The sequence below is a fragment of the Pseudomonas sp. 44 R 15 genome (genome assembly GCF_900004965.1).
Taxonomy (GTDB): domain Bacteria; phylum Pseudomonadota; class Gammaproteobacteria; order Pseudomonadales; family Pseudomonadaceae; genus Aquipseudomonas; species Aquipseudomonas orientalis_A.
In genome coordinates this window covers 1-47,959 of sequence record NZ_CVTU01000056.1, presented here as the reverse complement: position 1 = coordinate 47,959, position 47,959 = coordinate 1, and the positions used below count along the sequence as shown (strand labels likewise).

At 60.5% G+C, this 47,959-nt stretch carries 34 protein-coding genes, 4 tRNA genes and 1 pseudogene; 20 read left to right on the top strand and 19 right to left on the bottom strand.

The genetic code is table 11. The annotated features are described in order from the left end of the window. Positions 1–60 precede the first annotated feature (60 nt). The 4 genes from BFP93_RS06960 to hydA form a co-directional block, all read right to left on the bottom strand. A complete protein-coding gene (locus BFP93_RS06960) occupies positions 61–1,236 on the bottom strand; it encodes an integrase core domain-containing protein (protein WP_065891770.1) in 1,176 nt (391 codons plus the stop codon). Between the two features lie 311 nt (positions 1,237–1,547). Next, positions 1,548–2,822: an NAD-dependent dihydropyrimidine dehydrogenase subunit PreA gene (gene preA / locus BFP93_RS06955; protein ID WP_065892557.1), complete on the bottom strand. Its 1,275-nt coding sequence runs from the start codon at positions 2,820–2,822 to the stop codon at positions 1,548–1,550. Next, a complete protein-coding gene (locus BFP93_RS06950; protein WP_065892556.1) occupies positions 2,822–4,189 on the bottom strand; it encodes an NAD(P)-dependent oxidoreductase in 1,368 nt (455 codons plus the stop codon). Before BFP93_RS06950 ends, preA begins: the two co-directional genes overlap by 1 nt. A 207-nt stretch (positions 4,190–4,396) precedes the next feature. Then, positions 4,397–5,836 carry a dihydropyrimidinase gene (gene hydA / locus BFP93_RS06945; RefSeq protein ID WP_065892555.1) on the bottom strand — a complete coding sequence of 480 codons (1,440 nt, stop codon included), beginning with the start codon at positions 5,834–5,836 and terminating at the stop codon, positions 4,397–4,399. A 602-nt stretch (positions 5,837–6,438) separates the two neighbouring features. Here hydA and BFP93_RS06940 point away from each other — a divergent pair. Both BFP93_RS06940 and BFP93_RS06935 read left to right on the top strand, forming a co-directional pair. Continuing rightward, complete coding sequence (locus BFP93_RS06940) at positions 6,439–7,926, top strand: NCS1 family nucleobase:cation symporter-1 (RefSeq protein ID WP_065892554.1); 1,488 nt, start codon at positions 6,439–6,441, stop codon at positions 7,924–7,926. Between the two features lie 97 nt (positions 7,927–8,023). Next, positions 8,024–9,307, top strand: a complete 1,284-nt coding sequence (locus BFP93_RS06935; protein ID WP_065892553.1) for a Zn-dependent hydrolase — start codon at positions 8,024–8,026, stop codon at positions 9,305–9,307. Positions 9,308–9,433: 126 nt separating this feature from the next. Here the strand turns inward: BFP93_RS06935 and BFP93_RS06930 are convergent. From BFP93_RS06930 to BFP93_RS06915, 4 genes and pseudogenes are all read right to left on the bottom strand, one after another. Next, positions 9,434–9,892 (bottom strand): annotated as a pseudogene (locus BFP93_RS06930) (transposase). A 211-nt stretch (positions 9,893–10,103) separates the two neighbouring features. Continuing rightward, positions 10,104–11,537 (bottom strand): efflux transporter outer membrane subunit, encoded by a 1,434-nt coding sequence (locus BFP93_RS06925; protein WP_065892552.1) that lies wholly within the window; start codon positions 11,535–11,537, stop codon positions 10,104–10,106. Beyond that, complete coding sequence (locus BFP93_RS06920; RefSeq protein ID WP_065892551.1) at positions 11,521–12,690, bottom strand: efflux RND transporter periplasmic adaptor subunit; 1,170 nt, start codon at positions 12,688–12,690, stop codon at positions 11,521–11,523. Before BFP93_RS06920 ends, BFP93_RS06925 begins: the two co-directional genes overlap by 17 nt. Further along, positions 12,680–15,901 carry an efflux RND transporter permease subunit gene (locus BFP93_RS06915; RefSeq protein ID WP_065892550.1) on the bottom strand — a complete coding sequence of 1,074 codons (3,222 nt, stop codon included), beginning with the start codon at positions 15,899–15,901 and terminating at the stop codon, positions 12,680–12,682. The genes BFP93_RS06920 and BFP93_RS06915 overlap by 11 nt, the downstream gene beginning before the upstream one ends. Positions 15,902–16,105: 204 nt before the next feature. Between BFP93_RS06915 and BFP93_RS06910 the strand changes: the two genes are divergently transcribed. After that, positions 16,106–16,516 (top strand): PA0061/PA0062 family lipoprotein, encoded by a 411-nt coding sequence (locus BFP93_RS06910; RefSeq protein WP_065884855.1) that lies wholly within the window; start codon positions 16,106–16,108, stop codon positions 16,514–16,516. On the opposite strand, the gene BFP93_RS28820 is transcribed toward BFP93_RS06910, so the two are convergent. Further along, on the bottom strand, positions 16,513–16,674 hold the full coding sequence (locus BFP93_RS28820) for a hypothetical protein (RefSeq protein ID WP_176717553.1): 162 nt from the start codon (positions 16,672–16,674) through the stop codon (positions 16,513–16,515). The genes BFP93_RS06910 and BFP93_RS28820 overlap by 4 nt on opposite strands. A gap of 211 nt (positions 16,675–16,885) precedes the next feature. On the opposite strand from BFP93_RS28820, the gene BFP93_RS06905 reads away from it, so the two are divergent. Continuing rightward, on the top strand, positions 16,886–17,548 hold the full coding sequence (locus BFP93_RS06905) for a peptidase C39 family protein (RefSeq protein WP_065892549.1): 663 nt from the start codon (positions 16,886–16,888) through the stop codon (positions 17,546–17,548). Positions 17,549–17,601: 53 nt separating this feature from the next. Here the strand turns inward: BFP93_RS06905 and pbpG are convergent, their stop codons facing one another. The 3 genes from pbpG to folD all read right to left on the bottom strand — a co-directional run bounded on the left by pbpG (position 17,602) and on the right by folD (position 22,162). Then, positions 17,602–18,525 carry a D-alanyl-D-alanine endopeptidase gene (gene pbpG / locus BFP93_RS06900; protein WP_065892548.1) on the bottom strand — a complete coding sequence of 308 codons (924 nt, stop codon included), beginning with the start codon at positions 18,523–18,525 and terminating at the stop codon, positions 17,602–17,604. Between the two features lie 283 nt (positions 18,526–18,808). After that, positions 18,809–20,971 carry a hypothetical protein gene (locus BFP93_RS06895; RefSeq protein ID WP_065892547.1) on the bottom strand — a complete coding sequence of 721 codons (2,163 nt, stop codon included), beginning with the start codon at positions 20,969–20,971 and terminating at the stop codon, positions 18,809–18,811. Between the two features lie 336 nt (positions 20,972–21,307). After that, positions 21,308–22,162 (bottom strand): bifunctional methylenetetrahydrofolate dehydrogenase/methenyltetrahydrofolate cyclohydrolase FolD, encoded by an 855-nt coding sequence (gene folD / locus BFP93_RS06890; protein WP_065892546.1) that lies wholly within the window; start codon positions 22,160–22,162, stop codon positions 21,308–21,310. 274 nt (positions 22,163–22,436) lie between these two features. Between folD and BFP93_RS06885 the strand changes: the two genes are divergently transcribed. From BFP93_RS06885 to BFP93_RS06835, 11 genes are all read left to right on the top strand, one after another. Further along, positions 22,437–22,513 (top strand) — tRNA-Arg (locus BFP93_RS06885). 32 nt (positions 22,514–22,545) lie between these two features. Next, a tRNA-His gene (locus BFP93_RS06880) sits at positions 22,546–22,621 on the top strand. A gap of 56 nt (positions 22,622–22,677) precedes the next feature. Then, positions 22,678–22,762: transfer RNA gene (locus BFP93_RS06875), tRNA-Leu, on the top strand. 83 nt (positions 22,763–22,845) lie between these two features. Next, a tRNA-His gene (locus tag BFP93_RS06870) sits at positions 22,846–22,921 on the top strand. A gap of 399 nt (positions 22,922–23,320) precedes the next feature. After that, a complete protein-coding gene (gene tig / locus BFP93_RS06865) occupies positions 23,321–24,631 on the top strand; it encodes a trigger factor (protein WP_065892545.1) in 1,311 nt (436 codons plus the stop codon). Positions 24,632–24,722: 91 nt separating this feature from the next. Next, on the top strand, positions 24,723–25,358 hold the full coding sequence (gene clpP / locus BFP93_RS06860; RefSeq protein WP_003174822.1) for an ATP-dependent Clp endopeptidase proteolytic subunit ClpP: 636 nt from the start codon (positions 24,723–24,725) through the stop codon (positions 25,356–25,358). Positions 25,359–25,470: 112 nt separating this feature from the next. Further along, entirely contained in the window at positions 25,471–26,754 is a 1,284-nt protein-coding gene (gene clpX / locus BFP93_RS06855) for an ATP-dependent Clp protease ATP-binding subunit ClpX (RefSeq protein ID WP_017136464.1), read from the top strand. 191 nt (positions 26,755–26,945) lie between these two features. Beyond that, entirely contained in the window at positions 26,946–29,342 is a 2,397-nt protein-coding gene (gene lon, locus BFP93_RS06850) for an endopeptidase La (RefSeq protein WP_065892544.1), read from the top strand. Between the two features lie 149 nt (positions 29,343–29,491). Further along, positions 29,492–29,764, top strand: coding sequence for an HU family DNA-binding protein (locus BFP93_RS06845; protein ID WP_003174819.1), 273 nt, complete (start codon positions 29,492–29,494; stop codon positions 29,762–29,764). Between the two features lie 231 nt (positions 29,765–29,995). Further along, complete coding sequence (locus BFP93_RS06840; protein ID WP_065892543.1) at positions 29,996–31,870, top strand: SurA N-terminal domain-containing protein; 1,875 nt, start codon at positions 29,996–29,998, stop codon at positions 31,868–31,870. 152 nt (positions 31,871–32,022) lie between these two features. Continuing rightward, positions 32,023–32,844 carry a DUF2242 domain-containing protein gene (locus BFP93_RS06835; protein ID WP_065892542.1) on the top strand — a complete coding sequence of 274 codons (822 nt, stop codon included), beginning with the start codon at positions 32,023–32,025 and terminating at the stop codon, positions 32,842–32,844. Position 32,845: 1 nt separating this feature from the next. Here BFP93_RS06835 and aceE read toward each other — a convergent pair whose 3' ends face one another. Further along, positions 32,846–35,506 (bottom strand): pyruvate dehydrogenase (acetyl-transferring), homodimeric type, encoded by a 2,661-nt coding sequence (gene aceE, locus BFP93_RS06830; protein ID WP_065892541.1) that lies wholly within the window; start codon positions 35,504–35,506, stop codon positions 32,846–32,848. Positions 35,507–35,650: 144 nt separating this feature from the next. Between aceE and BFP93_RS06825 the strand changes: the two genes are divergently transcribed. After that, a complete protein-coding gene (locus tag BFP93_RS06825; protein WP_065884864.1) occupies positions 35,651–36,121 on the top strand; it encodes a MarR family winged helix-turn-helix transcriptional regulator in 471 nt (156 codons plus the stop codon). 21 nt (positions 36,122–36,142) lie between these two features. On the opposite strand, the gene BFP93_RS06820 is transcribed toward BFP93_RS06825, so the two are convergent. From BFP93_RS06820 to BFP93_RS06810, 3 genes are all read right to left on the bottom strand, one after another. Continuing rightward, the gene (locus tag BFP93_RS06820; RefSeq protein WP_065892540.1) at positions 36,143–37,150 is read right to left on the bottom strand and encodes a transketolase-like TK C-terminal-containing protein; all 1,008 of its coding nucleotides are present in this window, start codon (positions 37,148–37,150) and stop codon (positions 36,143–36,145) included. Between the two features lie 331 nt (positions 37,151–37,481). Beyond that, positions 37,482–38,516: an AraC family transcriptional regulator gene (locus BFP93_RS06815; protein ID WP_065892539.1), complete on the bottom strand. Its 1,035-nt coding sequence runs from the start codon at positions 38,514–38,516 to the stop codon at positions 37,482–37,484. 4 nt (positions 38,517–38,520) lie between these two features. Next, the gene (locus tag BFP93_RS06810; RefSeq protein ID WP_065892538.1) at positions 38,521–39,651 is read right to left on the bottom strand and encodes a carbon-nitrogen hydrolase family protein; all 1,131 of its coding nucleotides are present in this window, start codon (positions 39,649–39,651) and stop codon (positions 38,521–38,523) included. Positions 39,652–39,862: 211 nt separating this feature from the next. Here BFP93_RS06810 and BFP93_RS06805 point away from each other — a divergent pair, with 211 nt between their 5' ends. Both BFP93_RS06805 and BFP93_RS06800 read left to right on the top strand, forming a co-directional pair. Continuing rightward, entirely contained in the window at positions 39,863–41,902 is a 2,040-nt protein-coding gene (locus BFP93_RS06805; protein WP_065892537.1) for an NADPH-dependent 2,4-dienoyl-CoA reductase, read from the top strand. A 54-nt stretch (positions 41,903–41,956) separates the two neighbouring features. Further along, positions 41,957–42,847 carry a 1-aminocyclopropane-1-carboxylate deaminase/D-cysteine desulfhydrase gene (locus BFP93_RS06800; protein WP_065892536.1) on the top strand — a complete coding sequence of 297 codons (891 nt, stop codon included), beginning with the start codon at positions 41,957–41,959 and terminating at the stop codon, positions 42,845–42,847. 425 nt (positions 42,848–43,272) lie between these two features. Here BFP93_RS06800 and BFP93_RS06795 read toward each other — a convergent pair whose 3' ends face one another. The 3 genes from BFP93_RS06795 to BFP93_RS06785 all read right to left on the bottom strand — a co-directional run bounded on the left by BFP93_RS06795 (position 43,273) and on the right by BFP93_RS06785 (position 45,966). Next, entirely contained in the window at positions 43,273–43,887 is a 615-nt protein-coding gene (locus tag BFP93_RS06795) for a cytochrome b (RefSeq protein WP_237140363.1), read from the bottom strand. Between the two features lie 111 nt (positions 43,888–43,998). Beyond that, positions 43,999–44,826, bottom strand: coding sequence for a phosphonoacetaldehyde hydrolase (gene phnX, locus BFP93_RS06790; RefSeq protein WP_065892535.1), 828 nt, complete (start codon positions 44,824–44,826; stop codon positions 43,999–44,001). Between the two features lie 30 nt (positions 44,827–44,856). Continuing rightward, positions 44,857–45,966 carry a 2-aminoethylphosphonate--pyruvate transaminase gene (locus tag BFP93_RS06785; RefSeq protein ID WP_065892534.1) on the bottom strand — a complete coding sequence of 370 codons (1,110 nt, stop codon included), beginning with the start codon at positions 45,964–45,966 and terminating at the stop codon, positions 44,857–44,859. Between the two features lie 111 nt (positions 45,967–46,077). Between BFP93_RS06785 and BFP93_RS06780 the strand changes: the two genes are divergently transcribed. Beyond that, the gene (locus BFP93_RS06780; RefSeq protein WP_065892533.1) at positions 46,078–46,935 is read left to right on the top strand and encodes a LysR substrate-binding domain-containing protein; all 858 of its coding nucleotides are present in this window, start codon (positions 46,078–46,080) and stop codon (positions 46,933–46,935) included. A gap of 99 nt (positions 46,936–47,034) precedes the next feature. Further along, positions 47,035–47,742: a YebC/PmpR family DNA-binding transcriptional regulator gene (locus tag BFP93_RS06775; protein WP_065884874.1), complete on the top strand. Its 708-nt coding sequence runs from the start codon at positions 47,035–47,037 to the stop codon at positions 47,740–47,742. The last annotated feature ends 217 nt before the right edge of the window (positions 47,743–47,959 follow it).

Genomic DNA, 47,959 nt, shown 5'->3' with positions numbered 1-47,959 from the left:
GCGAGGTGCCGAGTGGTGGGGCATGTACGGGACAACCACATGGGTTACAAAAAAGTGCATTCACATAGGTGACACTTTGATTGAAACATAGCCGTTCTTTGCATCCCTAGCATTGACGTGACCTAGTATCACCGGACCGAAGATCACATTCCATACCCCGTCCTTGATCAGCTCCATTCCAATGTTCTGATGCCTGAGCAGGTTACCCACGTATATCCGCAGACCAGCTCGATTAATGATGCCGCTACCATCTGCCAGGTAACACTCAACATGGCTCGCATACACCATTTCCGGTAGCTTCTCCGGATAAGACCGAGTTGAGGGTGTGTAGCAGGAGGCCGGGGTTTTCTGACCGAGTGCCTCGTGTCCCCGCTCATAATTGTAGTGCTGCATAAATCGGTCAAAGTGTTTTTGCTGAGCCTCCCAAGCAATTGCCGGCGGTTGGGGAAAGGTGCTTTTCAGTGTCCGGTGCATGCGTTCATGACGCCCATTTTGGTCTGGCCGACCGGGCTCAATTCGCTCAGGGATAATCCCAAGGCGTAACCACCAGATTGACAATTGCGACAGCCCCGCACGCCCTGTACTCGCAAACGGCACGCCGTTATCGGTGCGGATGCGCTCAGGCATTCCATACTCACGAAAAACGCGCTCGAAGGTTTGCTGGGTCTCCTTGAGATTGGTATTGGCCATGCTCTCGCAGGCAAGCAGGAAGCGACTGGCATGATCCATGATCGTCAGCGGATAGCACCAAACGCCCGCTCCGGTAAGAAATTGGCCCTTGTAATCAGCGCTGAAGAGCTGATTAGGCGTTTCTGCCTTACGCAAAGGCTTGGGATAGACCGCGACACGCTGACGCGACGATCGAGGCGTGATCAAGTCCGCGGCCTTAAGGATGTTGTAAATCGTCGTTTTCGACGGTGGATCCTGCCCAGGAAAACGTTTCATCAGATCGTTCTGGATCTTTTTAGGACCTGGGATCGTTTCACCGGCCGAACGAAGCTCAATAATCGCCTGCCTCACAACCACCGGCACCACATAGGTTTGGTTGTGCCGGCGGCGACTACGTTCGTCGAGCCCACTGGGTCCCTCCAGTTGGTAGCGCTCGACCCATTTGTAACCAGTCTTGCGGCTGATCTGATAGTCCTGGCACAGCTGGCTAAAGCTGTGCTTTTCAGACAAATACTCGGCGATGAACATCACTTTGAGGTCCATAGGTTTCAGCTCTCTCCAGGGCATGGTCAGATCCTCGCGAAATCGACCCTGCCAGTTAAAAACTGTTACCTATGTGCGTGAACTGATTTGTAACCCATGTGGGTGAGTCATACCGGCAAGAGCGTTTTGCTTACTTTTGCGCTTTTCAAAAGTGAGCCGCTGTAAAAGCGGAACCGTTAGCAGTCGTTACCGCAGAAACGGATATGTACTCGGTCCAATCCAACATCCTGGTCGGCCCAGAGGCCGCCATCGGGGGCAAGCCCCCTCCCACATTGGATCTATGTGAACCCGATCAAGTGTGGGAGGGGGCTTGCCCCCGATGGCGGTCTACAGGCCTACACCGCCTCCCGATAAGGATTGCGCGGGTCCTGGGTCCAGTTCAAAAACGGCTTGCCCGTGTCGATCGGCACCATCTCGATGCAGTCGGCCACCGGGCAGGTGATCTGGCACAGATTGCAGCCCACGCACTCGTCATCAATCACCTCATATTGATGCGTACCATCGGCCTGCTTCAAACTGGCGATGGCCTGGTGCGAAGTGTCCTCGCAGGCGATATGGCAACGCCCGCAGCCAATGCACGCTTGCTGGTCAATCTTCGCAATCACCTGGTAGTTGATATCCAGGTATTTCCAATCGGTGGTATTGCCCACCGCGCGCCCGGAAAACTCCTGCAAGCTGGTGTAACCCTGGCTGTCCATCCACCGCGACAAGCCATCCTTCATTTCTTCCACGATGCGAAACCCATGCAGCATCGCCGCCGTGCATACCTGCACCGCGCCGCAGCCCAGGGCGACGAATTCCGCCGCGTCACGCCAGTTACCGATGCCGCCGATACCGCAGATCGGCAGGCCCTGGGTCTGCGGGTCGCGGGCGATTTCGGCGACCATGTTCAAGGCAATCGGTTTGACCGCCGAGCCGCAATAGCCGCCATGGGTGCTTTGCGTGCCGACCACCGGCAGGGCGACCATGCGTTCGAGGTCGACGCTGGTGATGGAGTTGATGGTGTTGATCAGCGACACCGCATCGGCGCCGCCACGATACGCCGCGCGCGCGGCCACGCGGATGTCGGTGATGTTGGGCGTGAGCTTGACGATCACCGGCAGTGAGCAATAGGTCTTGCACCAGCGCGTCACCTGTTCCACATACTCCGGCACCTGGCCGACCGCCGCGCCCATGCCGCGTTCGGGCATGCCATGGGGGCAGCCGAAATTCAGCTCGATGCCGTCGCAACCGGTGGCTTCTACCAGCGGCAGGATGTTTTTCCAGGATTGCTCGACACAAGGCACCATCAGCGACACGATCAGCGCGCGGTCCGGCCAGTCCTTTTTGACCTGGGTGATTTCGCGCAGGTTGATCTCCAGGGAACGGTCGGTGATCAGCTCGATATTATTGATACCCAGCACTTCGCGATTGGCCCCGTAGTGGGCCGAATAGCGCGACGACACGTTGACCGCCGCCGGGTCTTCACCCAGGGTTTTCCACACCACGCCGCCCCAGCCGGCCTCGAACGCGCGCACCACGTTGTAGGCTTTGTCGGTGGGGGGAGCAGAGGCCAGCCAGAACGGGTTGGGGGCTTTGATACCGGCGAATACAATCGACAGATCGGCCATTACGCGGCCTCCACATTGAGCATGAGTTGGGCATGGATGGCCTCGGCGGCCAGCTTGCCGTGTTGCACCGCCTGCACGGTGAGGTCCTGGCCGAGGCTGACGCAATCACCGCCGGCATAGACCCCGGGAATGCTGGTGCGCAGGTGTTCGTCGACAAAGATGCGTTCGCCTACGCGATGCAGCTGCCGGGCCAGTGGGTCGTGCAGCGCTGCGTTGTCAAAGCCTTGGCCGATGGCCTTGAAGATCGCGTCGGCGGCCAGTTCGAACGTTTCGCCGGTGGGCTGCAGGCGACCGTTCTCCATGTGTGTGCGGGCAAAGCGCATGCCGCGGACTCGGCCCTCGTCGTCAAGCAAGACCTCTTCGGGCTGGGCCCAGGTCAACAGGCGTACCTGATTGGCCTTGGCAATGTCCTGTTCATGCTGGGTCGCGCCCATGTCGGCGACACCACGGCGGTACACGAGGTTGACGTCGCGGGCGCCGAGGCGCGCCATTTGCACGGCCATGTCGATGGCGGTGTTGCCGGCGCCAAGCACGATGCAGCGGTCGGCCAACGGCAGTTGAGTGAGGTCGTCGGCTTGGCGCAGTTCGCGGATGTAGTCGGTGGCGGCGAGCAGGCCGGGGGCGTCCTCGTGGGGCAGGCCCAGGTGTTTGCTGGCCGCCAGGCCGAGGCCGAGGAACACCGCATCAAATTGCGTGTGCAGCTCGCTCAAGGTGAGGTTGTCGCCCAGGCGCTGGCCGTGACGCAGCTCGATGCCGCCGATTTGCAGGAGGAAATCCAATTCCTTCTGGGCGAAGTCGTCCACCAGCTTGTACTTGGCGATGCCGTATTCATTCAGGCCGCCGGCTTTTTCCCGGGCTTCGAAGATCACCACATCATGTCCCTGCAAGGCGGACCGGTGGGCGCAGGCCAGACCGGCAGGCCCTGCGCCGACTACGGCGATACGTTTACCGGTGGGCGCGGCGCGTTGGAAAGGGTGTTCGCTGAAATGGGCGTTGTCCACCGCGTAGCGTTGCAGCAGGCCGATCAGCACCGGGGCGCATTCTTCGGCGTTATTGCGCACGCAGGCTTGCTGGCAGAGGATCTCCGTGGGGCAGACGCGCGCGCAACTGCCGCCCAGGATGTTGGCCGAGAGGATTTTCTGCGCGGCGCCTTGCACGTTTTCGGTGTGGATATGGCGGATGAACGAGGGGATATCAATGTCGCTGGGGCACGCGTTCACGCACGGTGCGTCGTAGCAATACAGACAGCGCGAGGCTTCCAGTCGGGCCTGGCGGGCGTTGAGGGGCGGCGCCAGATCGGTGAACTGACTGGCGAGGGTGGCCCCGTCTTCGCGGGGGTGGGGGAGGTGGGTCAGTGTCTGGATCACGGTAGTGGCCTCACGGTTTTTTTGGATTGCCTCTAAGTGGGCATTTTTGTTGCCTTGGACGATCGTTCCCACGCTCGGCGTGGGAATGCCTCGTTGGACGCTCTGCGTCCGCTCTTGGGACGCGGAGCGTCCCTGGCTGCATTCCCACGCAGAGCGTGGGAACGATCAACGATCAATGTGGGAGGGGGCTTGCCCCCGATGGCGGTTTCAGCGGTTCACAGCCACTGGCTTGGACAGCGCTGCCCGCTTGCTCAGCTGTTCAAACACCGACGGATACGCCGGCCGTTCCACATACCGCCCGGCACCCCGCTCGGCGCGCAGGTCGCCATCGGCCCAGACCAGTTTGCCCTGGCTGATGGTGTGGCTCGGCACGCCGCGCACGGTCTTGCCTTCGAAGATGTTGAAGTCGACTTGCTGATGATGGGTCTTGGCGGAAATCGTGCGCGTGCCCTGCGGGTCCCACAGCACCAGGTCGGCATCGGCGCCCACGCGGATCGCGCCTTTGCGCGGGTAGAGGTTGAAGATCTTCGCGGTGTTGGTGGACGTCAGTGCGACGAATTCCTGCATCGACAGGCGCCCGGTGTTGACGCCCTCGTGCCACAGCAGCGCCATGCGGTCTTCGATGCCGGCGGTGCCGTTGGGGATCTTGCTGAAGTCGTCACGCCCGACGGCCTTTTGTTCGGCGCAGAAGCAGCAGTGGTCGGTGGCGGTGGTGTGCAGGTTGCCCGATTGCAGACCGCGCCAGAGTGCCTCCTGATGCCCGCGCGGACGGAACGGCGGGCTCATCACGTAGCCGGCGGCGGTCTGCCAGTCGGGATGCTGATAGACGCTGTCGTCCAGCAACAAATGGCCGGCGAGCACTTCGCCGTAGACCGCCTGGCCCTTGCCCCGCGCATAGGTGATTTCGTCCAGTGCTTCCTGGGTGGAGACGTGCACCAGGTACAGCGGCGTGCCGAGGGTCTCGGCAATGCGGATCGCCCGGCTGGCCGCTTCGCCTTCCACCTGGGAAGGGCGCGACAGCGGATGCGCTTCCGGCCCGGTGATGCCCTGGGCCATCAATTTGCGTTGCAGGTGGTAGACCAGCTCGCCGTTTTCCGCATGGACCGTGGGCACCGCGCCCAGTTCGAGGCAGCGCTCGAAACTGGCCACCAGGGTGTCGTCCGCCGCCATGATCGCGTTCTTGTAGGCCATGAAATGCTTGAAGCTGTTGATGCCGTGGTGGCTGACCAGTTCGGCCATCTCCTCGCGTACCTGGTCGCTCCACCAGGTGATCGCCACATGAAAGCCGTAGTCGGACGCCGACTTCTCGGCCCAGCCGCGCCATTGGTGGAACGCCTCCATCAAGGACTGCTGCGGGTTGGGAATCACGAAGTCGATGATCGAGGTGGTCCCGCCCGCCAGGCCCGCCGCCGTGCCACTGAAAAAGTCTTCACTGGCCACAGTGCCCATGAACGGCAGTTGCATATGGGTATGGGGATCGATGCCGCCGGGCATCAAGTATTGGCCGCTGCCATCGAGTGTTGCAGCGCCGGCGGGAATATCCAGGTCCGTGCCGATCGCACGTATCAGACCGTCTGCGCAAAACACATCGGCGCGGTAACTTTCATCATGGGTAATAACGGTGGCGCCACGGATCAACAGCGACATGTCGAGTTCCTCACAGGCTTGACCGGCTTGTGCCAGTTCTAAGTGTTGTAATACCGTTCGCCGACGGCGGGTTAATTCCTGTCATCGGTGACAGGAATAGAAACTAGCCCGAGTTTTTCGATTGGGCAAGAATATTTTTATTCGTCTTTTGTGTGATTTAACTATTTGATTTGTATAGATAAAAATAAAAAATCACCAAAATGAAGCAACCAGTTACCATTTTGACGCACTTGACAGGTTGCTGATTTGAGCAACATTTCTTATTGCAAATCAGCCGCTTGAGAGACAGCGCTTGACGAGGCCGGTAAATAAAAATAATTGTGTTGCACCAGATTGAGTCCTGAAGGTTCGGATAACTTTCCTGTTGTGGCGCCTGAGTCGCACGGCAAGTTCCGAAGATGCCCTCGGGCAATCGGATAAAGCTGATAAACATCAGCCAGTTATATATGCAGTGTGGGTCGCGAAGCAGTTGTCGGCACGGTAATTGAGTGCAGTGGCGGCTGGCCGGGCCTGAGATGTCATGTTGTCTACGAGGTACTCCGGCCACCTGCCTTAACCGTGCAGGTGAGCAACAATAATTTTAAAAAAACCGTGGAGCGGCCATGCAACAGAACAGATCGCAAGTCACCGAACGCAACGGCCTGTACGAACTCGACGCCGGCCCCGACGTCCTCGACAGCCCGCGCTACAACCACGACATGGCACCGACCAAGGTGCACGAACGCACCTGGAACAAGTGGCATATCACCGCGCTGTGGGTCGGCATGTCGATCTGTGTGCCCACCTACACCCTGGGCGGTGTGCTCACCGCGTACTTCGGCTTGTCGGTGGGCGAAGCGCTGATGGCGATTTTGCTGGCCAACATTGTGGTTCTCATCCCACTGACGCTTAACGCATTTCCGGGTACGAAGTACGGCATTCCCTTTCCGGTGCTGTTGCGCTCATCGTTCGGCATCCTGGGCTCCAATGTGCCGTGCCTGATCCGTGCGCTGGTGGCGTGCGGCTGGTTTGGCATCCAGACGATGTTCGGCGGGCTGGCGATTCATCTGTTTCTCGGCTCGATTTTCGAGGGCTGGAAGTCCCTCGGCGGCACCGGCGAGGTGATCGGGTTCATGATTTTCTGGTGCCTGAATCTGTGGGTAGTGTTGCGTGGCGCCGAGTCGATCAAGCGCCTGGAAACCCTGTCGGCGCCGTTGCTGGTTGCCGTGGGCATTGGCTTGTTGGTGTGGGCGATGCCGAATGTGTCGATCAGTGAACTGATGGCGATCCCGCCCAAGCGTCCCGAAGGGGCGAGTCTCACCGGTTATTTCATGGCCGGCCTCACCGCAATGGTGGGATTCTGGGCCACGTTGTCGCTGAATATCCCTGACTTCAGCCGCTATGCCAAAAGCCAGAAGGACCAGATCCTCGGGCAGATTTTCGGCCTGCCGCTGACCATGTTCCTGTTCGCCGCCCTGGGCGTGATCATGACCGCCGCTTCGGTAAAACTGGTGGGCGTCAGCGTGTCCGACCCGGTCACCCTGATCGGGCATATCCAGAGCCCGGTGTGGGTCGCCGTCGCCATGGCGTTGATCATCATCGCCACCTTGTCGACCAACACGGCGGCGAACATCGTTTCGCCGACCAACGACTTTCAGAACATCGCGCCCAAGCTGATCAACCGCACCACGGCGGTGATTCTGACCGGTCTGGTGGGGTTGGCGCTGATGGCCCATGAGCTGCTGAAAAAACTCGGACTGATCGTGTCCGATGTCAGCCTGGAGACGGTGTATTCCAACTGGTTGCTCGGTTACTCCAGCCTGCTGGGACCGATCGCCGGGATCATGGTGGTGGACTACTTCATCACCCGCAGACAGCAGCTGGACCTGGCGGGACTCTACCGGGACGACGTGTACCCGGCCTGGAACTGGAGCGGGTTTATCGCATTCGGCGTACCGGTGGTGCTGACCTTGCTGTCCCTGGGCAGCGATGCGTTCAGCTGGTTCTACAGCTACGGCTGGTTTACCGGTTCGGCGTTGGGCGGGGTGCTGTATTACGCGCTGAACGCCAGACGCGCGATCACTCCAGTCGTAGCCAAATCATCTATGTGAACACGGTCAAAAATGTGGGAGGGGGCAAGCCCCTCCCACATTTTGACCAGTTTTCACTGTTGGAATCGTGTCAATTCAAGCCTGAGGAGATCCCCCCATGAACGCTGCCCTCGACGTTCTGCAATCGACCCATCAGCACATCAACCGCGACCGTTTGTGGCAGTCGCTGATGGACCTGGCCAAGCTCGGCGCCACCCCCAAGGGCGGGGTGTGCCGCCTGGCCCTCACCGACCTCGACCGCAAGGCCCGCGACCTGTTCGTGCAATGGTGCGAGGAGGCCGGTTGTACCGTGTCTGTCGACGGCATCGGCAATATTTTCGCCCGGCGTCCGGGGCGCAACCCCGACCTGCCGCCAGTGATGACCGGCAGCCATATCGACACCCAGCCCACCGGCGGCAAGTTCGACGGTTGCTTCGGCGTGTTGGCCGGTGTGGAAGTGCTGCGCACCCTCAACGACCTCAAGCTCGAAACCGAGGCGCCGCTGGAAGTGGTGGTGTGGACCAACGAAGAAGGCTCGCGCTTTCCACCGTGCATGATGGGCTCCGGGGTGTTCGCCGAGAAGTTCAGCCTGGCCGACACCCTGGCCAAGGTGGATGTGGACGGCATTTCGGTTGGCGATGCGCTGAACGCCATCGGCTATGCGGGCACGCGTGCCGAGAGCGGGCACAAAGTCGGTGCTTATTTCGAAGCGCATATCGAACAAGGGCCGATTCTCGAAGATGAGAAAAAAACCATCGGCGTGGTACTCGGAGCCCTCGGGCAGAAGTGGTTCGACCTGAAGTTGCGGGGCGTTGAAGCACACGCGGGGCCGACGCCGATGCACCTGCGCAAGGATGCTCTGGTAGGCGCGGCAGCGGTGGTGGCCGCCGTCAACGCCGCAGCACTGGAACACCAGCCGCATGCCTGCGGGACCGTGGGTTGCCTGCAGGCGTATCCCGGTTCGCGCAATGTGATTCCCGGCGAAGTGCGCATGACCCTGGATTTTCGTCACCTGGAGCCGGCACGCCTGGATTCGATGATTGCCCAGGTGCGCCAGGTGATCGATGCAACCTGCGACAAACATGGATTGAGCTTTGAACTGGAACCTACCGCCGACTTCCCGCCGCTGTTCTTCGACCAAGGCTGTGTAGACGCCGTGCGCGACGCGGCCAATGGCTTGGGGTTGTCGCACATGGACATTGTCAGCGGGGCAGGGCACGACGCGATTTTCGTCGCCGAGCTGGGCCCGGCGGGAATGATCTTTGTGCCGTGTGAGGGGGGTATCAGCCATAACGAAATCGAGAATGCCGCGCCGGATGATTTGGCGGCGGGGTGTGCGGTGTTGTTGAGGGCCATGGTGGCGGCTTCGGTAGCCATCGCCAGCGGCAAGCTTGCGGCTTGAAATGTGGGAGGGGGCTTGCTCCCGATGGCGGTGGGTCAGTCAATAAATCTGCTACTGATACACCGTTATCGGGAGCAAGCCCCCTCCCACAGTTAACTGTGTTGTGTCAGATAGTCCCGATAGGTACTAGACCCAAATTGCATCCCACAAAGGATAGTCCCCGATCCGCTCGACCAACCCCGCTCGCAATGGATTGGCCACTACATAGCGGGCCATTTTCACCAGGTCATCTTCTTTGCGCAGCGCCCGGTCGTGGAAGCTTTCCTGTCATAGCCGGCCCTTGCGTCCGGTGGCGCCGTTGACGGTTCGTGTGCTTCTGGATTTTACCTGGCACATCAGGTCTGCCAGCGAGCCTTTTTTCAGCTCGAGGATCCAGTGGAAATGGTCGGGCATGATGACCCATGCCAGGGAGTTCGCCAGCCCTTGGTGCTGAGCGATTCGAAATTGCCGGACCACCAAGCGTCCGAGGTGAAAGTCGCTGAACAGGCGAATGCGTTCATGGGTATTGGTGGTAATCAAGTAGATGCGATTCGGTTCGCTGATTCGGCCGATGCGCAGGCGATGTGAAGCGGGTAGATCAGGCATTCCCTGGCCTCTCTGCTAAGTGGACTCTGAGAGGCTAGGAGGGGTGGGCTGAATGTGATGTGCAGGCTTTTGGCAGGATGTGTCTGGAAGGGCGCTATCGGGAGCAAGCCCCCTCCCACAGGGGGCCTGCAGTGTTCATACATTGTGTGTCTGGCACGGAACCAGTGTGGGAGGGGGCTTGCTCCCGATGAGGCCGTAACAGGCGCCGCCGTCAGTGCGTCTGCCCCTCGCTTCCAGCTTGCCACCCACCCCCCAACGCCGTCACCAACCCCACACTCGCCTGCAACTGCCGTGTCTGCACCGCCTGCAAGGTTCGCTGCGCCTGCAAGGCCGCTGTCTGCGCGGTGACCACATCCAGATAACTCACGGCTCCCGCCTCATAGCTGTTCATCGCCAGCGCCTGGGTGTGCTGCGCTGCATCCGCCGCCGCCTGTTCGTCCTGGGCCTGCTGCTGCAAGTCGCGCAGTTGTGCGAGGTTGTCTTCCACCTCACGCACGGCTTTCAACACCTGGCTGCGGTACTGCGCCGATGCTTCTTCAAATTCGGCCCTGGCCTGGCGTTCGTTGGCGCTCAAGCGTCCGCCATCAAGGATGGGCAGGTTCATCAACGGCCCCAGTGCCCAATAACGATTGCCCGCTGAAAGCAGATTGCCCACGCCCTGCGTCTGGCCGCCAATCAACCCGGTCAGACTGAAGTCCGGATACCACGCCGCCTTGGCCACGCCGATAGAGGCATTGGCTGCAAACACTCGCCGTTCCGCCGCCGCAATATCCGGGCGACGTTGCAGCAGGTGGCTGGGCAGTTGCGCTGGAATCCCTGGCAAGGCCATTAACTGCGGGCTGGCTGGCAGTGAAAAGTTACTGGCCGCGACGCCGACCAATTCGCCGATGGCGTGCTCGGTGAGGTTGCGCTGCCCACGCACTTCATCCAGCTGCGCCCTGGCCTCGGCCAGTTGATTTTGCGCACGGGTAAGGTCCAGTTCCGAGGCGATCTGCCCCTCATAACGGCTACGGGTGAGTTGCAGCGCCTGGCTGAAATCCTCCAGGGAGTGGGTGAGAATCCGGCTCTGCGCATCCAGCCCGTTGAGTTGCACATACAGCGTTGCCAGTTGCCGTTGCAGGCTCAGGCGCGCCACGGCCAAGTCATCGCCGGATGCTTGCGCCTGGGCGTCGCCGGCCGCGACCTGGTTGCGGATTTTGCCCCACAGGTCCAGCTCGTAACTCAACGAGAATCCGGCGGTGTCGCTGTTGTATACCGACGGTTGCGTCGTGCCGCGCAAAGGCCTCGAATCCGATTGGCGCTGGCGCAACGGCTGGGCGCTGGCGGTGAGCTGTGGAAACAGCCCTGCATGCAGTTGACTGGCATACGCCTGGGACGCATCGAAATGCCCCAGCGCCGCGGCCAGGTCGGGGTTGGCCGTGAGCAGTTGCTGTTGCAGCGCATCGAGCGTTGGGTCCTTGTACAGCTTCCACCATTGCGGCGCCAAGGTGTCGGACGGCTGCGCGCTGTGCCACGGGCCGTCGCTGGTCTGTTCGCGGTAACCGGCCGGCAGGTCAACCGACGGCACGTGGTAGACGGGTGCCATGGAGCAGCCTTGCAAGGCCAGCAGCATCAGTGCCGCTAACGGGTTAAGCCTTGGGCGCATGGGCACCCCCGGTGGCGTCGGCCAGTTGTACCGTGTCGCCTTCGCGCAGGGCATCGGGTGGGTTGTCGATGATGCGGTCGGCGGGTTTCAGGCCCTGGTCGATCACCAGCCGTTCGCCCAGGTCCAGGCCGATATGAATGACTTGCAGGTGCACATGGTTGTGCCGGTCCAGCACCGCGACCTGGGTGCCCTGGGCGCGGAAGATCAGCGCGCTGGCGGGGATGCTCACGCCATGGGTGTCCGCCGGAATCGGCAAGGTCGCTTCGGCATAGTCGCCGGGCAGCAGTTCACCGTTAGGGTTGTCGACGACGAACTGCGCGAGCAGGGTGCCGGAGCGTCGGTCGATGGCCGTGGAGTCGCCGATCAGGCGCGCCTTGAAGTGCTCGCCCGGATGTTCGGGCACCGTCAGCTCGGCTTCCAGGCCTGGGTGGATCACCGCTGCGTAGTTCTGTGGCACCGGCACGTACAGGCGTAGCTGGTGGGTGTCGGCAAGGCTGAACAGTTCCGGATCGCTGTCGGTGTCGGCCTTGATCAACTGGCCGATGTCGGTATTGCGCGCGGTGATGGTGCCGGCGAAGGGCGCACGCAGGGTCTTGTAGCTTTCCAGTGCGCACAGCCGCGCATAGTCGGCGGCGGCCGCCTGGGCGTTGGCTTTGGCGGCGGCGGCATCCGAGGTTTTCTCATCGGCTTCCTGGCGCGACACGGAGTGGCTGGCCAGCAGGTTTTGCCAACGCGTTGCAGTGGTGGCGGCCAGGCGTGCATTGGCCTGTTCCTGGACCAGGTGGGCGTGGGTTTGCGCCAGTTGCTGGTCAAGGTCCGGGCTGTCGATCTGCGCGAGGATTTGCCCGGCCTTGACCTGGCTACCGATATCGACCTTCCAGTCCTTCAAATAGCCGCTGACCCGGGCATGGATCGGCGCCTTGCTCCAGGCCTCCAGGTGCGCCGGCAAGCGCAGGGTGTCGCCGCTGGCATTCTGTTTGGGCTGGAACACCCTCACCTGGGGGATGGCCGCGGTTTCAGTCCAGGCGGTCACCGCTTGTTCATGCAGCGTGCGGGCGTGCAAGCCGTTGGCGACCAACAGGGCGGCCAGGGTCAGGCCGCCGATACCCATGAGCATCAGACGCTTGCGCGAGGGTTTTTGATCAGACGACATGGGACGTTTCTCCAGCAATTGCGCGAGTAGGGTGACGACCGTGGACCAGGCTGAAGACCACGGGAACAAACAACAAGGTGGCGACGGTGGCGAAGATCAACCCACCGATCACGGCGCGGCCCAGCGGCGCGTTCTGTTCCTCGGACAGCGCCAGGGGCAGCATGCCGATGATCATCGCCAGGGCGGTCATGCACACCGGGCGAAAGCGCGTGTAACCGGCTTCCATCGCAGCTTTCAAGGCATCGCCATGTTCGGCCAGGCGTTCACGGCAGAAACTCACCACCAGGATCGAGTTGGCGGTGGCCACGCCCATGCACAGAATCGCGCCGGTCAGCGCGGGCACCGATAGCGAGGTGCCGCTGAGGAACAGCATCCACACGATCCCCGCCAATGCTGCGGGCAACGCGGTGATGATCACGAAGGGGTCGGCCCAGGATTGGAAGTTGACCACGATCAGCAGGTAGATCAACACCACGGCGCCGAGCAGGCCGAAGCTCAAGCCGCTGAACGCCTCGTGCAGCGCATCGATCTGCCCGTGCAGGCTGATCGTCGCGCCTTTGGGGCGCATGGACGCGGTGTCATCGAGGACTTTTTGCACATCCCGGGCGACGCCACCGAGGTCGCGGCCCTGCACGTTGGCGTACAGGTCCAGGGTGGGTTCGATGTTGTAGTGCGTCACCACCGCCGGGCTTTGTACCCGCGAAATAGTCGCCACGCCGCCGAGGATCTGGGACTGGCCATCGGCACCGGTCACCGGCAGGGCCTCCAGCGAAGGCAGGCTGTCGAGACGGTATTGCGGCGTCGCGGCCACGATCGAATAGGACACGCCATTGGCCGGATTCAGCCAGAACGTGGGCGCCACCTGGGAGCTGCCGGCAAGGGAGGCGACCATGCTGTTGGTCACGTCTTTTTCGGTGATGCCCAGGCCATTGGCGCGCAGGCGGTCGACATTCACCTGCAGCGACGGGTAACCGGTGGACTGCTGGATACGCAGGTCAGCGATGCCCGGGACGTGTTGCAGGCGCCGTTCGAGTTCCACGGCATAGGCGCGGTTTTCGGCATCGTTGCGTCCGGAAATCTTCACGTCCAGTGGTGCCGGCGTGCCGAAGTTGAGGATCTGGCTGCTGATGTCCGCCGGCAGGAACGCAAAGTGGCTGCCGGGGAAGCTTTGCGGCAGGGCCTCACGCAGTTTTTTCACGTAATCGGCGGTGGGCGCGTGGTCCTTTTTCAGCGTGACCTGGATATCGCCGTCCTGCGGGCCGATGGTGCCGCTGTTGCTGTAGGCCATGTCGATGCCGCTGAGCGGGATGCCGATGTTGTCGACGATCATGTCCAGCGCTTGCGCCGGGATCACCTCGCGAATCCGCGCTTCGATGCGGTCGAACGCGGCGGCGCTTTCCTCGATGCGCGTACCCAGCGGCAGGCGCACATGCAGCGCCAGTGCGCCGGCATCGGTCGCCGGAAAAAAATCCTGGCCCAGGCTCGGCAGCAGCACGAACGAGGCCAGCACACAGGCGAGGAACCCGACGATAAAGCGCTTGCGCGCGCCGAGTGCGAGCATCAGCAGGCCGTGGTAGGTGTCGCGGATATTCGAGAAATGCCGCTCGAACCCTTGCTGGAAATTCAGCACGGCTTGCAGCGCGGCATGGCGCGGCTTGCGGTGCTGTTCGCCCTCGTGGTGGTTGATGAATGGGTCTTCCGGATGATGCCCCAGGCCTTGCTCCGGTGCGTGGGGCTTGAGCAGAAACATCGCCAGCGTCGGCACCAGGGTGCGCGAGAGAATGAACGAACTGGCCATGGCAAAGATCACCGCCAGCGCCATCGGCCGGAACAGATACCCGGCGATGCCCTGCAGCAGGAACATCGGCACGAACACGATGCAGATGCACAGCAGCGAGACGAACGCCGGGCCGACGATTTGTGCGGCGCCGTCGAGGATCGCCGTTTTCACCGCCTTGCCTTGTTCCAGGTGCCAGTTGATGTTTTCGATGGTCACCGTGGCGTCGTCCACCAGAATGCCCACCGCCAGGGCCAGGCCGCCGAGGGTCATCACATTGAGGGTTTGCCCGCTGACCGCCAGCAGCGCGATGGCCGACAGCACCGCCAGGGGGATGGATGCGGCAATGATCAGGGTCGAGCGCCAGCTGCCGAGAAACAGCAGGATCATCGCGCTGGTCAGCAGGGCGGCGATGATGCCTTCCTGGGCCACGCTGCCCACCGACTGCTTGACGAACACCGAGGCGTCGCCCAGCAGTGAGGTCTTCAGCGACGGCGGCAGGGTTTCGTTGATGCGCGGCAGCATCTGGCGGATGCCGTCGATGATCGAGAGCGTCGAGATGCTGCCGTTCTTCAAGGCCGGCATCAGCACCGCACGGTGGCCGTCGACGCGCACGATATTGGTCTGCGGGGGCGAGCCGTCCCGTACGTGGGCCACTTGGCCGATGGTGATGATCGCGCCGTCGACGTTCTTGATCGGCAAGTCATTGAGCTCATCGATGGCCTTGGGGCTGTTGTTCAGCAGGATCGTGTATTCGTTGGGGCCAAGCTTGGCGGTGCCCACCGGGATGATCTGGTTCTGCAATGCCAGGGCATTGCCCACGTCCTGGGCCGACAAACCCTTGGCCGCCAGGGCCTGGGGATCGAGGTCCAGGGTGATCTGGCGCTGCTTGCCGCCCATCGGAGTGGGCATCGCCAGGCCGGGCAGGGCGCTCAGCGGCAGGCGGATGTTGTTCTGCACCAGGTCGCGGATTCTCGCCTCCGACAGGCTCGGGCTGGAGAACGCCATTTGCAGGATCGGCACCGTGGAGGCGCTGTAGTTGAGGATCAGCGGCGGCGTGATACCCGGTGGCATCTGCTTGAGCACCGTCTGTGATACCGCCGTGACCTGGGCGTTGGCGGTGCGGATATCCACGCCGGGCTGGAAGAAGATCTTGACGATGCCCATGCCTGGCAGGGATTGCGATTCGATATGTTCGATGTCGTTGACGGTGGTGCTCAGGGAGCGTTCGTAGGTGTAGATCACCCGCCCGGCCATGGCGTCCGGCGACAGGCCGTTGTATTGCCAGACCACGGCGACCACGGGGATACCGATATCGGGGAACACATCGGTGGGCGTACGCAGGGCCGCCATGGGCCCGATGATGCAGATGAATATGGCCAGCACGATAAACGTGTACGGCTTGTGCAGTGCGGTCTTTACCAGCCCGAGCATGCGTGAGTCTCCGAGAAGAGCAGGATTGCAAACCCCGGCAGTCTTGCCCGACCCACCTAACACGCACCTTTCAGCCAGGTGAAGGAACATTTAGGTAACGGCTGAAGATCGTTTCATTTGTATTCATTTGTTCTACAAACGGCGGCTCTTCAAGCTTGTCAGCCATCGGATACGCTTTTTACTGATGCGCTTTGGAGCCCTGCCATGTCACCGAAAACACTGTTGTTGATTCCCACCCTTGCGGCTGTCGTACTGTTGTCGGCGTGTGCCGGCCCGATACCCAAGGCCGACCCGAGCCAAGCCTGGATCGGCTTGAAAGAAGAGGCACCCAATGACTTGTTGGCCGAGCGTCTCGATGGCAAGCGCGTCGATGACGGGCGCTACTTCGAAGTGAGCCCCGGGGACCATCGCCTGGACGTGACGTTGTTTGAGGAGGAGCCCGGCGACGATAACCAGCAGGACTGCCAGGGCCGGGTCGAGTACAAGCATTTCAAGGCGGGTGAGCATTACACCCTGGAGGAATCGAGCCTGGGGACTACCGTGCGCGCAGCGCTCAAGGATGGCCACGGCAAGGAGGTCGCCGCCACCCAGGACTTCAATTGCATGCCCGGCTAGGCGTGATGCACCGTCGCCTTGCTCGGCTTGGCGGGCGCGGCGGGTTTGACGTGGGGGTGATTGTGCCGGCGGGTCACGCGCATGACCCCCCACAACATGGCGGCGGCCACCGCCAGCCAACCGCAGATCAACAGGAAAATCGTCGTTGCAAGGCTCATTCAGGCCTCCCTTCACCCCGTCCGGGGTACACACAGTCTTCTCAATGGACAGTCTAGCTACCCGGCGGTTGCCTGCTATTGACCAATGGTCGTGTCCGTCCAACTTGTTTGCTCTATGGCGGGCGGTTTATCGACACGTGAGGCTATACCCTTGCCCAAGAGCGTCCTATGATCGGGGCCCTCACCGGCAGTTGATCAAGAGAGTCAAACATTGCGCTTACGGTCGAACCTCAAAACATCCATCCTGCTGGCCTGTGCCCTGGGGCTGATGGCCTGTTCCAGCCAGCCGTCGAAACTTCCCGGCCTGCCGGAGCGGGTTGAGCTCAATGGCGTCCCCACTTTTCGCAGCGAGGCTTATCAGAGCGGTCCTGCGGCACTGGCCAGCATGCTGTCGCAACAAGGCATTGTCATGACACCGGGGCTGCTCGATAAGCCACTGCACCTGCCGGGCGCCGAGGCGGACCTTGAGCGCAACATGCCAAAGCTGGCGCGTGAGTACGGGCTGATGGTGTATCCGCTGGATGCCGGGCTGACCGCAGTGCTGGCGCAGGTGGCGGCCGGTTATCCGGTAATGGCGCGCATCAACTCCAGCTTCTGGTCCGGCCCGCGTTACGTCGTGGTGGTGGGGTTCAATCAGCAGAAAAGCACGGTGCTGTTGCGTTCCGGCATGGAGCGGCGATTGATGATGAGCTTTGGTGACTTCGAGTCGGCGTGGAAGAGCGCGGGTCATTGGGCGATCCTGACCCAGCGTCCGAGCCAGTTGCCGGCGAATGTGGACGCGCAGCGTTGGCGGGAGGCGGCGAACGCTACGGCCCAGGCCGGGCAGGAAGGGGCGGCGGCCCAGGCGCTCAAGGTCCTGGCGGAACGCAGATAAAAATGTGGGAGGGGGCTTGCCCCCTCCCACATTTGATCGGTGCTGTCAGTTGACTAGCGACGCACTTCCGTCACACCCGCACGGTTCTTCAGATTCTTGTCAGCCTTGTAGCGCAACGCCACATCCGGCACCGCGCCGCCCTTGCCGGTCTCGACCCAGCTGCGAATACGGCTGGCATCGGCAAAGTGGGTGAACTTGCCAAAAGCATCCAGGATCACCAGCGACACCGGGCGGTTACCCATGCTCGTGACCAGCACCAGGCAGTGCCCGGCCTGATTGGTAAAGCCGGTCTTGGTCAGCTTGATGTCCCAGTTGGCACGATTGATCAGGTGATCGGTGTTGGAGAAACCCAGGGTGTAGTTGGGCTTGCGGAACGCCACGGTCTTTTCCTTGGTGGTGCTCAACTGGCTCAACATCGGGAATTTGCGCGCATAGGCCAGCAATTTGCTCAGGTCGCGGGCGGTCGACACGTTATGGATCGACAAGCCTGTAGGCTCCACATAATGGGTGCTGGTCATGCCCAGCGCCTTGGCCTTGGCGTTCATCGCCGCAATAAACGCCGCGTAGCCGCCCGGATAATGGTGGGCCAGGCTCGCGGCGGCGCGGTTTTCCGAGGACATCAGTGCGATCAGCAGCATCTCCTTGCGCGGCATCTGGCTGCCGATCTTCACGCGCGAGAACACCCCTTTCATCTCCGGCGTGTCGGTGATGTTGATATCGATGTATTCATCCATGTTCTGCTTGGCTTCCAGCACGATCAGGCCGGTCATCAGCTTGCTCACGGACGCGATGGGCACCACCACGTCGGGGTTGCTGGCATAGATCACTTTGTTGGTCTGCAAATCCACCAGCATGGCGCTTCCGGAAGCAATTTGCAGTTTGGAGGCGTCACGCGGGGCCAGGGTGGATTCGGCGGCGTGGGCGAAGGTGCCTGTGAAAGCAAAAAACAGGCTGACAAGAGAAAGACGAATTTTCACGCGGATGAACTCGCTAAAAAGTAAGGAAATACCGTTTGGGAAACGGGTTTTTGTTAAATACCGTTACATTTTAGGATGTATGGACGAGAAAGCGATAGAGGCCTTTAAATAAAGGCTGTAAGCCGATGATTGGTCGGATCTAATTCTCCGATTTTTTGGCTTTAAAGGCTAGGGCGAGCGATGAGGTGCCGCGTGCCTGTCACCACCTATTGATTGCCTTTTGCGCCCATGAGGTCTGTGTAGGCAAGAAAGCCCCAGATTCACTGGGGCCGCTCCTCATGTGTCAAATCCTTATCCAGCCTGTGAAGGTCGCTGTCATCACGTATTTCAACCGTAAAGACTGCCATGGGGTGGATAACGGAATAGGCGTCAGCGAGTTCTCTATCGTGACGCCGATTGGAATAATTCCTACTAGTCCGCTGGAGGCATCCCTTTTGAAGGTGATTTCTTCGCCATCTTGGCCAGTACCAAGTAAGACGTTATAGCCCTCGCCTGTAATAACCTCAGTCGAATAGGTCATCGTTCCAGTATCCAAGCTGAACGGCCCGGAAATAACTCGGTAGTCTGTGCGGATTATACCGTTGATCGTCGCTCCGTTATAAAAGGTATTTCCCCCGACATCCTCCCCTGACAGTACGTTCCTGCGTACCTTGCCATTAACCGGTGGAAATTTAACTCCAACGCGGTTCTGGAAATAACAGTTCGTAACGTAAATTGTTCCGCCGGTCGCGCTCCGAAAACTAATTTGGAAAGTGGAGTTAGCGTCTGTGTCGGCCGTATGCGTCAACTCGCTGCCGATCTTCTGGAAGTTCTCGGAAGGCTTAAGCCTTGAAACATGTCGATGCTGCACGCTGCCAGTTCCGCTTACAACGCGCATCATTATATCCACATCACCCGATACGCAAAGTACGAAACAACCAAAGCTTATGGGACCATTAATCATAAGGAGCGGGCTCTGCGATGCTGTATATATAGCACCGTCAGCAGGCAAGGCAGGAAATATGATTTGGGTTGATGTTTCGTAGCCGGATTCAGGCATCGCCACGGTGGACAGTGTGGTAATACCCGACCAGCTTGCGCCATTTTCGGCTCCCTTGCCCCAACGCTCGGATATGAGGTTGGAACTGTCGACCAAGAGATTTTCTGCGGATTGACGGTTTCGACTGATGGTCTGCATGCCATTTGGGCCGTTGATTTTTCCAGTGCCAACGGACGCTAGAGCCTGTGGCGTCAAGAAGGTCAGGGTGGCGTTGTCCCCTTTTGGCGTTTCGTTGTAGTAATCGACCTGTGTCGCAAGATTTATGGTATTTCCGCTCCCTGCGTGAAAACCTGCGCCGTCGCTTCTAATTGTTGTGCCACCAGCGAGCACATCGAATACACCATCCTTTCCGTCAGCATAAATATTCCAACCGGTGCAAGACTCGATGTAGCCTCTATAAACAGTCGCAAAGCCGCTGTCGCGAAGCCCTATTGAAGTCTCGGAGCGTCTGCAGTATTCAATAGTCGATGAAATTATATTGTTCGCGCTCGTGGGATCAATATAGACACCGACTTCACACGTTGTTGGGTCCGTTGCCCCGACAGGAGGGAGTCCGGAACTATATCTACCGCCAATATGACCGCCGTTTACTTTGTTTGCGTTGCTATTTATAAAAACTATGCCGCGTATTGCATTGTCGCACCAACCTATATTCACAACGTGAGAATAGGAGCTATTGAACTCGACATTATTCTGAAAGCCGCCTATCTGCCCGACCTCGATGACATTGCCCCCCATGCCCGAGATCTGTATCCCAACAAGTGGAAAACCGCTGAAGCCAGGACCTTGCATCCAGTCCACGGCAAACCTCGCGGCAGAACTTCCAACAGACACTGCGACGCCAGACATCTGAGTGCATATCAAGTGCCGGATATGAACCCTTGAACGATTAAAGTCGAGCTGTACCGCAGGGGTGGTTCGATACTGGGGGATTGTCAGTGGTGATCCGACTGTTAACGGTGCAGAGCAAATAACTGATGTGCCACTGGGAACGCAAGCGTCCATGATTCTCTGAGCAAGCAATCCGCAGTCAGTGCCTTCAGTCACACCGCCGTATTCCATTGCGACAGCGTCATCTATCAATCGCAGCCAACAGCCGACCCCTCCAGTGTCCGTCTCACCGCTTCCATTCATATAGCTGAGGATGGAAGCCTGCGCGATTGAAAGAGACGCCGTGGGGACTGTGGGGCTGAAAACCCGAAAACCATCATGGGCGGACTTCAGCACTTCGGGAGCCCATACCAAGTGCCCGCCGCCACTTCGGTGGTCCAGGTGGTATGAATTCAGAAGGGCTTGCTCGCCGGCCGTCTCGCCGATGGCTTCGAAGATATCTTTGACTGCGTTGAATTGCCGAACGTATCTGTTGGCAACAAGGTTTATAACTTTTTCATTGGTAGCATTTTCCACATTTATCACTCCATTGCTGTGGAAGAAGTCGCCCCCATGGTGAAATCGTGGGCGTCGCTGCCAGCCGGCACTGCTGTTTAACGTGGCTGGTTATGCATACAGTATTGCTGTTCCTGACGTAAATTCAAGCTGAAAATGCATTTAATATGCGTTGGTGCATATAAAATGCAGTGCAGGGCTTTTCGCTGTATGAGAGGCCGGTTCCAGGCCGATTTCGATTAGGAGGGCGATCATCGGCGGAAATTTTGACCGGCTACGGCCTTTGAGCTGAGAAATTTTTTCTCAAGAAATAAAAAGCCCCGCGCTAAGGCAGGGCTTTTTCAGTACGCGTGGTTATTAGCCGTGGAGCGTTTCCGCCGCATACAGCGTGTTCTCCAGCAGGCACGCCCGGGTCATCGGGCCTACGCCGCCTGGAACCGGGGTGATCCAGCCGGCGCGGGGCAGGGCGGTGTCGTAGACCACGTCGCCGACCAGCTTGCCGTCGTCCTGGCGGTTGATGCCCACGTCAATGACGATGGCGCCTTCCTTGATCCATTCACCTTTGACCAGGCCCGGCTTGCCGGCGGCGACCACCACCAGGTCGGCGCGGCCAACGTGGCCGGCCAAATCCTTGGTGAAGCGGTGGGTGACGGTCACGGTGCAGCCGGCCAGCAACAGTTCCATGGCCATCGGGCGACCGACGATGTTCGAGGCGCCAACCACGACGGCGTCGAGGCCATAGAGATCGACCCCGGTGCTTTCCAGCAACGTCATGATCCCCTTGGGCGTGCAGGGGCGCAGCAGCGGGATGCGCTGGGCCAGGCGACCGACGTTATAGGGGTGGAAACCATCGACGTCTTTGTCCGGGCGGATGCGTTCCAGCAGTTGGGAGGCGTCCAGGTGCTCGGGCAGCGGCAACTGGAGCAGGATGCCGTCCATGTTCGGGTCATCGTTGAGGCTGTCAATCAGGTCAGTGAGGGCCTGTTGAGTGGTGTCCGAAGGCAAGTCGTAGGCTTTGGAGATAAAGCCCACCTCTTCGCAGTCTTTACGCTTGTGCGAGACATAAACCTGAGAGGCAGGATCGCTGCCGACCAGGATCACCGCGAGGCCAGGCGTGCGCAGGCCTTGCTGGCGACGCTCGGTGACGCGTTTGGCGATCTGCTGGCGCAGGCTGGCGGCGATTGATTTGCCGTCGATAAGTTGTGCAGTCATTACGCGTGATTAACCATCGAGAGGGGGAAGAAAAGTGCGCGCATTCTCGCACGCCAGGGCGCGAGGGCAAAGGCGCTTGGTCTGCAAATTGGCCTAACCCCTTAAATAAAATCAGTTTTTTTCAAAAAAGATTTGACGGGTTTCAGGCCGCTCTATACTATTCGTCGCACTTGTCGGGCACAGCCTAGCACTGGTTAGAAAGTCGAGCAGAATTGTTGTCCTGCAAGGCTGGAAACACTTAGTTTGTAATCCTCCAAGAGTACAGATTAATCAGGCGCCCGTAGCTCAGCTGGATAGAGCATCCGCCTTCTAAGCGGATGGTCGCAGGTTCGAGTCCTGCCGGGTGCGCCATTAGGCAGCTTTGGCACAAGTAGCGCTATATGGTGGGCGTAGCTCAGTTGGTAGAGCACGGGATTGTGACTCCCGTTGTCGAGGGTTCGATCCCCTTCGTCCACCCCATATTTTGAAAGGCGCCAGATTAACCGTCTGGCGCCTTTGCTTTAAGAGCTTCAAGCGCGGATGTGGTGGAATTGGTAGACACACTGGATTTAGGTTCCAGCGCCGCGAGGCGTAAGAGTTCGAGTCTCTTCATCCGCACCAAATAAAACGTTGCTCGGCTGTCAGGTCGGGCAAGGTTGGACAAAGAAAAAGAAGTAGTTTGGTTTCTTTGTTAATGCAATATGGTGGGCGTAGCTCAGTTGGTAGAGCACGGGATTGTGACTCCCGTTGTCGAGGGTTCGATCCCCTTCGTCCACCCCATATTCGAAAGGCGCCAGATTTAACAGTCTGGCGCCTTTTTTGGTTTTGGCCGCTTGATATGTCAGCGGTCGCAGGTAGTGGGCTCCATCGGCAGCGCGTTTCGTCGTATTTGTGTGTCTCGATGATGCCGCGTTGCCCGTTCGCGCCGTTCGCGGGGCGGACCGTCAGGGAGATGAATGGCTGCTTTCTCACTATATAGAAGGGCGGCGCAGAGCCCTGGCGCAATTGGCTGTATTTGTCACCGGGGCGAGGTACTTCAGTGCCTTCGTACCGATAAATTGCTGGCTGTTTCCAGGTGTATTTTCAGTAGGGTGACTTCTTGAGTTTGACCCACTAGAATGCATGCCCTTGATTGGGGTCGGAAATGGCCGGCTAATGTCTGTGCAACGAGGAATATCCATGCAAGTTTCTGTTGAAAATACTACTGCTCTCGAGCGCCGCATGAGCATCACCGTGCCGGCAGAGCGTATCGAGACTGCGGTCAACAAGCGTCTGCAGCAGACTGCCCAGAAGGCCAAGATCGCTGGTTTCCGTCCAGGCAAAGTGCCGATGAGCGAAATCAAGCGTCGTTTTGGTGCCGATGCGCGCCAGGAAGCGGTAGGTGACGTGATCCAGGCTTCCTTCTACGAAGCCGTTGTCGAGCAGAAGCTGAACCCGGCTGGCTCGCCGTCGATCGAACCCAAGTCCCTGGAAGCTGGCAAGGACCTGGAATACGTAGCGACGTTCGAAGTGTTCCCTGAGTTTGAAGTGGCCGGTTTTGAAGGCATCGAAATCGAGCGCCTGAGCGCCGATGTCGCTGATTCGGACCTGGACAACATGCTGGAAATCCTGCGCAAGCAGAACACCCGTTTCGAAGTGGCCGACCGTGCCGCCCAGAACGAAGACCAACTGAACATCGATTTCGTTGGCAAGGTTGACGGCGAAGTGTTCGCTGGCGGTTCCGCCACCGGTACCCAGCTGGTGCTGGGCTCCAACCGCATGATCCCGGGCTTCGAAGACGGCCTGGTCGGCGCCAAGGCCGGTGAAGAGCGCGTTCTGAACCTGGAATTCCCTGCTGACTACCAGAACCTGGACCTGGCCGGCAAAGCCGCCGAGTTCACCGTGACCGTCAACAGCGTTTCCGAGCCTAAGCTGCCGGAACTGAACGAAGAGTTCTTCGCTCAATTCGGCATCAAGGAAACCGGCATCGAAGGCTTCCGCACCGAAGTTCGCAAGAACATGGAGCGCGAGCTGCGCCAGGCGATCAAGTCCAAGGTCAAGAACCAGGTCATGGACGGTCTGCTGTCCGCCAACCCGATCGAAGTGCCAAAGGCCCTGCTGTCCAACGAAGTGGATCGCCTGCGCGTACAAGCTGTCCAGCAGTTTGGTGGCAACATCAAGCCTGACCAGCTGCCGGCCGAGCTGTTCGAAGAGCAAGCCAAGCGCCGCGTCGTGCTGGGCCTGATCGTGGCTGAAGTGGTCAAGCAGTTCGACCTCAAGCCGGACGAAGACCGTGTTCGCGAAATGATCCAGGAAATGGCCTCGGCCTACCAGGAGCCTGAGCAGGTTGTGGCTTGGTACTACAAGAACGACCAGCAACTGAACGAAGTACGTTCGGTTGTGCTTGAAGAACAAGTTGTGGATACTGTTCTGCAGAAGGCTAAGGTGACCGATAAAGCGGTCTCTTACGAAGAAGCAGTCAAACCGGCAGAAGCAGCACAAGCCGACTGATTGTCCAACTCGTTGGAAATTCAACCATAAGCCAGCCTCGCGCTGGCTTATGCGTTTTCAAGACATGACTATTTGGGAGTAACTGCAGAGCATGTTCCGTAATTCCTATATTCAGCAGAACTCTGATATCCAGGCCGCAGGCGGCCTGGTCCCGATGGTTGTCGAGCAGTCCGCTCGTGGCGAACGCGCCTACGACATCTACTCGCGCCTGCTCAAGGAGCGAGTGATCTTTCTGGTTGGCCCGGTAGAGGACTACATGGCCAACCTGATCTGTGCGCAGCTGCTGTTCCTTGAAGCGGAAAACCCGGACAAGGACATCCATCTCTACATCAACTCGCCGGGCGGTTCGGTGACAGCGGGCATGTCGATCTACGACACCATGCAGTTCATCAAGCCAAACGTATCGACTACCTGCATTGGCCAGGCCTGCAGCATGGGTGCATTCCTGCTGACCGCCGGTGCCGAGGGCAAGCGTTACTGCCTGCCGAACTCACGCGTGATGATTCACCAGCCACTGGGCGGTTTCCAGGGCCAGGCATCGGACATCGAAATCCATGCCAAGGAAATCCTCTTCATTCGTGAGCGCCTCAATACGCTGATGGCCAAGCACAGCGGGCACACACTTGAAGAAATCGAGCGTGATACCAACCGTGATAATTTCATGAGCGCTGAAGCTGCCCGTGAATACGGGTTGATCGACGCAGTGATCGAAAAGCGCCCCGCTTAATATAAGCCGCTCAAAATAGGGCTGGTCGGCATGCCCGACCACTGGCGGGCTTGAAAAAGCCCGCATAAGCCTTCATCTTGTGTTGCAAGCCTATCGGATTTGGATCGAACGAATGACTGACACCCGCAACGGCGAGGACAACGGCAAGCTGCTTTATTGCTCCTTCTGTGGCAAAAGCCAGCATGAAGTACGCAAATTGATTGCCGGCCCCTCGGTGTTTATCTGCGACGAATGCGTCGACCTGTGCAATGACATCATCCGCGAGGAGGTGCAGGAAGCCCAGGCCGAGAGCAGTGCGCACAAACTCCCATCGCCTAAAGAAATCAGCGGCATCCTTGACCAGTATGTGATTGGTCAGGAGCGTGCAAAAAAGGTTCTGGCCGTAGCGGTGTACAACCACTACAAGCGCCTGAACCAGCGTGACAAGAAAGGCGACGAAGTCGAGCTCGGCAAGAGTAATATCCTGCTGATCGGCCCCACAGGCTCGGGTAAGACCCTGCTTGCGGAAACCCTCGCTCGCCTGCTGAACGTTCCGTTCACCATCGCCGACGCCACCACCCTCACCGAGGCGGGCTACGTGGGCGAAGATGTCGAGAACATCATTCAGAAACTGCTGCAGAAGTGCGACTACGACGTAGAGAAGGCCCAGATGGGTATTGTCTACATCGACGAAATCGACAAGATTTCGCGCAAGTCGGACAATCCGTCGATCACTCGGGATGTTTCCGGTGAAGGCGTGCAGCAGGCCCTGTTGAAGCTGATCGAAGGCACGGTCGCTTCGGTACCGCCCCAGGGCGGCCGCAAGCATCCGCAGCAGGAATTCCTGCAGGTCGATACGCGTAACATCCTGTTTATCTGTGGCGGTGCGTTTTCCGGGTTGGAAAAGGTCATCCAGCAGCGCTCCACCCGGGGCGGTATCGGTTTCGGCGCGGAAGTGCGCAGCAAGGAAGAAGGCAAGAAGGTGGGCGAGTCCCTGCGTGAAGTCGAACCTGACGATCTGGTCAAGTTCGGTCTGATCCCGGAATTCGTCGGCCGTCTGCCGGTTCTGGCGACGCTGGACGAGCTGGATGAGGCGGCGTTGATTCAGATCCTCACCGAGCCGAAAAACGCCCTGACCAAGCAGTACGCCAAGCTGTTCGAGATGGAAGGTGTGGACCTCGAGTTCCGTACCGACGCGCTCAAATCAGTGGCCAAGCGCGCACTGGAGCGCAAGACCGGTGCACGTGGTCTGCGCTCGATCCTCGAAGGCGTGTTGCTCGACACCATGTACGAAATCCCCTCGCAGTCCGAGGTGAGTAAAGTGGTGATCGACGAAAGCGTTATCGAAGGCAAGTCCAAGCCACTGTATATCTATGAAAACAGTGAGCCGGCTGCCAAGGCTGCACCTGACGCATAAGCGTCTTTGCAGTGGCGGTACAAGCAAGGGGCCTTTTTGGGGCCCCTTGTTTTTTTGGGGTGTTTTTGCGTGACGGCTGATTAAATCGCGTTTATTCATGCGTTTAAGTGCTGGCATTGAGCTTGTTTTTTTTGCATGCAACCCCCATCTTGGTTTCAAGCTTATTTTTCAACTGTCATAGAGGCGAAATCATGAAGACAACCATCGAATTGCCTCTCCTGCCGTTGCGTGATGTCGTCGTCTATCCGCACATGGTTATCCCGCTGTTCGTGGGGCGCGAGAAGTCTATCGAAGCCCTCGAGGCCGCGATGACGGGCGACAAGCAGATCCTGCTGCTGGCCCAGAAGAATCCTGCCGATGATGATCCGGGCGAAGACGCCCTGTATCGCGTCGGTACCGTTGCAACTGTCCTGCAATTGCTCAAGCTGCCCGACGGTACCGTCAAGGTGTTGGTGGAAGGCGAGCAGCGCGGTGCGGTCGAGCGTTTCATGGAGGTCGACGGCCACCTGCGCGCCGAAGTGGCGCTGATCGACGAAGTCGAAGCCCCTGAGCGTGAGTCCGAAGTATTCGTGCGCAGCCTGCTTTCGCAGTTCGAACAGTATGTGCAGCTGGGCAAGAAGGTCCCGGCGGAAGTCCTGTCGTCCCTGAACAGCATCGATGAGCCGAGTCGCCTGGTCGACACTATGGCGGCGCACATGGCGCTGAAAATCGAGCAGAAGCAGGACATCCTCGAAATCATCGACCTGTCGGCCCGTGTCGAACATGTGCTGGCACTGCTCGATGGTGAAATCGACCTGCTGCAGGTCGAGAAGCGCATTCGTGGCCGCGTGAAGAAGCAAATGGAGCGCAGCCAGCGCGAGTACTACTTGAATGAGCAGATGAAGGCCATTCAAAAAGAGCTCGGCGACGGCGAGGAAGGCCACAACGAGATCGAAGAGCTGAAAAAGCGTATCGATGCCGCCGGCCTGCCGAAGGATGCGCTGACCAAGGCGACGGCCGAGCTGAACAAGCTCAAGCAAATGTCGCCGATGTCGGCTGAAGCCACCGTGGTGCGCTCCTACATCGATTGGCTCGTGCAAGTGCCGTGGAAGGCCCAGACCAAGGTACGCCTGGACCTGACCCGCGCCGAAGAAATCCTCGATGCCGACCATTATGGTCTTGAGGAGGTCAAGGAGCGGATCCTTGAATACCTCGCCGTGCAAAAGCGTGTGAAGAAAATTCGGGGTCCGGTGTTATGCCTGGTCGGGCCTCCCGGGGTGGGTAAAACCTCTCTGGCGGAGTCCATCGCCAGCGCGACCAACCGCAAATTTGTGCGCATGGCCCTTGGCGGCGTGCGTGACGAAGCGGAAATCCGCGGCCATCGCCGGACATATATCGGTTCGATGCCAGGAAGATTGATTCAAAAAATGACCAAAGTGGGCGTGCGTAACCCGCTGTTCCTGCTCGATGAAATCGACAAAATGGGCAGCGATATGCGCGGCGATCCTGCGTCGGCGCTGCTTGAGGTGCTCGATCCCGAGCAGAACCACAACTTCAACGACCATTACCTGGAAGTCGATTACGACCTGTCCGACGTAATGTTCCTGTGCACCTCCAACTCCATGAACATTCCGCCGGCGTTGCTGGACCGGATGGAAGTGATTCGCCTGCCGGGTTACACCGAAGACGAAAAGATCAACATCGCCGTCAAATACCTCGCGCCCAAGCAGATCTCGGCCAACGGCCTGAAGAAAGGCGAGATCGAGTTTGACGTCGAAGCCATCCGTGACATCGTGCGCTATTACACCCGCGAGGCCGGTGTACGGGGCCTCGAGCGTCAGATTGCGAAAATCTGCCGCAAGGCGGTCAAGGAACATGCACTGGAAAAACGCTTCTCGGTGAAAGTGACGGCCGACGCGCTGGAACATTTCCTCGGTGTGCGTAAATTCCGCTACGGCCTGGCCGAGCAGCAGGATCAGGTAGGGCAGGTGACTGGCCTGGCGTGGACCCAGGTGGGCGGCGAGTTGCTGACGATTGAAGCGGCCGTCATCCCGGGCAAGGGGCAGTTGATCAAGACCGGCTCCCTGGGCGATGTGATGGTCGAATCGATCACCGCCGCGCAGACCGTGGTGCGCAGTCGCGCCAGGAGCCTGGGCATTCCCCTGGACTTCCACGAGAAGCACGACACCCATATCCATATGCCGGAAGGGGCAACCCCGAAGGACGGTCCCAGCGCGGGTGTAGGCATGTGCACGGCCCTGGTGTCGGCATTGACCGGCATTCCGGTGCGTGCCGATGTGGCGATGACCGGTGAGATCACCCTGCGTGGCCAGGTATTGGCCATCGGTGGTCTGAAAGAGAAATTGCTCGCCGCGCACCGGGGTGGAATCAAGACCGTGATCATTCCCGAAGAGAATGTCCGCGACCTGAAGGAAATTCCAGACAATATTAAACAGGATCTTCAGATCAAACCGGTTAAATGGATTGACGAAGTCCTGCAAATTGCGCTGCAATACGCGCCGGAGCCCTTGCCGGATGTGGCTCCGGAGATTGTCGCGAAGGACGAAAAACGCGAGTCGGATTCCAAGGAAAGAATTAGCACGCATTAAAGTGTTGGAGCCTGGGGGGCTTCCTTGACAGCTTTTTAGAGCCCTTGTTATAAAGCGGCTCTTAAGTGTCTGTTGGCCATCCAGCACTGGTTTTTGCTTTTTACCAAAAAACTTAGAATCATACTCATAGATATATAAGGGGACTTAGAGTGAACAAGTCGGAACTGATTGATGCTATCGCTGCATCCGCTGATATCCCGAAAGCTGCTGCCGGCCGTGCGCTGGACGCAGTAATCGAATCCGTCACTGGCGCTCTGAAGGCCGGCGACTCCGTGGTACTGGTAGGCTTCGGTACTTTCTCTGTGACTGACCGTCCAGCTCGCACTGGCCGTAACCCACAGACCGGCAAAGCACTGCAAATCGCTGCTGCCAAGAAACCAGGTTTCAAAGCCGGTAAAGCCCTGAAAGAAGCCGTTAACTAAGCTTCGATCAAGCCTTTGCTTACCCGGGTCGGACGCTGGTCTGGCCTGGCAGCGGAGCGGTAGCCGGCCCGAGTATCCATCGGGTCGCCACGCCGGGGGTCAGAGTTAAAACCCCCGTCCGCTCCGCCAGTTACGAGAAGGCGCATCCTCGGATGCGCCTTTCTTCTATCCGGATTCTACCCACGCTCCACGGTTGCCTATTTTTGATGTTCAACCGTTTCTGGGGGACGCATGCTGCAAAATATCAGGGACAATTCACAAGGCTGGATTGCCAAGACCATTATCGGGATCATCGTCGCATTGATGGCGTTCACCGGTATCGAGGCTATTTTCCAGGCTTCGGGTAATAACAAGCAGGACGTGGCCAAGGTCAACGGTGAGGAAATCACCCAGACCGAACTGAGCCAGGCCGTTGATATGCAACGGCGCCAGCTGATGCAACAACTGGGCAAGGATTTCGATGCTTCCCTGTTGGACGAAAAACTGTTGCGCGATGCGGCCCTCAAGGGCCTGATCGATCGCAAGCTGCTGCTGCAAGGCGCGGCGGATTCCAAGTTCGGCTTCTCGGAAGCGGCCTTGGACCAGGTGATCCTGCAGACGCCGGAGTTCCAGGTGGATGGCCAGTTCAACGCCGAGCGCTTTGACCAGGTGATTCGTCAGCTGGGCTATAGCCGCCTGCAATTCCGTCAGATGATGACCCAGGAAATGCTGATCGGCCAGGTTCGCGCAGGCATCGCCGGCAGTGGTTTCGTGACCGATGCCGAGGTGCTGGCATTCGCCCGTCTGGAGAAACAGACCCGCGATTTCGCCACCGTCAATATCAAGGCTGACCCGGCAGCGGTGAAACTCACCGACGCCGAAGTCAAGGCCTACTACGACCAGCATGCCAAGGAGTTCATGACTCCGGATCAGGTCGTCATCGACTACCTGGAGCTGAAGAAGTCGTCCTTCTTCGACCAGGTCACCGTCAAGGACGATGAGTTGCAGGCCGCCTACGAGAAAGAAACCGCCAACCTCGCTGAACAGCGTCGTGCCGCGCACATCCTGATCGAGGTCAACGACAAGGTCACCGAGGCGCAAGCCAAGGCCAAGATCGAAGACATCCAGGCGCGCCTGGCCAAGGGCGAACAGTTTGACGCCCTGGCCAAGGAGTTCTCCCAGGATCCGGGTTCGGCCAACAATGGCGGTGATCTCGGCTTTGCCGGTCCCGGCGTGTACGATCCGGACTTCGAAACGGCGCTGTACGGCCTCAAGCAAGACCAGGTGTCCGCGCCGGTGCGCAGCGCCTTCGGTTGGCACTTGATCAAGCTGTTGGGCGTTGAAGCACCGCAAGTGCCGACGTTCGCCAGCCTGAAAGACAAGCTGACCCGCGAGCTCAAGACCCAGCAGGTTGAACAGCGGTTCGTCGAGGCGACCAAGCAATTGGAAGATGCGGCATTCGAGGCTTCCGACCTGGCCCAACCGGCGTCCGACCTGAAATTGACCGTACACACCTCGGCGCCGTTCGGCCGTGAAGGTGGCGAAGGCGTTGCGGCCAACCGTGCCGTGGTCACCGCTGCGTTCAGTCCGGAAGTGCTGGATGAGGGGGCCAACAGCAGCGCCATTGAGCTGGACCCGGAAACCATCATCGTGCTGCGCGCCAAAGAACACCTCAAGCCTGCCCAGCTGCCGCTGGAAAAGGTCGAGGCGGCGATCCGCACGCAGATGACCAAGGAGCGTGCGAGCGCTGCCGCCAAAACCCATGCCGACGAGTTGATCGCCAGCCTGCGTGATGGCAAGACCGCACTGGACCAGCCGATTGACGGCCAGGCCTGGAAGGTGACTGAAGCGGCGACCCGTGGCCAGGAAGGCGTCGACCCTGCTGTGCTGCAAGCGTTGTTCCGCATGCCCAAGCCAGCGGCCAAGGACAAGCCGACCTTCACCACCGTCACTCTGCGTGACGGCAGCCTGATGATCGTGCGCTTGAACGGTGTCAACGAAGCGGCAGCCCCTACGGACGAAGAAAAAGCGCAATACCGCCGCTTCCTCGCGTCCCGTATCGGCCAGCAGGACTTCGCGGCATATCGCAAGCAGCTGGAAACCCAGGCAGACATCAAGAAGTTCTGATGTCGGCTTGAATAAAAAGACCCCGTCCTGAAAAGGCCGGGGTCTTTTTTTGCGCGCATTAAAGCCTGTGACGTTTTACCGACAGGAATGCGCGCGCCCACCCCTCGTTCTGTTGCACAATACCGCCCGGACTGTTTTTCTCAGGATTTTCGATGTTGACATCATTTCACTTGCGAAACCTCGGGTTGGCGCTGGTGCTGGCGGGCGCGGCGGGTTGCTCGTCACCCAAGACCGCTATTTACGAACATGAGAATTTCGACGACTCCGGTACGTTTTCCCGCGATTACCCGGTGAGCGATGTGGCGGCCTGTGAAGCGGCGCGCCGTGCCCTGCTGAGCCAGGGCTATATCATCACCAGCAGCGATCCGAAGCTGGTGGCCGGTAACAAGAGTTTCCAGCAGACCGGCGAGACCCACCTGCAGATCAGCTTCAACGTGGTGTGTGCCGCCGATGGCAAAGGCAGCAACCATTCGACGATGTTTGCCAACGCCCTGCAGGACCGCTATGCGCTGAAGAAGGTCAACAACTCCGCAAGTCTCGGGGTTGGGGTGCTGGGTTCGGTGTCGATGCCGATCGGCTCCACCGATGACTCGATGGTCAAGGTGGCGAGCGAGACCGTCTCGGCGCCCAAGTTCTATGAGCGTTACTTTGCCTTGGTGGATGTGTTCCTGCCCCAGGAAGTGAAGCAGGCTGCGCATATACCCGAGAAGCCCAAGGATGAGCTTGGCATGCCTGAACCAAAAGCTGCGCCGGCCGCCGAGAAGCTCGAGACACCTCAGCAGATGCCCGCAATCCCTGCCGCCGCGCAGCCACTGGCACCGCCACCCGAGGCCGCACCCATCGCGCCCAGCGTAGAGCCGTTACCACAGACGCCAGCCGCGACTCCGGCCACCGAGTCCGCGCCCGCGCCGACCAACCCCAGCCTGCCGGCGCCGACAGAGGCGATTCCCGCCCTGCCAACGCCAACGCAGTGACTCAGACCGTTACGGGGTCTGTCTTGTCGACATTGATCCCGTAGCGGTTGATCGCCTCTGTGATGTTGTCACGACCGATCACACCGTCATCCGCCAGTGCCTTCAGCGCCGCCAGCACGATGAAGTGGCGGTCCACTTCAAAGAACTCGCGCAACGCTTCCCGGGTGTCCGACTGCCCGAACCCATCGGTTCCCAGCGCGACAAAGCGGCGGCCCTGTACGAAGGGGCGAATCTGATCGGCGAATAATTTCATGTAGTCCGTCGCCGCCACCACCGGCCCGGCTTTTCCGACAAGGCACTCCTCCACGTAACTCAGACGCGGCTCACTTTGCGGATGCAACAGGTTCCAGCGCTCTACGGCGTGCCCGTTACGGCGCAACTCGGTCAGGCTGGTGACGCTCCACACATCGCTATCTACAGCGAAATCTTCCCGGAGCAGCGACGCTGCAGCGATGACTTCGCGCAGGATCGAACCACTTCCCATCAGCTGAACCCGAGCATCCGGGTGTGTGCTCAGCGGATACATCCCCTTGAGAACCCCATCCTCTACGCCTTCGGGCATTGCCGGGTGCGGGTAGTTTTCGTTGAGCAGGGTGATGTAGTAGTAAATGTCTTGCTGTTCGACATACATGCGCCGCATGCCCTCGCGAATAATCACCGCCAGCTCGTAGGCAAAGGTCGGGTCGTAGGCCACGCAGCACGGTACTACCGAGGCCAGGATATGGCTGTGCCCGTCGTCATGCTGCAACCCTTCACCCATCAAGGTGGTGCGCCCGGCCGTGGCACCCAGCAGAAAGCCGCGGGCGCGCGCGTCGCCCGCCGCCCAGGCCAGGTCGCCGACGCGCTGGAAGCCGAACATCGAATAGAAAATATAAAACGGGACGGTCATCAGGCCATGGTTGCTGTAGGACGTACTTGCCGCGATCCAGGAGGAAATGGCACCCGATTCATTCAGGCCTTCCTGCATGATCTGTCCGTCCTTGCTCTCTTTGTAGTAGCTCAGTTGCCCGGCGTCCTGCGGGGTGTAAAGCTGGCCCACGGCGGAATGGATGCCGATCTGCCGGAACAGGCTCTCCATGCCGAAGGTGCGCGACTCATCCGGCACGATAGGGACGATCAGCTTGCCCAGATGCGGGTCCTTGAGCAGCGTGCCGAGGATGCGTACAAACGCCATGGTGGTGGATATGGCGCGCTCGCCGGTGTCCTTGAGTTGAGTGGCGAATGCGGACAGGGGCGGGACAGTCAACGGGGCAACGTCAGTGTGCCGGGCCGGCACATACCCGCCCAGCGCCTGGCGCCGGGCATTGAAATAGCGCGCTTCTGTGCTGTCGGCCGCCGGCTTGAGGTAAGGAATTTCGTCGAGCAGGTCATCGGCCACTTCCAGCCCGAAGCGGTCGCGGAAGGCTTTTACCGCGTCGGCACCCATTTTCTTCAATTGATGGTTGATGTTCTGGCCTTCGCCGGCTTCGCCCATGCCGAAGCCCTTGACGGTCTTGGCCAGGATCACCGTGGGCTGGCCCTTGTGGCGCACTGCGGCGGCGTAGGCGTTGTAGACCTTGAGCGGGTCATGGCCGCCCCGTGAGAGTTTCCAGATATCGTCGTCGGACATATCCGCAACCAGTGCCAGCAATTCCGGGTATTTGCCGAAGAAATGCTCGCGCACATAGGCGCCATTCTGGGATTTGTAATTCTGGTAATCGCCGTCCACGCATTCCATCATGCGCTGGCGCAGCAGGCCGCTGTGGTCTTTGTCCAGCAGCGCATCCCAGCCACCGCCCCAGATCACCTTGATCACATTCCAGCCGGCGGCACGGTACACACTCTCGAATTCCTGGATCACCTTGGCGTTACCGCGTACCGGGCCGTCCAGGCGCTGCAGGTTGCAGTTGACGACGAAGATCAGGTTGTCGAGTTTTTCGCGACCGGCCAGGGAAATGGCGGCCAGGGATTCCGGCTGGTCCATCTCGCCGTCACCGAGGAACGCCCATACCTTGCGACCCTGGTGTTGCTTGAGGTCGCGAAACTCCAGGTAACGCATGAAGCGCGCCTGATAAGCGGCCGTGATCGGCCCCAGGCCCATGGACACCGTAGGGAATTGCCAGAAGTCCGGCATCAGCCGTGGGTGAGGGTAGGAAGACAGGCCTTGGCCACCGGCTTCGCGGCGAAAGTTATCCAGTTGGGCTTCGTTGAGGCGGCCTTCCAGATACGCGCGGCCGTAGATGCCGGGGGAGGAATGGCCCTGGATGTACACAAGGTCGCCGTCGAAGGTGTCGGTTCGGCCGCGAAAGAAATGGTCGAAGCCTACGTCGTACAGCACAGCGGCTGACGCATAGGTCGCGATATGCCCACCCACGCCTGAGTGTTTGCCGGCACGCAAGACCATCGCCATGGCATTCCAGCGGATAAACGCATTGGTCCGCCGTTCAATGTCCAGGTCGCCGGGGTAGGGCAGTTGGCGGTCGGCAGCGATGGTGTTGACGTAAGGGGTAGTCACCCGCCCGTAAAAGTCGCCATGGCGCGCCACGTCGAAATCCAGCAACTGGTCGATCAGGTAATGGGCGCGAGGGCGGCCTTCGGCCGACAGCACCGATTCGATGGAGTCGAGCCACTCACGGGTTTCCTGCGGATCGTGGTCCAGGGATGCGGCGTTATTCGGATTCATATGAGGCTCCAGGGTAGGCGGATTCCGGGCGGCGAACGCCTTGTGGGCGCGCTGCGATATAGTTGCAATTGCAACGACATGGCGGAATTTAGCCCGTGATGAGCTACTATTGCAACCTTCTTGAAATTCCCCGGATGGTGTTGCATGTCGTCGAAAGAGCCGGATGTATGGTTCCGTTTTGTCAGGGCCCACAGGACGGTCATCCGTGAGATCGAGCGCCGGCTGACCGAGGCGCAACTGCCGCCGTATGCCTGGTACGACGCGCTGTGGGGCTTGGAAAGCGGTCCTGAAGGCACGCGCCGTATGCATGAATTGGCCGATGTGCTGGCCATTGAGCGTTACAACCTCACGCGCCTGGTCGACCGCCTGGAAAAGGACGGCCTGGTGGTGCGTTCACGTTCCGACGGCGATGGCCGCGCAGCATTTGCCTCGATCACCGAGGCCGGCCGTACGCTGCGCAAGAAAATGTGGAAAATCTACGAAAGCACCGTGGATGAGCTGTTTTTGTCGCAAATCGAGCCTGAGCACCGTCAGGCCTTTGCCGATGCACTGCAGCGTACGGCGGGGTTGGCGATGGAGGCGGGCGTGCAAACCCGTAGCCGGCGCAAAACCTAAATGCGGTGAACCGTGACCGTGTCATTTCAGGTCATACCGTTGCAGGGCGTGTTCCACCTTGTGTGTCTCGATGTGCCCTTCATCGGCCAACGCTTTTAATGCCAGCACTGCAATCCAGTAGCGGTTCGGCGCGGCTGCCTGTACCGAGCCTGCGCCCAGCGCCACGAAGCGCGTGTTCACATGCGCGGCCAACTGGTCGACCACCACTTGTGGGTAGCCAGTGACGGCAAGCACCGGTGTCCGACTCCCTGCCAGGCAGTCGCGCAGATGGCTGCTGCGCCTGGGCGCGCAGGGATGCAGGCGGTTCCAGCGCTCGGCGGCCGCCGCCTCGCGGGCCAGTCGGGTATAACTGGGGCAACTCCATACATGCGCCGTGATGCCCCATTGCTGCTCAAGCAATTGCGCGGCGTGCATGACCTCTTCCAGGGCTCGACCGGCACCCAGCAAGCGCACGTTCGCCACGTCGGCAGTTTGCCGCACGGGATACATGCCCTTGATCGCACCTTCGCGGTCCAGCGTCTGCGGTGCGAGGGTGCTGGGCTGATCATGCAGCGCCAGGTAATAAAAGCCCGGCTGGCCATCCACGTACAGCGTACGCAACCCGGCCAGCACGATGGCCTGGGCCTCTTCGCCCGAGGCAGGGTCGTAGGGCGTACAGCGTGGATGGCTGGCCAGCCACAACGGCAGCGACGGTTGCGCGCCCTTCGGCCACGGGGATGGCTGGGTTTCGCTGTCATTGCACAAAATGCCGCGCTGGTCGGTCCGGTGTGACAGTGCACACAGCTGTGCAGACGAGGTGGCGCTGTGCAGGTAGAGCAGCGGCTTTTCCCCGGTATTGCGCGCAAACCAGGTGGGCCAGTTACCCGGGCGCCGACTGCGCGACTGGCCGCGAATCACCCAGGCCTGGCGACTGGATTCCAGCGCGCCGGCCATGCTCAAGACCGTGTACAGCGGTGAGCTGCGCGAGCAGGCGCAGGTGTCCAGTGCGTCGATGCACAGCTGCGCAGCGAGTGCGGTAGAGGCGGGCATGGGGGTGGCTCCTGGCGACAGAGGTGCCTACCCTAATGGAATTGGTCTTGTAATTGCAATTGCAATGATTGCAATAGTGCCTCGATCTTCCGACTAAATCAGTCCGCCGCCGCCGCGTTTAATCTTCACGTGCGGGAACATCATGGCGCAGACATTTTTTCGTCATGACGGCACTTTAGTCTGGTCGTGAAGGTCATTAATTGCGCTGGCATTTTTAACTTAACAAGGAGTCCACCATGGACGATTACCAGGAAGAACTGCTGGAGTACCAGGCATTCGAACTCGACCCGCTGGACCCGGTCGACGATGCCACCGAGCTGTAGGGCCGACTTCAGGCGGAATGCCGCTGACTGCGGCGAAATTCCCCTGGGGTCTGGTTGTTCCAGCGCCTGAAGGCGCGTTGGAAGGCTTGGGCCGAGGCAAACCCGAGCAAGTAGGCGATCTCGCCAAAGGCCAGTTCCGTGTCGCGAATGTAGGTCATGGCCAAGTCGCGGCGGGTATCGTTGAGAATCGCACGAAATTGCGTGCCTTCGTCCGCCAGTTTGCGGCGCAGGGTCCAAGTGGGCAGCTTCAAGCGTGCCGCCACTTCTTCCAGGTCGGGTTCCCGGCCACCATTGAGCATCGGCCCCAGCAGTCGAGTAATGCGCTCGCGCAGGCTGCGGGTGCGGGTCAGTTGCTCCAGTTCCCTTTCACACAGCTGTAACAACAGGTGCCAGGTGCTCGGGCAGTGCTGCGGGTTGCGCAGGGCCAGGGTGGCCTGGGTCAGGCGCAGTTGATTGCTGTCGGCGCCGAACTGCACCGGCGTGTCCCCCAGCACGGCATACAGATGGCTGTATTCGGGGGCCTGGAATTCGATTTCGATGCGTTGAGCCTGCACCGGCTGTTGCGCCAGGCTCGACAGTTGATGCAGCCAGCCGGCGATGATCGAGTCCACCACGAAGCGGTTATAGGCGTTGTAGGGACTGATGGAATAGAACCGCAGCCAGGCGCCTTCGGCGTCTTCATGAAAGCTCGATTGCCCACGGTAGTTGGAGCCATACAGTGGTTCGAAGCGCGTCAGCGTGCGCGCGGCTTCGCGTACCGTCGGTGCCTGGGCGGCGGTGACACCGGCGAGCCCGGCCTGGCTCAGGCGACTGAGCTGACCCATGCGCAGGCCCAGGCCCGGATCGCCGGTCAGTTGGATGGCCGCATGCCCCAGGCGCATATAGCGCGGGATCGACAGGCGCGCGCCCGCTTCGGCCAGGCGTGCCGGGTCCAGGCCGTATTGCAGCAACAGGGGGTGCGGGTCCAGGCCGTGGCTGTGCACGGCATCGGCCAGGGTGTGCACGAAGCCCACTGACAGATCCCCCAGGCGCACCGGCTTCACGCGGTTACAGCCAGATATTGAGCAGGCGCGCGCCACGGGCTTCGCCGTCGGCGAACAGTTGCCCGTTGCGGCTCAGGAAGCTCTGCCCGGCGCTGCCCAGGTCCCAGAACTGGCCACGCAAAAACACGCTCATGCCCGCTGTGGCCTGGCTGATCGGTGGTTGGCTGATCAGGGTCAGGCGGCGCCAGGCTTCGCCCTCGCTGGTTTCCTCGGGCTTGAGGCTGACTTCCGAAGGGGTCGACACGCTCTTGAAGCCGCGCCACGGGCGGTCCCAGGTGTCACGCCCGGTCACATAGGCCGGCACGGCAATCAACTGGGCACCTTGTTCGTTGAGCTTGCGGTAGTTGTCCGGGTACCAGCTGTCGCTGCCGATCAGCACGCCCAGGCGCCCGGCCGGGGTGTCGACCACACTGACGATGTTTTCATCGCCGGGTTCGATAAAGCCGCGCTCGTCGTAGATCGGGTACAGCTGGCGCTGCGGCTGGCCCAGAGGCAAACCATCGGCGGCAAAGACCACACTGACGTTGTACAGCGCACCATGGCCGACCTGCAGTTGCCCCAGGTTCACACTGGGATTGGGCAGGGCGATGGAACCGGCCACCAGGGTCACACCGAATTCCTTGGCCAGGCCGCCAAACAGCACTTGGTAATCGCGCGCCATGCCGGCGGCTTTCATGCGCAGGTACGCATCATCCATGCGGTTGTCGCCGGTGGCGCTGATCCAGGCGCGCAGGAACTGCAACGGATTGCTGATCGACAGCCAGTTCATCGCGTCCTTGAGGTGGGTGGCCTGGTACAGCTCGTTTTTCTCGCCGGCGAGCATCAGCCAGGTGCCGACATGTTCCGGCAGCACGACGACGGTCTTGTCGTTGATCAAACCCTGTTCGCGGGCCTTTTGCAGGTAGGCCGAGAGCTTCAGGTGCAGGCGCTCCAGGCTCTGGTAATCGGCAGGGAACAGCTCCGGCTGGATGCCCAGCAGGTTGCCACGCTCGGCCGGCTGGCCTTCATTGACCGCGAGGGTGATGCGCAGGTCCGACAGGTAATGCGCCACGGGGCGCTCCTGGGTCCAGACCAGATACGCGGCGAGGGCGGCAACCAGGGCCATGGTGACGGTGAATATGAGTAATTTGCGCATGGGGCAACAGACAACAGACCGGGGGCAGGGTTCGCGACTAGGGTAGGGCTCCTGGCCCGGCTTGCCAAGGGTGGCTGTGCATTTGGATCAATAAGTTGTCAGTTTCAGTCATTGAGCGGTAGGTGATCGCCTCTTAGTCTGTGGGACATAAACCGATGGGGTGCCATTCGAGCCCTCCACGTCCCGTGATGATCCGTTGTGGAGCTGTACCATGACCGCTGCTGCCTACCCGCACCTGCTGGCCCCGTTGGACCTGGGTTTTACCACCCTGCGCAACCGTACCCTGATGGGCTCGATGCACACGGGCCTGGAAGAAAAGCCCGGTGGTTTCGAGCGCATGGCGGCGTATTTCGCCGAGCGCGCCCGGGGCGGCGTCGGCCTGATGGTCACCGGCGGCATCGGCCCGAACGATGAGGGCGGCGTGTATGCCGGTGCGGCCAAGCTGACCACAGACGAAGAGGCGCAAAAGCACCGGATCGTCACCCGCGCCGTGCACGACGCCGGTGGCAAGATCTGCATGCAGATCCTGCATGCCGGGCGTTATGCCTACAGCTCCAAGCAGGTAGCGCCGAGTGCGATCCAGGCACCGATCAACCCGTTCAAGCCCCGGGAGCTGGACGAGGAGGGCATCGAGAAGCAGATCCAGGATTTCGTCACCTGCTCGCAGCTGGCCCAGGTCGCCGAGTACGACGGCGTGGAAATCATGGGGTCCGAAGGTTACTTCATCAACCAGTTCCTGGCCGCCCACACCAACCATCGCACCGACCGTTGGGGCGGCAGCTTCGAAAATCGTATGCGCCTGGCGGTGGAAATCGTGCGCCGGGTGCGTGAAGCGGTCGGCCCGAATTTCATCATTATTTTCCGCCTGTCGATGCTCGATCTGGTCGAGGGCGGCAGCATCTGGGAAGAAGTCGTGCAATTGGCCAAGGCCATCGAGCAGGCCGGCGCCACTATTATCAACACCGGTATCGGCTGGCACGAAGCGCGTATCCCGACCATTGCAACCAAGGTGCCGCGCGCCGCGTTCAGCAAGGTCACCGCCAAGTTGCGTGGCGCGGTGCAGATTCCGTTGATTACCACCAACCGCATCAACACGCCGGAAGTCGCCGAGCAGATTCTCGCCGAGGGCGATGCCGACATGGTCTCGATGGCGCGGCCGTTTCTCGCCGACCCGGAGTTCGTCAACAAGGCTGCAGCGGGGCGCGCCGACGAAATCAACACCTGCATCGGTTGCAATCAGGCGTGCCTGGACCACACCTTCGGCGGCAAGCTGACCACCTGCCTGGTCAACCCGCGGGCGTGCTATGAAACCGAACTCAATTACCTGCCCGTGCAGCAGATCAAGAAAATTGCGGTCGTCGGTGCCGGCCCTGCCGGGCTGGCTGCTGCTACCGTGGCTGCCGAGCGCGGGCATCAGGTGACCTTGTTCGATTCGGCCAGCGAAATCGGCGGCCAGTTCAACATCGCCAAACGCATACCGGGCAAGGAAGAATTTTTCGAGACCCTGCGCTACTTCAAGCGCAAATTGCAGACCACTCACGTCGAGCTGTGCCTCAACACCCGTGTCGATGTGGCGCAACTGGTGGCGGGCGGTTATGACGAGGTGATCCTGGCCACCGGTATCGCACCGCGTACGCCGGCGATTGCGGGTGTGGAGAACGCCAAGGTGCTCAATTACCTGGACGTGATCCTGGAGCGCAAGCCGGTTGGCAAGCGCGTGGCGGTGATTGGCGCGGGCGGTATCGGTTTCGACGTGTCGGAATTCCTGGTGCACCAGGGCGTGTCCACCAGCCTGGATCGCGAAGCGTTCTGGAAAGAGTGGGGCATCGACACTCAACTTGAGGCCCGTGGCGGCGTGGCCGGTATCAAGCCCGAGCGCCATGCACCGGCGCGTGAGGTGTTCCTGCTGCAACGCAAGGCGTCCAAGGTCGGCGACGGCCTGGGCAAGACCACCGGCTGGATCCACCGTACCGGCCTGAAAAACAAACAGGTGCAGATGCTTAACGGCGTCGAATACCTGAAGATCGATGATGAAGGCCTGCATATCCGCATCGGCGCCGAGGGCGAGCCGCAGGTGCTGGCGGTGGACAACATCGTCATCTGCGCCGGCCAGGACCCGCTGCGCGAACTGCACGACGGCCTGGTCGCCGCCGGGCAGAACGTGCACCTGATTGGCGGTGCCGATGTGGCGGCCGAGCTGGACGCCAAGCGCGCCATCAACCAGGGTTCGCGCCTGGCCGCCGAGCTGTAAGTCGACGAAAGGGGCGGTGTTAGACTACCGCTCCTTTTCATTCAGAGACTTGCGATGGGTCCTTTCGACTGGCTGCCTCACGCGCCCCTTGAACCTGTGCAGCTCGACTGGCTGAACAGGGTCGAGTTGGCCATGCTGCGCCTGGACCGTATCGACCCGCTGATCAGCGGCAACAAGTGGTTCAAGCTCACCGAACACCTGAATCAAGCCCGCGACGCGGGGGCCAGCGGGGTCATCAGCCTCGGCGGGGCCTACTCCAACCATCTGCACGCCCTGGCGGCGGCGGGCAAGCGCTTTGGCTTTCCCACGGTCGGCCTGTTGCGCGGTCATCCTCAAGACACACCCACCGTGCTCGACCTCAAGGCGTTCGGCATGCACCTGCATTGGCTCGGGTACGGCGGCTATCGCGCACGCCATGAGCCGGGCTTCTGGTTGCCCTGGCGCGAACAGTATCCCCATCTTCATCCGGTGCCCGAAGGCGGCGGCGGGCTGGCGGGTGCGCTGGGCTGCGCGGTGCTGGTCGAGCAGGCGCAGGCGCAGTTGAGTCAGCTCGGCTGGGCGGATTACGACGCTTGGTGGCTGGCAGCCGGTACCGGGACGACACTGGCCGGGTTGGTATTGGCCGAGGCGGGCAGGCGTACGGTCTACGGCGCATTGGCAGTGCCGGACGATCACGGTGTCGCGCAGAACGTAAGTGCCATGGTGCACAACGGTTACGAACTGATCGACGCCAGCCGAGACGGCTTTGCCAAGGTCGATCCGCTGCTGCTCGATTTTATCGAGCGCACCGAACAGGCCAGCGGTGTGCCGCTGGAGCCGCTCTACACCGGCAAGGCGCTGCTGGCGTTGAAGCAACAGATCGAGACCGGACGCTTCGCCCCCGGTAACCGCCTGATCTTCATCCACACCGGCGGCCTGCAAGGCCGCCGAGGTTTCAATGCCTAGAGCAGACCCCCTGTGGGAGGGGGCTTGCCCCCGATGCGGTGTGTCAGCCAGCTCTGTTGTCGCTGACCCACCGCCATCGGGGGCAAGCCCCCTCCCACATTTGGACCGGGATCGACAAAAAACACCGGTCGGCTCCAAGGCCGCCGCGCTTTTGCTTTTGATCTCAGGCGCCCCGTTAAACCACGCTGGCCGAACGCAGGCTTGAATTCGTGGGTAACCCGGCAGGACGCCGGGTTAGCCGCACTGGGCCATGGATGGCCCATTGCGGCGGCCCACGGATTCAAGCCGGAGAGAGGGCACACCGAGCCTAGGCGAGGTGCCGAGTGGTGGGGCAAGAGCGTTTTGCTTACTTTTGCGCTTTTCAAAAGTGAGCCGCTGTAAAAGCGGAACCAGTAGCAGCCGTTACCGCAGAAACGGATATGTACTCAGTCTGATCCAACATCCCGGCCAGCCCCAAGGCCGCCATCGGGCGCAAGTCGAATCGTCGCACCGCCCCTCCCACCCGGCATCATTCGCAACGCCGTATTATCGCGCAGCACATAGTGATGAAAGATCCCCGCCAACGCATGCAGCCCGATCAGCCAGTAACCGATCTGGCCAAACAGCACATGCCAGCCTTCAATCTCCTTGGCCAGCGCCTTGTTTTCAGCGATCAGCGGCGGCAACTCCATCCCGTAGAACATCACCGAATGCCCCTCGGCGCTGACAATCAGCCAGCCGGCAATCGGCATGCCGATCATCAACCCATACAGCGCAACGTGGGTCAGCGTCGCCAACAGGCGCTGCCATGGCGGCGGCGCCGGCACGATCTTCGGCGCCACGCCCAGGCTGCGGGCGAACAGGCGCAGCCACACCAGCACAAACACGGTCAGGCCGAACATAAAGTGCATTTCGACGATCAGCGTGCGCGCACCGCTGCCTTTGGGGAACTGGCCGCGTAACTCAATGCAGGCGTAGACCACCGCCAGGAGCACCACCATCAACCAGTGCAACGCAATCGACATGGTGCTGTAGCGCGTATCGGAATTTTTCCACGGCATCGTTGGGTTCCTCACTTATCAGGGCAACCTTCCGTTCTTTGACGGAGTGGTTCAACTGTATGCCTGTTTGAAGCGCTTTGCCCGTAGTGAATGCCGGTGCATTGACCTTCGTCAGTGGCTTTGCGGCATTTCCCCGCGAGCCAGGCGTGCGTTGATATCGGCGATGACCTGCGGCAGATCGGTAATAGTGTCGATCAGGTAGTGCGGGCGTGAGCCTTCGAACATCGCTTCGATACGCCGGCGCTCGCCGGCCAGTGTGGCGCTGTCCAGCGCCCGGAACTGCTCATAGGTCAGGCCCAGGGCGTTGCCGGAGCAGGTCAGCGCCACGGTCCACATGCCTGCGCGGCGGCCTTCGAGGATACCCGGTACGGTGTCGTCGACTTTCACGCACGCCGCCACATCGTCAATGCCCAGCGCGATCACGTTGGCCAGCGCCTGGGCCGGCCATGGGCGGCCATTGGGCACTTCGTCGGTGGCGACCACATGGTCCGCCACGTAGCCGTTGCTGGCGGCCAGGGCGACGACCTTGTCCATCACCTGTTTGGGATAGCCGGAACAGGAACCGATCTTGATGCCCTGGGCGCGCACGCCGGCAAGGGTGTCGAGGGCGCCGGGGATCAGCGCCGAGTGTTCGGCGATTTTCTCGATCTGCAGCGGCATGAAGCGTTGGTAGATGGCGCTCACGTCTGCATCGGTGGGCGTGCGGCCGAAGGCCTTGCGATAACGCTCGGCGACGCGCGGCTGATCGCAGAGGGTGCGGATATGGTCCCACTTGCCCATGCCCATCGGGCCACGAGCCTCTTCGATGGACACCTGTACGCCGAACTCGGCAAAGGCCTCGACAAAAATCTGCGTCGGCGCAAACGAGCCGAAGTCCACTACGGTGCCGGCCCAGTCGAGAATGACGGCCTGGAGCCTGGTGGGGTTTTGGTAGTTCATGGTTCAGATCCTGTGGGGTAATGGGGACAATCAGAGGTCCAGCACGTGCATTTCTTGCAGCACCTCGGCGATGGCCTTGACCGCCGCGCGCATGCCGGCCGCGTCGACATGGCCGATGCAGCCCACGCGAAAGGTCTCCACCTGGGTCAATTTGCCCGGATAGAGGATGAAACCCTTGGCCTTGACCCGTTCGTAGAAGTCCGCGAACTGGTAGCGCGGGTGTTGCGGGGCGTGGAAGGTGACGATGATCGGCGCCTGGATCGCCGCCGGCAGGAAGCTGCGCAGGCGCAGTGCGGCCATGCCGTCCAGGAGCGCGCGGCAGTTATCGGCGTAGCGTTGATGGCGGGCGGGCAGGCCGCCTTCTTCATGGTATTGCACAAGCGCTTCGTGCAGCGCGGCGACCACATGGGTGGGCGGGGTGAAGCGCCACTGGCCGGTGCGGGCCATGTAGCTGTGCTGGTCGAACAGGTCCATCGCCAGGGAATGAGAGTTGCCTGCGGCCGCAGCCAGCGCGGTCTTTTCGGCGAAGACAAAGCCCATGCCCGGCACGCCTTCCAGGCATTTGCCGGACGCGGCGATCAGCGCGTCGAAGGGCACTTCACGCGCATCGATCGGCAGTGCGCCGAAAGAACTCATGGCGTCGATGATCAGGCGCTTGCCGTGACGCTTGACCACTTCGGCGATCTGCGCCAGCGGGTTGAGGATGCCGGTGCTGGTTTCGCAGTGGATCAGCGCGACATGGCTGATCGCGGCGTCGGCGTGCAGCAGGCGGTCCACCTCGGCGGCGGTGGTGGGTTGGTCTTCGGGCGTTTCGAAGGTGCTGTACGCGCGGCCGAGCACGTCACAGATCTTCGCCAGGCGTTTGCCGTAGGCGCCGTTGATCAGCACCAGCACCTTGCCGTTACGCGGCACGAGGGTGCCGATGGCGGCTTCGACGGCGAAGGTGCCGCTGCCCTGCAACGGCACGCAATAGTGGCTGTCGGCGCCATGGATGATCGCCAGCAAATGCTCGCACACGCTGGCGGTGAGTTGGTTGAAACGCTCATCCCATGAACCCCAGTCCACCATCATCGCCTGGCGCGTGCGGTTGGAAGTGGTCAGGGGGCCGGGGGTCAGCAGGAGCGGCGCGGCAGGGGTCATCTCGGGTCCTCGTAAAACAACGGGTCGACTCTACGGCGCCTAAATTGCAGTTTGGCTTGTTATCAATCAAATTGTTTGTTGTTATTCGAGCTATCAGTGAGGCCGATAACCATGAACCTGTTCCAACTGCGCGCATTCGATGCGGTGGCCCGCGAGGGCAGTTTTACCCGTGCGGCCGCCCGGCTGTTCATCAGCCAGCCGGCGGTGACCGGGCACATCAAGGCGCTGGAGGAGCACTACCAGATCCCGTTGCTGCGCCGCACTGCGCGGCGGGTCGAGTTGACCGAGGAGGGCGCACGCCTGGCGGCGATCACCCGGGTGATCTTCGGCCTGGTGGATGAGGCGCAGGCGATGCTCGAAGCCAACCGCCAATTGCTCACCGGGCGCCTGGAAGTGGCGGCGGACGGCCCGCATCTGGTGATGCCGATGATCGCCCGGCTGCGCGTGCTTTATCCGGGCGTCACGGTGAATCTGCGCCTGGGCAATGCCCAGGAAACCCTGGCGGCGTTGTTGTCCGAGCATGCCGATGTGGCGGTGCTGACCGAAGTGGAGCCGCGCAATGGCCTGCACCTGCATCCCTTGGACGAGTCGCGTATTTGCGCGCTGGTGCCGGCCGTGCATCCGTGGGCGGGGCAGGCCGAGGGCATTGCACTGTCGGCGTTGAACGAAGAGATCATGGTGTTGCGCGAGCCCGGTTCCATTACCCGGCGTACCTTTGATGAGGCGTGTCTGGCTGCCGGTGTGCGGCCCAGGGTGCTGCTGGAACTGGACAGCCGGGAGGCGGTGACGGAGGCCGTTGCGGCCGAGCTGGGCCTGGGGGTGGTGTCGTCGATGGAGGTCAGCCGCGACCCACGTGTCAGCGCCGTGCCGATTCGCGGCGACGGCCTGCAGAACCGGCATCTGCTTGGCTGCCTGGAGCGGCGCCGGTCGTTGCGCTTGATCCAGGCCTTTTTCGAGTTGGCGCCCTGAGGGTTTTTTGGTGGAACGATGCGTTGCTGCGCTATAAACTCTGCCCCCAAAGCGCCGGCCAGTAGACGTTTCGGCGCCATGGAAAGTAGAGAGTGAGTCATGGGCGCACAGTGGAAAGTCAAACATAAAGAAGCGGCAGCCAATGCCAAGGGCAAGATTTTCGGCAAGCTGGTGAAAGAAATCACCATCGCCGCCCGCAACGGTGCGGACACCTCGACCAACGCTCACCTGCGTCTGGTGGTGGAGCAGGCCAAGAAGGCCTCGATGCCCAAGGAAACCCTGGACCGCGCGATTAAGAAGGGCGCCGGTCTGCTCGGTGAAACCGTGCAGTACCACCGTGTCACCTACGAAGGTTTCGCCCCGCACCAGGTGCCATTGATCGTCGAGTGCGTCACCGACAACATCAACCGCACCGTGGCGGAAATCCGCGTGGCGTTCCGCAAGGGCCAATTGGGGGCTTCCGGCTCGGTGGCCTGGGACTTCAACCACGTCGGGCTGATCGAAGCGTCGCCGGACACCCCGGACGCTGATCCGGAAATGGCCGCCATCGAAGCCGGTGCCCAGGACTTTGAAGACGGCGAGGAAGCAGGCACCACTTTGTTCATCACCGAAACCACCGACTTGGACGCTGTGCAGAAAGCCTTGCCGGAGCAGGGCTTTACCGTGCTGTCGGCCAAGCTGGGCTATCTTTCGAAGAACCCGGTCAGTGGGTTGACCGATGAGCAGATGGCCGAGGTCGAGGCGTTCCTGGAAGGCCTGGATAACCATGATGATGTGCAGGATATGTTTGTCGGGCTGGCTGGCTGATTTTTATTTGGGTGCATGCAGTCAAAATGTGGGAGGGGCGGTGCGACGATTCGACTTGCGCCCGATGGCGGCCTCTGGGCCGACCAGGATGTTGGATTGGACCGGGTACATATCCATTATTTGGGTAACGGCTGCTTAGGGTTCCGCCCTGACGGCGGCTCACTTTTGAAAAGCGCAAAAGTAAGCAAAACGCTCTTGCCCCACCACTCGGCACCTC

Coding starts and splice junctions, on each gene's coding strand:
- BFP93_RS06960 (WP_065891770.1), bottom strand. CDS start 1,236: ATGCCCTGGAGAGAGCTGAAACCTATGGACCTCAAAGTGATGTTCATC.
- preA (WP_065892557.1), bottom strand. CDS start 2,822: ATGGCCGATCTGTCGATTGTATTCGCCGGTATCAAAGCCCCCAACCCG.
- hydA (WP_065892555.1), bottom strand. CDS start 5,836: ATGTCGCTGTTGATCCGTGGCGCCACCGTTATTACCCATGATGAAAGT.
- BFP93_RS06940 (WP_065892554.1), top strand. CDS start 6,439: ATGCAACAGAACAGATCGCAAGTCACCGAACGCAACGGCCTGTACGAA.
- BFP93_RS06935 (WP_065892553.1), top strand. CDS start 8,024: ATGAACGCTGCCCTCGACGTTCTGCAATCGACCCATCAGCACATCAAC.
- BFP93_RS06925 (WP_065892552.1), bottom strand. CDS start 11,537: ATGCGCCCAAGGCTTAACCCGTTAGCGGCACTGATGCTGCTGGCCTTG.
- BFP93_RS06920 (WP_065892551.1), bottom strand. CDS start 12,690: ATGTCGTCTGATCAAAAACCCTCGCGCAAGCGTCTGATGCTCATGGGT.
- BFP93_RS06915 (WP_065892550.1), bottom strand. CDS start 15,901: ATGCTCGGGCTGGTAAAGACCGCACTGCACAAGCCGTACACGTTTATC.
- BFP93_RS06910 (WP_065884855.1), top strand. CDS start 16,106: ATGTCACCGAAAACACTGTTGTTGATTCCCACCCTTGCGGCTGTCGTA.
- BFP93_RS28820 (WP_176717553.1), bottom strand. CDS start 16,674: ATGAGCCTTGCAACGACGATTTTCCTGTTGATCTGCGGTTGGCTGGCG.
- folD (WP_065892546.1), bottom strand. CDS start 22,162: ATGACTGCACAACTTATCGACGGCAAATCAATCGCCGCCAGCCTGCGC.
- tig (WP_065892545.1), top strand. CDS start 23,321: ATGCAAGTTTCTGTTGAAAATACTACTGCTCTCGAGCGCCGCATGAGC.
- clpP (WP_003174822.1), top strand. CDS start 24,723: ATGTTCCGTAATTCCTATATTCAGCAGAACTCTGATATCCAGGCCGCA.
- clpX (WP_017136464.1), top strand. CDS start 25,471: ATGACTGACACCCGCAACGGCGAGGACAACGGCAAGCTGCTTTATTGC.
- lon (WP_065892544.1), top strand. CDS start 26,946: ATGAAGACAACCATCGAATTGCCTCTCCTGCCGTTGCGTGATGTCGTC.
- BFP93_RS06840 (WP_065892543.1), top strand. CDS start 29,996: ATGCTGCAAAATATCAGGGACAATTCACAAGGCTGGATTGCCAAGACC.
- BFP93_RS06835 (WP_065892542.1), top strand. CDS start 32,023: ATGTTGACATCATTTCACTTGCGAAACCTCGGGTTGGCGCTGGTGCTG.
- aceE (WP_065892541.1), bottom strand. CDS start 35,506: ATGAATCCGAATAACGCCGCATCCCTGGACCACGATCCGCAGGAAACC.
- BFP93_RS06825 (WP_065884864.1), top strand. CDS start 35,651: ATGTCGTCGAAAGAGCCGGATGTATGGTTCCGTTTTGTCAGGGCCCAC.
- BFP93_RS06820 (WP_065892540.1), bottom strand. CDS start 37,150: ATGCCCGCCTCTACCGCACTCGCTGCGCAGCTGTGCATCGACGCACTG.
- BFP93_RS06810 (WP_065892538.1), bottom strand. CDS start 39,651: ATGCGCAAATTACTCATATTCACCGTCACCATGGCCCTGGTTGCCGCC.
- BFP93_RS06805 (WP_065892537.1), top strand. CDS start 39,863: ATGACCGCTGCTGCCTACCCGCACCTGCTGGCCCCGTTGGACCTGGGT.
- BFP93_RS06800 (WP_065892536.1), top strand. CDS start 41,957: ATGGGTCCTTTCGACTGGCTGCCTCACGCGCCCCTTGAACCTGTGCAG.
- BFP93_RS06795 (WP_237140363.1), bottom strand. CDS start 43,887: ATGCCGTGGAAAAATTCCGATACGCGCTACAGCACCATGTCGATTGCG.
- phnX (WP_065892535.1), bottom strand. CDS start 44,826: ATGAACTACCAAAACCCCACCAGGCTCCAGGCCGTCATTCTCGACTGG.
- BFP93_RS06785 (WP_065892534.1), bottom strand. CDS start 45,966: ATGACCCCTGCCGCGCCGCTCCTGCTGACCCCCGGCCCCCTGACCACT.
- BFP93_RS06780 (WP_065892533.1), top strand. CDS start 46,078: ATGAACCTGTTCCAACTGCGCGCATTCGATGCGGTGGCCCGCGAGGGC.
- BFP93_RS06775 (WP_065884874.1), top strand. CDS start 47,035: ATGGGCGCACAGTGGAAAGTCAAACATAAAGAAGCGGCAGCCAATGCC.